The 50,184-nt window shown below is 71.1% G+C and carries 47 protein-coding genes; 24 read left to right on the top strand and 23 right to left on the bottom strand.

Annotated elements, in window-relative coordinates; all coding sequences use genetic code 11:
- Nucleotides 1–262 precede the first annotated feature (262 nt).
- The gene (locus tag AB0J42_RS33110) at nucleotides 263–961 is read left to right on the top strand and encodes an alpha/beta fold hydrolase (protein ID WP_364301533.1); all 699 of its coding nucleotides are present in this window, start codon (nucleotides 263–265) and stop codon (nucleotides 959–961) included.
- A gap of 288 nt (nucleotides 962–1,249) precedes the next feature.
- A complete protein-coding gene (locus AB0J42_RS33105) occupies nucleotides 1,250–1,549 on the top strand; it encodes a hypothetical protein (RefSeq protein WP_364301531.1) in 300 nt (99 codons plus the stop codon).
- Between the two features lie 272 nt (nucleotides 1,550–1,821).
- Here AB0J42_RS33105 and AB0J42_RS33100 read toward each other — a convergent pair whose 3' ends face one another.
- Complete coding sequence (locus tag AB0J42_RS33100; RefSeq protein WP_364301529.1) at nucleotides 1,822–3,234, bottom strand: MFS transporter; 1,413 nt, start codon at nucleotides 3,232–3,234, stop codon at nucleotides 1,822–1,824.
- Between the two features lie 81 nt (nucleotides 3,235–3,315).
- Here AB0J42_RS33100 and AB0J42_RS33095 point away from each other — a divergent pair, with 81 nt between their 5' ends.
- Nucleotides 3,316–3,738: a helix-turn-helix domain-containing protein gene (locus tag AB0J42_RS33095; RefSeq protein WP_364301527.1), complete on the top strand. Its 423-nt coding sequence runs from the start codon at nucleotides 3,316–3,318 to the stop codon at nucleotides 3,736–3,738.
- Here AB0J42_RS33095 and AB0J42_RS33090 read toward each other — a convergent pair.
- Entirely contained in the window at nucleotides 3,725–4,399 is a 675-nt protein-coding gene (locus AB0J42_RS33090; protein WP_364301525.1) for a polysaccharide deacetylase family protein, read from the bottom strand. The genes AB0J42_RS33095 and AB0J42_RS33090 overlap by 14 nt on opposite strands.
- A gap of 40 nt (nucleotides 4,400–4,439) precedes the next feature.
- Complete coding sequence (locus tag AB0J42_RS33085; RefSeq protein ID WP_364301523.1) at nucleotides 4,440–5,600, bottom strand: acyl-CoA reductase; 1,161 nt, start codon at nucleotides 5,598–5,600, stop codon at nucleotides 4,440–4,442.
- A gap of 237 nt (nucleotides 5,601–5,837) precedes the next feature.
- On the opposite strand from AB0J42_RS33085, the gene AB0J42_RS33080 reads away from it, so the two are divergent.
- The 3 genes from AB0J42_RS33080 (at nucleotide 5,838) to AB0J42_RS33070 (ending at nucleotide 9,434) form a co-directional block, all read left to right on the top strand.
- Nucleotides 5,838–7,460 carry a hypothetical protein gene (locus AB0J42_RS33080; RefSeq protein ID WP_364301521.1) on the top strand — a complete coding sequence of 541 codons (1,623 nt, stop codon included), beginning with the start codon at nucleotides 5,838–5,840 and terminating at the stop codon, nucleotides 7,458–7,460.
- A 99-nt stretch (nucleotides 7,461–7,559) separates the two neighbouring features.
- Nucleotides 7,560–8,366 carry a CDP-alcohol phosphatidyltransferase family protein gene (locus AB0J42_RS33075; protein WP_364301519.1) on the top strand — a complete coding sequence of 269 codons (807 nt, stop codon included), beginning with the start codon at nucleotides 7,560–7,562 and terminating at the stop codon, nucleotides 8,364–8,366.
- A gap of 21 nt (nucleotides 8,367–8,387) precedes the next feature.
- Nucleotides 8,388–9,434, top strand: coding sequence for a sulfotransferase (locus AB0J42_RS33070; RefSeq protein WP_364301517.1), 1,047 nt, complete (start codon nucleotides 8,388–8,390; stop codon nucleotides 9,432–9,434).
- Between the two features lie 124 nt (nucleotides 9,435–9,558).
- Here AB0J42_RS33070 and AB0J42_RS33065 read toward each other — a convergent pair whose 3' ends face one another.
- The 8 genes from AB0J42_RS33065 to AB0J42_RS33030 all read right to left on the bottom strand — a co-directional run bounded on the left by AB0J42_RS33065 (nucleotide 9,559) and on the right by AB0J42_RS33030 (nucleotide 19,751).
- Entirely contained in the window at nucleotides 9,559–10,623 is a 1,065-nt protein-coding gene (locus AB0J42_RS33065) for a glycosyltransferase (protein ID WP_364301515.1), read from the bottom strand.
- Entirely contained in the window at nucleotides 10,620–13,247 is a 2,628-nt protein-coding gene (locus AB0J42_RS33060; protein WP_364301513.1) for a CDP-glycerol glycerophosphotransferase family protein, read from the bottom strand. Before AB0J42_RS33060 ends, AB0J42_RS33065 begins: the two co-directional genes overlap by 4 nt.
- A gap of 85 nt (nucleotides 13,248–13,332) precedes the next feature.
- Nucleotides 13,333–14,016 carry an SRPBCC family protein gene (locus tag AB0J42_RS33055; RefSeq protein WP_364301511.1) on the bottom strand — a complete coding sequence of 228 codons (684 nt, stop codon included), beginning with the start codon at nucleotides 14,014–14,016 and terminating at the stop codon, nucleotides 13,333–13,335.
- A 78-nt stretch (nucleotides 14,017–14,094) separates the two neighbouring features.
- On the bottom strand, nucleotides 14,095–14,949 hold the full coding sequence (locus AB0J42_RS33050) for a xanthine dehydrogenase family protein subunit M (RefSeq protein ID WP_364301509.1): 855 nt from the start codon (nucleotides 14,947–14,949) through the stop codon (nucleotides 14,095–14,097).
- Nucleotides 14,946–17,273 carry a xanthine dehydrogenase family protein molybdopterin-binding subunit gene (locus AB0J42_RS33045; protein WP_364301507.1) on the bottom strand — a complete coding sequence of 776 codons (2,328 nt, stop codon included), beginning with the start codon at nucleotides 17,271–17,273 and terminating at the stop codon, nucleotides 14,946–14,948. The genes AB0J42_RS33050 and AB0J42_RS33045 overlap by 4 nt, the downstream gene beginning before the upstream one ends.
- Nucleotides 17,270–17,749, bottom strand: coding sequence for a (2Fe-2S)-binding protein (locus tag AB0J42_RS33040; RefSeq protein ID WP_364301505.1), 480 nt, complete (start codon nucleotides 17,747–17,749; stop codon nucleotides 17,270–17,272). Before AB0J42_RS33040 ends, AB0J42_RS33045 begins: the two co-directional genes overlap by 4 nt.
- A gap of 72 nt (nucleotides 17,750–17,821) precedes the next feature.
- Complete coding sequence (locus AB0J42_RS33035; RefSeq protein ID WP_364301503.1) at nucleotides 17,822–18,025, bottom strand: hypothetical protein; 204 nt, start codon at nucleotides 18,023–18,025, stop codon at nucleotides 17,822–17,824.
- On the bottom strand, nucleotides 18,015–19,751 hold the full coding sequence (locus AB0J42_RS33030) for a PspC domain-containing protein (RefSeq protein WP_364301501.1): 1,737 nt from the start codon (nucleotides 19,749–19,751) through the stop codon (nucleotides 18,015–18,017). The genes AB0J42_RS33035 and AB0J42_RS33030 overlap by 11 nt, the downstream gene beginning before the upstream one ends.
- Nucleotides 19,752–19,864: 113 nt before the next feature.
- Here AB0J42_RS33030 and AB0J42_RS33025 point away from each other — a divergent pair, with 113 nt between their 5' ends.
- Genes AB0J42_RS33025 through AB0J42_RS33015 form a run of 3 tightly spaced genes read left to right on the top strand, consistent with a single transcriptional unit; the run spans nucleotide 19,865 to nucleotide 22,388 of the window.
- On the top strand, nucleotides 19,865–21,073 hold the full coding sequence (locus tag AB0J42_RS33025) for a PspC domain-containing protein (protein WP_364301499.1): 1,209 nt from the start codon (nucleotides 19,865–19,867) through the stop codon (nucleotides 21,071–21,073).
- Nucleotides 21,070–21,702 carry a response regulator transcription factor gene (locus tag AB0J42_RS33020; RefSeq protein ID WP_364301497.1) on the top strand — a complete coding sequence of 211 codons (633 nt, stop codon included), beginning with the start codon at nucleotides 21,070–21,072 and terminating at the stop codon, nucleotides 21,700–21,702. The genes AB0J42_RS33025 and AB0J42_RS33020 overlap by 4 nt, the downstream gene beginning before the upstream one ends.
- 53 nt (nucleotides 21,703–21,755) lie before the next feature.
- Nucleotides 21,756–22,388, top strand: a complete 633-nt coding sequence (locus tag AB0J42_RS33015) for a DUF6518 family protein (protein WP_364301495.1) — start codon at nucleotides 21,756–21,758, stop codon at nucleotides 22,386–22,388.
- Between the two features lie 74 nt (nucleotides 22,389–22,462).
- On the opposite strand, the gene AB0J42_RS33010 is transcribed toward AB0J42_RS33015, so the two are convergent.
- Entirely contained in the window at nucleotides 22,463–23,269 is an 807-nt protein-coding gene (locus AB0J42_RS33010) for a siderophore-interacting protein (protein WP_364301493.1), read from the bottom strand.
- Nucleotides 23,266–23,877: a TetR/AcrR family transcriptional regulator C-terminal domain-containing protein gene (locus AB0J42_RS33005; RefSeq protein WP_364301491.1), complete on the bottom strand. Its 612-nt coding sequence runs from the start codon at nucleotides 23,875–23,877 to the stop codon at nucleotides 23,266–23,268. The genes AB0J42_RS33010 and AB0J42_RS33005 overlap by 4 nt, the downstream gene beginning before the upstream one ends.
- Before the next feature lie 143 nt (nucleotides 23,878–24,020).
- Here AB0J42_RS33005 and AB0J42_RS33000 point away from each other — a divergent pair, with 143 nt between their 5' ends.
- From AB0J42_RS33000 to AB0J42_RS32980, 5 genes are all read left to right on the top strand, one after another.
- Nucleotides 24,021–25,472 carry a glutamate--cysteine ligase gene (locus AB0J42_RS33000; RefSeq protein WP_364301489.1) on the top strand — a complete coding sequence of 484 codons (1,452 nt, stop codon included), beginning with the start codon at nucleotides 24,021–24,023 and terminating at the stop codon, nucleotides 25,470–25,472.
- Between the two features lie 111 nt (nucleotides 25,473–25,583).
- Nucleotides 25,584–25,841, top strand: coding sequence for a WhiB family transcriptional regulator (locus AB0J42_RS32995; RefSeq protein WP_364301487.1), 258 nt, complete (start codon nucleotides 25,584–25,586; stop codon nucleotides 25,839–25,841).
- Between the two features lie 42 nt (nucleotides 25,842–25,883).
- Complete coding sequence (locus AB0J42_RS32990) at nucleotides 25,884–26,579, top strand: CPBP family intramembrane glutamic endopeptidase (protein WP_364301485.1); 696 nt, start codon at nucleotides 25,884–25,886, stop codon at nucleotides 26,577–26,579.
- Entirely contained in the window at nucleotides 26,579–27,562 is a 984-nt protein-coding gene (locus AB0J42_RS32985) for a DUF2804 domain-containing protein (RefSeq protein WP_364301483.1), read from the top strand. The genes AB0J42_RS32990 and AB0J42_RS32985 overlap by 1 nt, the downstream gene beginning before the upstream one ends.
- 99 nt (nucleotides 27,563–27,661) lie before the next feature.
- A complete protein-coding gene (locus AB0J42_RS32980) occupies nucleotides 27,662–27,859 on the top strand; it encodes a hypothetical protein (protein WP_364301481.1) in 198 nt (65 codons plus the stop codon).
- Nucleotides 27,860–27,861: 2 nt separating this feature from the next.
- Here AB0J42_RS32980 and AB0J42_RS32975 read toward each other — a convergent pair whose 3' ends face one another.
- Nucleotides 27,862–28,581, bottom strand: a complete 720-nt coding sequence (locus AB0J42_RS32975; protein WP_364301479.1) for a PIG-L deacetylase family protein — start codon at nucleotides 28,579–28,581, stop codon at nucleotides 27,862–27,864.
- A gap of 125 nt (nucleotides 28,582–28,706) precedes the next feature.
- Between AB0J42_RS32975 and pcrA the strand changes: the two genes are divergently transcribed.
- The gene (gene pcrA, locus AB0J42_RS32970; RefSeq protein ID WP_364301535.1) at nucleotides 28,707–30,929 is read left to right on the top strand and encodes a DNA helicase PcrA; all 2,223 of its coding nucleotides are present in this window, start codon (nucleotides 28,707–28,709) and stop codon (nucleotides 30,927–30,929) included.
- Between the two features lie 126 nt (nucleotides 30,930–31,055).
- Here the strand turns inward: pcrA and AB0J42_RS32965 are convergent, their stop codons facing one another.
- Nucleotides 31,056–31,919: a hypothetical protein gene (locus tag AB0J42_RS32965; RefSeq protein ID WP_364301477.1), complete on the bottom strand. Its 864-nt coding sequence runs from the start codon at nucleotides 31,917–31,919 to the stop codon at nucleotides 31,056–31,058.
- 105 nt (nucleotides 31,920–32,024) lie between these two features.
- On the bottom strand, nucleotides 32,025–32,702 hold the full coding sequence (locus AB0J42_RS32960; protein WP_364301475.1) for a hypothetical protein: 678 nt from the start codon (nucleotides 32,700–32,702) through the stop codon (nucleotides 32,025–32,027).
- A 424-nt stretch (nucleotides 32,703–33,126) separates the two neighbouring features.
- Between AB0J42_RS32960 and sucC the strand changes: the two genes are divergently transcribed.
- The 3 genes from sucC to AB0J42_RS32945 all read left to right on the top strand — a co-directional run bounded on the left by sucC (nucleotide 33,127) and on the right by AB0J42_RS32945 (nucleotide 36,965).
- Nucleotides 33,127–34,308 (top strand): ADP-forming succinate--CoA ligase subunit beta, encoded by a 1,182-nt coding sequence (gene sucC / locus AB0J42_RS32955; RefSeq protein WP_364301472.1) that lies wholly within the window; start codon nucleotides 33,127–33,129, stop codon nucleotides 34,306–34,308.
- Nucleotides 34,309–34,311: 3 nt separating this feature from the next.
- Nucleotides 34,312–35,187, top strand: a complete 876-nt coding sequence (gene sucD / locus AB0J42_RS32950; protein WP_364301470.1) for a succinate--CoA ligase subunit alpha — start codon at nucleotides 34,312–34,314, stop codon at nucleotides 35,185–35,187.
- A 149-nt stretch (nucleotides 35,188–35,336) separates the two neighbouring features.
- On the top strand, nucleotides 35,337–36,965 hold the full coding sequence (locus AB0J42_RS32945) for a DUF6350 family protein (RefSeq protein ID WP_364301468.1): 1,629 nt from the start codon (nucleotides 35,337–35,339) through the stop codon (nucleotides 36,963–36,965).
- 8 nt (nucleotides 36,966–36,973) lie between these two features.
- On the opposite strand, the gene AB0J42_RS32940 is transcribed toward AB0J42_RS32945, so the two are convergent.
- Nucleotides 36,974–37,393 (bottom strand): hypothetical protein, encoded by a 420-nt coding sequence (locus AB0J42_RS32940; RefSeq protein ID WP_364301466.1) that lies wholly within the window; start codon nucleotides 37,391–37,393, stop codon nucleotides 36,974–36,976.
- 57 nt (nucleotides 37,394–37,450) lie between these two features.
- Here AB0J42_RS32940 and purN point away from each other — a divergent pair, with 57 nt between their 5' ends.
- The 3 genes from purN to AB0J42_RS32925 all read left to right on the top strand — a co-directional run bounded on the left by purN (nucleotide 37,451) and on the right by AB0J42_RS32925 (nucleotide 39,955).
- Nucleotides 37,451–38,098: a phosphoribosylglycinamide formyltransferase gene (gene purN / locus AB0J42_RS32935; RefSeq protein ID WP_364301464.1), complete on the top strand. Its 648-nt coding sequence runs from the start codon at nucleotides 37,451–37,453 to the stop codon at nucleotides 38,096–38,098.
- Nucleotides 38,095–39,648 carry a bifunctional phosphoribosylaminoimidazolecarboxamide formyltransferase/IMP cyclohydrolase gene (purH, locus tag AB0J42_RS32930; protein ID WP_364301462.1) on the top strand — a complete coding sequence of 518 codons (1,554 nt, stop codon included), beginning with the start codon at nucleotides 38,095–38,097 and terminating at the stop codon, nucleotides 39,646–39,648. The genes purN and purH overlap by 4 nt, the downstream gene beginning before the upstream one ends.
- 124 nt (nucleotides 39,649–39,772) lie before the next feature.
- Nucleotides 39,773–39,955, top strand: a complete 183-nt coding sequence (locus AB0J42_RS32925) for a hypothetical protein (RefSeq protein WP_364301460.1) — start codon at nucleotides 39,773–39,775, stop codon at nucleotides 39,953–39,955.
- Here the strand turns inward: AB0J42_RS32925 and AB0J42_RS32920 are convergent.
- Genes AB0J42_RS32920 through AB0J42_RS32910 form a run of 3 tightly spaced genes read right to left on the bottom strand, consistent with a single transcriptional unit; the run spans nucleotide 39,934 to nucleotide 45,254 of the window.
- Nucleotides 39,934–40,908, bottom strand: a complete 975-nt coding sequence (locus AB0J42_RS32920; protein ID WP_364301458.1) for an ROK family protein — start codon at nucleotides 40,906–40,908, stop codon at nucleotides 39,934–39,936. The two genes, AB0J42_RS32925 and AB0J42_RS32920, sit on opposite strands and share 22 nt — an antisense overlap.
- Before the next feature lie 18 nt (nucleotides 40,909–40,926).
- Nucleotides 40,927–41,673 (bottom strand): hypothetical protein, encoded by a 747-nt coding sequence (locus tag AB0J42_RS32915; RefSeq protein ID WP_364301456.1) that lies wholly within the window; start codon nucleotides 41,671–41,673, stop codon nucleotides 40,927–40,929.
- A complete protein-coding gene (locus AB0J42_RS32910) occupies nucleotides 41,670–45,254 on the bottom strand; it encodes an NEW3 domain-containing protein (RefSeq protein ID WP_364301454.1) in 3,585 nt (1,194 codons plus the stop codon). Before AB0J42_RS32910 ends, AB0J42_RS32915 begins: the two co-directional genes overlap by 4 nt.
- A gap of 116 nt (nucleotides 45,255–45,370) precedes the next feature.
- Between AB0J42_RS32910 and AB0J42_RS32905 the strand changes: the two genes are divergently transcribed.
- The 3 genes from AB0J42_RS32905 (at nucleotide 45,371) to AB0J42_RS32895 (ending at nucleotide 47,660) form a co-directional block, all read left to right on the top strand.
- Nucleotides 45,371–46,219 carry a bifunctional methylenetetrahydrofolate dehydrogenase/methenyltetrahydrofolate cyclohydrolase gene (locus AB0J42_RS32905; protein WP_364301452.1) on the top strand — a complete coding sequence of 283 codons (849 nt, stop codon included), beginning with the start codon at nucleotides 45,371–45,373 and terminating at the stop codon, nucleotides 46,217–46,219.
- Nucleotides 46,220–46,250: 31 nt separating this feature from the next.
- Complete coding sequence (locus AB0J42_RS32900; RefSeq protein WP_364301450.1) at nucleotides 46,251–47,021, top strand: IclR family transcriptional regulator C-terminal domain-containing protein; 771 nt, start codon at nucleotides 46,251–46,253, stop codon at nucleotides 47,019–47,021.
- Between the two features lie 381 nt (nucleotides 47,022–47,402).
- Nucleotides 47,403–47,660: a hypothetical protein gene (locus AB0J42_RS32895; protein WP_364301447.1), complete on the top strand. Its 258-nt coding sequence runs from the start codon at nucleotides 47,403–47,405 to the stop codon at nucleotides 47,658–47,660.
- Between the two features lie 114 nt (nucleotides 47,661–47,774).
- Here the strand turns inward: AB0J42_RS32895 and tgmC are convergent, their stop codons facing one another.
- From tgmC to tgmA, 3 genes are read right to left on the bottom strand one after another with little or no spacing between them, the layout of a single operon-like run.
- Nucleotides 47,775–48,905, bottom strand: coding sequence for an ATP-grasp peptide maturase system methyltransferase (gene tgmC / locus AB0J42_RS32890; protein WP_364301445.1), 1,131 nt, complete (start codon nucleotides 48,903–48,905; stop codon nucleotides 47,775–47,777).
- Nucleotides 48,902–49,717: an MvdC/MvdD family ATP grasp protein gene (locus AB0J42_RS32885; RefSeq protein ID WP_364301443.1), complete on the bottom strand. Its 816-nt coding sequence runs from the start codon at nucleotides 49,715–49,717 to the stop codon at nucleotides 48,902–48,904. The genes tgmC and AB0J42_RS32885 overlap by 4 nt, the downstream gene beginning before the upstream one ends.
- Entirely contained in the window at nucleotides 49,717–49,986 is a 270-nt protein-coding gene (gene tgmA / locus AB0J42_RS32880) for a putative ATP-grasp-modified RiPP (RefSeq protein WP_364301441.1), read from the bottom strand. The genes AB0J42_RS32885 and tgmA overlap by 1 nt, the downstream gene beginning before the upstream one ends.
- Nucleotides 49,987–50,184: the final 198 nt, after the last annotated feature.

Here is a 50,184-nt window from a genome sequence, read left to right as displayed (position 1 = left end):
TGTGTCACAACTCGACATGATCGCGGCGGCTCTTCGCGTCACGCCACACGACCAGCGGCAACACCGTGAAGATCACGATCTACGGCTGCCGTAACTGTGCAGGGTGCCCATCGTGCCCCATCAGAGGTCCGCCTGGCCCTACGGCAAGCGCTCGGGCCGCATCCGTGACCCGTTCGGCCACCTGTTCATAATTACGGGCGAGCTACGCTGAGCCGGCCGATCGGGGCGGGCGGTGGTCAGGCTGCTCCATTACGTTGCAGCCATGGCGAATTTCGTGCTGGTGGCAGGAGCGCGGCTCGGCGGGTGGGCGTGGGACGAGGTGGTGCCGTATCTGCGCGCAGCCGGCCATGGCGCTCACCCGTTGACGCTGTCCGGTCTGGCTGACAAGCAGGGTGTGCCGGCCGGGCAGCAGACCCACGTCCAGGACATAGTCGACGAGGTCGAAGGCCAGGATCTGCGCGACGTCGTCCTGGTGGGTCACAGCTACTCGGGCATCCCGGTCGGCCAGGCCGCGGAACGGATCGGTGACCGGCTGACCCACGTGGTCTTCGTTGATTCCAGCGTCCCGGCGGATGGCGAGGCGTTCGTCTCCGCCTGGCCGGACGGCGGGGCGATGGTGAAGGCAGCCATTGCCGAGAACGGAGGCTTCTGGCCGCTCGTCCCCGCAAGCCATTACGACGGCCACGGCCTCACCGACGAGCAAATCGTACGGATCATGAAAGACTCTACGCCGCACCCGGGCGCCACGCTGACCGAACCCGCCGTGCTGACACGGCCGCTTCACAGTCTCCCGGCCACGTACATCCAGTGCATGCTCGCCGGAGCCGAGCTCGACGACGACGTGGCCGAGCTGCTGACCAGCAAGCACTGGCGGCTGGTCCAGATGAGCACCGGCCACTGGCCGATGTTCTCCCAGCCGCGCGAACTGGCGCAAATCCTCCTGCACACAGTCGAGGAGTGACCGCAGGCCCCGCGCTGCCAGAAAGGTCTCAGCCACGATGCCGTCGGCAGGTACCGGTAATCACGCATTTGTTCACCAGTTACGAACTTCGCCCCGTTTGACCTGGTCACCCTGTAGGTATCACCCCGAAAGACAGCGGCCCCCGCCCTGAGCAGGGCCGCCCCTCATCGGGAGCGCTTCACATGCATTGGCACGCCTACCAGTGGACCGGTGCCGGAGCCGACCGTGAGAACGAAGCCGAGCGGCGGCCCGGCTCGCCCGACTTCCCCACCCTCCCCGCTGCCGCCGATGCGGACCGGGGACTGGCTGCTCAAGTCGGCGTCCCGGATCGCGGCGACCTTCGACGAGGTAACGCAGGCGGTGGCCTGGATGGCCGACGAGTACGACAAGGCACGCTCGGCACTGCTGTCACCCGATGCGATCCCGCTCCCGGACCGGCTGGAAACGGCCCGCGAACTGCTGCCTCTCGGCGTGGACGTGCAGTGGGGCGAATGGCTGCACGACGGCCGGTTCGTCACGATCGGCGTGATCTGCTGCCCGAACCGGCACGCCCCCCACCCTTGCCCGATCCGCCGCCCTCCTGCCTGACGTGGCTGCGCCTCGTGCGAGGGGCATCAGCGGAGTGTCTGTACGAGATCGGCTGCGCGGTTGCTCACCGCGGCTACATTTTCGACCGGGTGGACGTCGGATTCCGGGGCGATCTCGTGGTCTGCGATCTCGGCTGGTATGTGGATCAGGGTGTTCTCGCAGACCGGAGCGCCGATGAGCTTGCCGGTAATTCACTATGAATTGCCTGTTTCGCTCGTGCTCACAAACCAGGCCGCACACCCTCCCAGGTGTGCGGCGAATGGAATGTCCGTTCAGACCGGTTCTCTCACCTTGGGTGGCGAGTTCGTACGGGAAGTCCGGCCCGGTAGCAGTGTCAGGGCCGCGACCAGCCCCGACGCCACGATCGCCGTGGCAAGCCAGAAGGCCGCGCGGTAGCCCGACACCAGCGCCTCCGGTGCCGTCGACGCCCCCGTCACCCCCGCCGCGATCGACACCTGCACGGCGATTCCCAGTGAGATGCCCACCTGCTGGGTCACGTTGAACAGCCCCGACACCATGCCCGACTCCGACGGCGACGCCTCGGAGGTGGCCGCGACGGTCGCCGCCACCACCAGGAGGCCGAAGCCGAAGCCCGTCAGCAGCTCCGGCGGCAGCAGCGTCGTCAGGAACGTGCTGTCCACGTCGATCCGCAGGTACAGGGCGGAGCCGGCGGTGATCGCGGTGAGGCCGGCGACGGCGGTGAAGCGGAGTCCCCGGGCGGCGAGGACCCGCCCGCCCAGGAGGGAGGCGGTCAGGGCGATCGTCACCGAGACCGCCACCAGTGACAGGCCCGACTCGGTGGCGGTGTAGCCGAGGACGAGCTGGGTGTAGAGGGTGAGCAGGAAGAAGACCGCCTGCATGGCCGCCGCCACCAGGAAGATGAGCACGTTCCCGGCCCGTACCAGTCGCCTCCGGAAGACGTCCAGCGGGACGAGCGGGTGTGCCGAGCGCCGCTCGATGAGCAGGAACGCGGCCAGCGAAGCGAGCGCCGCCGCGAGGGTGAGGAGGGTGCGGGGCGAGGTCCAGCCCTGCTCGGTCGCGTCGACGAGCGCGTACGTGAGCAGGGCCAGCCCGCCGGTGGACGTGATCGCGCCCGCGAGGTCGAAGCCCCGCGCCGGGGCGGCGGAGCGGGCGGCCGGGAGGAGCGCGATGGCGAGCGCGCCCGCCGCCAGCCCGACCGGGACGTTGACCAGGAACACCGACCGCCAGCCGAGCCCGTCGGTGAGGACCCCGCCCAGCACGACGCCCGTCGAGGCGCCGACGCCGCCGGCGGCGCCCCACAGGCCCAGCGCCTTGGTCAGCGCCGGGTCGTCCTTGAAGATCGTCATCACCAGCGACAGCGCGGCGGGGGCGACCAGCGCCGCCGCCAGGCCCTGCGCGGCCCGTCCGGCGATCAGCACCTCACCCGAGCCCGCCAGCCCGCCGACCAGGGACGCGGCGGCGAACAGCAGCATCCCGGCGACGAACACCCGCCGCCGCCCCAGGTAGTCCGACAGTCTCCCGCCCAGCAGCAGCAACCCGCCGAACACCAGCGAGTACGCGGTCGTCGTCCAGGACAGGTCCTGCTGCGTCATGCCGAGCTCCGCCCCCATCGGCGGCATGGCGATGCTGACGATCGTCAGATCGAGGATCAGCACGAACTGGGTGGTGACCAGCAACGAGAACGCGGCCCATTTGCCTTTCATGACCCACTCTTCCTAAGGGAACGATTTGTAACAAGGGTCATGATGTGTGACCATCGAAGCCCGGCGGAAGAAGGCACTTTCATGTCCCAGGGACACACGGCTGTACCAGCCCAGCTCAGGACACTGGCGGACGCGCAGGCGCTGATCGATCAGGGTGTCTGCCCCATCCCGCCGCGCGAGATCCTCGACCGGATCGCCGGCAAGTGGCCGGTCCAGATCATCGTGGCGTGCTCGCAGGGCCCGATCCGCTTCACCGAGCTGGAGCGGACGATCGACGGCATCAGCCGCCGCATGCTGACGCTCACGCTGCGCAACCTGGAGCGCGACGGCCTGCTGGAGCGCACCGTCTACCCGACGGTCCCGCCCAAGGTCGAATATCGGGCCACGCCGATGGCGCTGGAGCTGTACGAGGCGCTGCTCACGCTGACCAACTGGTCGATGCGCCACAGCGCCTGCATCGCCCGCGCCCGCGAGGAGTACGACAGGAGGACTACGGGTAACTGACGCCCGACTTGAGCTTCTTGCCGTAGAGCTGCGGCACGGTCACCAGGTGGTAGCCCTGCTTCTTCAGCTGCTTGATGACGCCCGGCATGGCCTGGACCGTCTGCGGCACGGTGTCGTGCATCAGGATGATGCCGTCGCGCTTGGCCAGGCTGAGCACCTTGGCCGTGATCTTCTTCTTGTCCTTGAGCGCCCAGTCGTGGGTGGTGCCGGTCCACTTCACCTCGGCCAGGTCGAGCTGGTCGGCGATGCGCAGCACGCGCTCGTCGGTGTGACCGTACGGCGGGCGGAACATGGTCGGCGTGATCCCGGTGGCCTTCTTGATGGCCTCCTGGCCGAGCCGGATGTCGTGGTGGATCTCGTCGTAGAGCCGGGGCGTCAGCGAGAAGTGGGAGTACGTGTGGTTGCCGACGGCGTGTCCCTCGGCGAGCATCCGCTTGGCCAGCCGGGGGCGCTGGTCGACGTACTTGCCCGTGAGGAAGAACGTGGCCTTGGCCCGCTCCTTCTTGAGGATCTTGAGCAGTTTCGCGGTGTGCGGCCCGGGGCCGTCGTCGAAGGTGAGCGCCAGGCACTTGACCTTGGCGCAGTCGATCTTCTCTGGGGCGGCAGCGGCGGGGGTGCCGCTCAGCGTCAGCGCCGCGGCGAGCAAGCCATGGATCAGCACAGCGATCACCCTACGGCCAAACCAGCCAAAGTGCCTCGCGTCATGCGAAAACCGTCACCAGGCGGGTGAACTCGGCCGCGACGCCCCTGCCGTCCCACACCCGGTGGAAGCTGAGCGCCTCACCGAACGGCACCATCCGCTCGACCCCCCGCCCGGCCAGCACGTGCGCCAGCTCCATCAGCTCCTCCCGGGCGAACCCGAAGTGGGTCATCGTCTGGTCGCGCCGCCCCACCAGCGGGACCAGCTCGGCCAGCGAGCCGAGCCTGGCATGCGTGAACGTGCCGGTGCCGAGCCAGCGCCGCGGCGCGGCCACGCCCGCGGCGGGCGGGAACGCGTCCGCGCACGCGGCCACCCGCGCCCGCACCGCCGCCGCCGCGTCCACCGCCCACCCGCGCCGCTTGACCGCCCGCGCCAGGCAGGCCGCGAAGTCGGCGCGGGCCGCGTCGCAGCCCTCCCGCGGCCCCACCCAGAACACCGCCCGGGGCGAGGAGCAGGCGGCCTGGTCGAACCAGTACGAGTCGTTCACCAGCCCCTCCGCCACCGCCGTCCGCGTGGCCTGCGGCGCCTCCAGCCACGCCGGGGCCCGCACCACCGCGAACGAGGACCGGTCGGGAAAGGTCAGCTCCCGCGCGTGCGGGGCCAGCGGATGACGGCGGACCTGGTGAGCCGCCCGGTCGCCGCCCCAGCTGACCCGCAGATCACAGGCCGAGGACAGGGCGGCGGTGATGAAGGGGGAGCGGTCGTAGCAGATGATCCGCTGGGTGGCCGCCACCACCGGGTCCGCGCCGTCCAGCGCCTCCTGCAGCGTGCCGACGACCGTCGCGGCCACCGGCCCGGCCCGCGGCGAGAGCCGCACCACGTTGCGGTTGCCCATCAGGGCCGACAGCGCCCACGCGTAGACGAACACGGTCTCGACCTCGGCGGGCGGCAGGTGGAACGCCAGCCCGCGCGGCATCCGCACATGGTCGCCGCGGAGCGCGTCGATCGTACGCAGCAGCTCGTCGGGACGGAGGAAGAAACCCAGAGCACCCAGCTCGGGACGGCGGCGCGCCAGCGCTGGACGGGCCAGCCGCCGGCCGACCGCCACCAGGAAGTCGCGGATCCGCTCGTCGCCCACGCTCAGCGGGCTCCCGGCCATGACCTCGTCGATCAGGTGGTCGACGGTGACGGGAGGACCGGCGGGGAACCTGACGTCGAGCACTACGACCCCGCCCGCCCTCACTCTCGGCTAGATGCTGGCAACTGATTGTAGTCACATCGAGGGCCGACGGAAACCGGAGCTCCGCGCCGAGTAAGGGAACCGTATAAGGCCGCGTGGCGCTGATCGGCGGCTGCGAAGGTCGGACGGGGCGCGCCAACCGCACGAGGGGACACCTATGCACGATTCCAACCAGTCCAATCAGTACGGTCACTCCAGCCGGAAGCGGGGGCGAGGCGCGTGACCGAGACACTGGAGAGGCGCGCGAGCGAGGCCCCGGGCAACGTCCGGCTGATCGGCGGCGAGATGCTGCTCTGGTCCGACACGGCCGACGTCACCGGCTGGCGGGCCGCCGCGCTGGAACTCCTGGACCGGCTGCTGCCCGGCGCCCCGCGGGTCCTGCTGGTCGGGCCGCACCCGATGGAGCTGGTCGACCGGGTGGCCGGGCTGGCCGCGTCCGCGACGGCGGTGCTGCGCTCGTTTCCCGACGCGTGCGCGCTCGGCGGGCGGCATCCGGGCATCGACGTGCACTGCGGCCGCCTGGACCAGCTCGACCTGGACGAACCGTACGATCTCGTGCTCGCGCTGGACGGGCTGGCCCGCACCCACTCGGCGGAGGCCCCGGCCCTGCCGTGGCGGCGGTCGCTGACCGCCCTGGCCGGATATGTCGCGCCCGGCGGGCGGCTGGTGCTCGGCGTCCGCAACGACCTGGGCGTCGACCGGCTCCTGGAGGCCCGCCCGCCCGACGGCGACGGCCAGGCGCACGGCTTCGACCCGACCTACCCGAGCGGGCCGGTGACCCTGGACCTGGCGCTGGAGTCCGCCGGGCTCGGCGTCGAACGCTGCTACGCGGCCTACCCCGACGGCCGGGCGCCCCGGGCCATGCTCGCCCGCGAACTGCTCGGCATGCACCTGCCGGAGGCCCTCACCTTCCCGCTGAGCGTGCGCGCAGGGGAGCCGATGCTGGCCGCCGACCCGCTCCGGCTGACCCGGCTGGTGTTCCGGCACCGGCTGGGGGAGGAGCTGGCGCCGCTCTGGCTCGCCGTGGCGGCGCACGGGGACCCCGCGCCGGCGGACCTGCCGCTCGGGCTGGTCGAGGAGGGGGCCGCCGTGTACGAGCTGGTCGGCGACGGCGCGGGGCGGCTCTCCAAGAGGCTTCCCTGCGGCGAGGAACAGCCGGTCCCGTCGGGCCGCGTCGTCGAGGAAGCCCTCGTGGAGGCCTGCGCCCGCGAGGACGTCCGTGCCGTCCGCGCCCTCCTCGCCGCCCTGGCGGAGTGGGTAGAGGACGGCGGCGACGTCACCGCCACCGCCGACACCCTGGTCTGGGACGGCGAAACCTTCCACCCCCTCACCCCACCCCCTGACTTCTCCCATCCCACCCCGTCTGCGCCTCTCGGCGACGCCCCTTCTGTGGTGCTGTGCAGGATGTTGTGGCGGTTCGCGGTGCGGTTGCTGGCCGCCGGGCATCACCATCCGTGGCCGTGGCCGCTGGAGAGCGACCAGCTCACGCTGACGCTCTGCGGGCTGGCGGGCAGGCCGTGCGACCGTGCCGAGCTGGAGCTGGCCCGTGAGCTCGACGCCGAGCTGGGCCCGGGCCCGGACGACGCGGCGCCGACCTACCGTGACCTCCTGCACGCCAGGGACCGGCTGACCGAACAACTCGCCGAAGCCCTGGCCAGGATCTCCGGGCTGGAGAGCCGGCTGAGGCGCCGTGAGCGCGCGCTGGCCCGGGCGCGTTCGCGGCTCAGGCGCAGCCGCCACAACGCCACCGCCTACCGCAGGTCTCTCGGTTACCGGCTGTCGCGCGGGCTGTCCGGCCCGCGCCGGGCCGCCCGGAAGGTCATGCGCATGCTGTACGGGTGACCCCTGGGGGCGGCAGATGGTCAAGAACGGGCATGGACATTCCCAGGGAGTAGCAGAGAGTAAAGATTCAAACACGGATCGTCGTCATGCTGTCTGTCCATGAGGACCTATTCGCTCGATGACGTCTACGAGACACGCAAGCGGAGAGACTCCTGGTGGACGGTGTACTTCGTGGACCCGATCGCCTGCCGCGTCGCGCTCGTGGTCGCCAACCGCACCCAGATCACGCCCAACAACCTCACGGTGTTCTCGCTGGTCCTCGGCTTGGCGTCGGCCGGGTTCCTGGCGGCGGGCGAACTGGCGGCGGGCGCGCTGCTCTTCTACCTGAGCTTCATGATCGACTGTGTCGACGGCAAGATCGCCAGGTTGAAGGGCACGGGGACGCCCTTCGGGCTCTGGCTCGACTACGTCGGCGACCGGGTGCGGGTGGTGATGTGCGCCGCGGGGCTCGCCTACGGGCAGTACGCGCGTACGGGCGAGGTCGCCTGGATCCTGCTGGGCGCCGCGGTGGCGGTGCTCGACCTGTTCCGGTACGTGAACGCGCCGCAGATGAAGCGGGTCCACGCGGCGATCAGGGGGCAGCACAGCACCGAGGAGAGCACGCCCGACCTGGTGCCCGCGCCGCGTGAGGAGGACGCCGAGACGCCCGAGGCGACCGGCTTCCTGCGGCGGCTCAACAACTTCCTGGCCCGTCACCGGGTGCGATCGCACCTCATCAGCGGGATCGAGTTCCACGCGGCCGTGTTCGTGGTCGCGCCCCTGATCGGGGTCGCGGCGCTGATCCCGGTGGCGGCGGCGGCGAGCTTCCTGCTTCTCGCCAATGAGGTCTTCCTTGTGTACCGGATGTGGCTCTTCGCGCGCAGGCACGGAGTGGCCCAGGAGAGCCGAGAGCACGTACTCGTCTAAGTTTTCGGGGGTTAGTACGAAATGTCCGACCGGCCGGTGTTCGTCATCGGGTGCCCGCGCTCCGGGACCACGATGCTCCAGCTCATGCTCCACTCCCACCCGCGGCTGGCGGTGGCGCCTGAGACCAAGTTCGTCCTGCCCGCCTACTACCGCCGCCGCGTCTTCGGGGACCTGCGCGAAGCCACCCGCCGCCGTGCGCTGGCCGAGTGGATCGCCAGCGACCGCAGCACCAAGTTCCGCGAGCTGAAGCTCGACAAGACCGACTTCGTCCGCGAGGTGATGGAGGGACCGGGCTCGCTCGGCTCCGTCCTCGGCACCGCCTTCCGCATGTACGCCGAGCGCTTCGGCAAGCCCCGCTGGGGCGACAAGCGGCCCAGCTACATCAAGCACACCGAACTGCTGCTCAGGCTCTTCCCCGACGCCCAGTTCATCCACCTCATCAGGGACGGGCGCGACTGCGTGGCCTCGCTCAAGGAGATGCCCTGGTACACGGCCAGCTCCTTCCACGCCGTCGCCACCTGGGCCGAGGCCATGGACGCGGGCGACCGGCTGCGCCGGACGCTGCCCGAGGACACCTACTTCGAGCTCCGGTACGAAGACCTCACCGACGACCCGGAGACCGAGCTGAAGAAGCTCTGCGTCTTCCTGGACGAGGACTTCTCGCCCGCCATGGTCTCGCCGGTCGAGGCCGCCAGCATGGCCGTGCCCGCGCACAAGGTCTGGCACAGCAACACCCACCGCGAGGTCACCCGCAGCAGGGTGGGGAGCTGGGCCAACCGGCTGGACTCCTGGGAGATCTCGCTCTGCGAGCACATCTTCGGCGAGCGGCTGGAGGCCCGCGGCTACGAGCTGACCGGCGCGGCCCCCGCGGCCAAGGAGCACGTGGCGGCCGCCCAGAAGACGATGGCCAGGCGGCGGGCCGGCCGGCTGCGCCGCGGCTTCCGCGACCGCATCAACCGCATGCGCGAGCCGAGCCCGGTGGCGGCCCTGCTCACCAGCGGCCAGCGCGTGCTCGCGGGCGTCCCGCAGCAGCGCAACGACTCCCCGGAGCTCGCCGAGAAGAGCTGACCGCGGACGGCGCCGGCCATCGGGGGCCCGGCGCCGTCCCGGTCGACCCGGCTCATCGGACCAGTCCTGTCCCAGCGCTGCCGCGCGCCCGGCCAGGCGGGCGTCATCATCGGCATCCGAGGGCTCAGCGGTCGAGGTGGGTGAAGAGGGCTTCCCAGCGGTCCAGGACGCGATCGAGGCGGAAGGCTTCGGCGCGTTCGCGGGCGGCGGCGCCCAGCCGTCGCCGCTCGTGTTCCGACCGGATGAGTCTTCCCAGCCGCTCCGCCAGCGCGTCCACGTCGCCGGGCGGTACCAATACAGGCCGCGCGGAACGCACCCCGCCCGACACGTCGAACGCCACCGCCGGGACCCCGTGCGCGGCGGCCTCCAGCAGCACGACGGGCAGCCCCTCGTGTTCGCTGCTCACCGCCAGGAGCGAGGCGGCCCGGTACTCGCCCGGCATCTCACCGGCGGGCACCCGCCCGCGGAACACCACCCGCTCCGCCACCCCTTCCCGGGCGGCGTGCGCGCGCAGCCTGTCCAGCTCCGCGCCGTCCCCGATGAGGTGCAGCTCCCACGGCGGCGGCGCCCCCGACCGGGCGAAGGCGCTGATCAGCCGGTCGAACCGTTTGACCCCTTCCAGCCGCCCCACCCCCAGCACTCGCGGCCCGGTCAGCGACGACACCCGGTCCGGCCAGGTCGCCAGCGGGTTCGGCAGCGCCCAGGCGTTCGGCAGCAGCGCCCCTTCGGAGAAGCGCCACGCGTCGTCCTCGCTGAGGAACACGGCCTGTTCCAGCCCCGGGTAGTGCTTCCGGATCGACCCCAGGTGCCAGGATCCGCTCGCGTGTTCGTACGAGCCGTGATACTGCCCGATGGCCCGCAGCCGCTCCGGCAGCAGCCCCGCCAGCCTGGACACCACGGACGGCGAGGTGAGCACGGCGTAGCCGGGGCGCATGCCGCCGAGCAGGTCCCGCACCCGGCGGCGGTCGCGGCGGCGGGCGAGCCGGCCGCGCGGCCCGACCGGCGCGCGGCTGACGAGGTGGCGGTGGTAGCGCGGCCGTTCGACGTAGCGGAAGGGCGTCTCGGACCGGTGCAGGCCGATCACGTGGACCTCGTGGCCGCGCCCGGCCAGGCCCTGGGCGAGGGTGTGGGTGACCTGCTGGATGCCGCCGAGCGTGTCGGCGTCCAGGCAGGCGAAGACGACGTTCACGCCGGGCTCCTGACGAAGAAGTCCGTGACGATCCTGGCGGAGGCGTCGCCGCGCTCGTCGGCGCACCACAGCTCACGGAAGGCCGCGTACCGCCCGGCGTGGGCGGCGTGCCCGGCGTCCAGGTCGCGCAGCCGGGCGATGAGCTCCTCGGTGGTGGTGACGCACGGGCCGGGCGCGATGGCGGGCAGGTCGTGGTAGACGCCCCGCTCGGTCGTCCGGTACTCGTCCCAGTCGTCGACGAGGAACAGCATCGGCTTGCCGGTGATCGCGTAGTCGCACATGACCGACGAGTAGTCCGTCAGCAGCGCGTCCGACACCAGCATCAGGTCGTTGATCTCGGGATACGTCCCGGCGGGCCGGACGAAGTGGAGCAGGTGCTCGGGCGGCCGGTAGCGCTCCACCGGGTGGGTACGGAGGATCACCACCCAGTCGCCGGCCAGTTCCTCGGCCATCAGCTCCAGGTCGGCCCGGACCGAACGGCCGCTGCCCTTGGCCCGGTCACGGTAGGTGGGCGCGTACAGCAGCACCTTCTTGCCGGCGGGCAGTTCCAGCAGCCTGCGCGGATCGTCGGAGAGCTCGCCCCGGACCAGCGCGTCGCAGCGCGGTGTGCCGTACCGGTAGACCGGGCCGGTGTAGCCGTTGGACGGCACGAAACGCCGGGAGAACTCGGCGCTGGGCGAGACCAGCGCGTCCCAGCGGGCGACGGCGGCCCGCCACTGGGCGCGCGGGCCGTCGAAGTCGGTGCGCAGGTCGGGCGCGTCGAAGCCGATGGACTTGATGCCCTGGCCGTGCCAGGTCTGCAGGTAGCGGGTGCCGCGCGGCTTGGGGTAGTCGAGCGGGAAGCCGTGGCTGTCGACCCACCAGCCCGCCCTGGCGAGCGTCCAGACGTACTTCCAGCTGCCGCGCCGGACCCGGCGCGCGCCGTCGGGGGCCTTGCCGCGCGCCACCGACCAGACCGCCTCGATGGGCAGGCCGCGCCTGCGCAGCTCCTCGTACAGCGCCCGCGGGCTGCCGGTGCAGCCCTTGCCCACGTCCGACTCGAACAGGGCCAGGTCCGGGCGCGGCCGCACCACTTTGATCAGGAGTTTGTACGCGCGAAGCTTCGTGGCGGGTGTGCCGATTCTCCTGATGAGCAGCCGTTTGACCCGGCCGAGCAGCGCCGGTCGCCGGGCGGGGCGGCGCACGCGCAGGCAGGCGGTGTGGCCTTCGGGGGCGAGCGTGCCGCCGGGCAGCTCGATCGGCCGCATCGCCGGGTCCACGATGAGCCGGTCGGTGGTGGTGAGGCGGTCGGAGAGCCGGGTGAAGCCGATGCGCGGCTCGCAGGCGCCCTCGGGGGCGAAGGCGACCTCGGTGACGTAGCCGCCGTCGCCGGACGGGCGCGGGTGGATGGGGACGCGCCGCCTGCCGAGCCGCAGGAACGCCTCCCAGCCGACCGGCAGCGCGCCGAACGGGTCGTAGGTGTGGACGGTCATCCGTACGCGGTCGCCGTCGCGGGTGAGCTCGGTGACCTCGTGCCGCAGCCGCGCCGCCGAGAACGGCAGCTCGGCCAGGCGCAGCCGGGTGATGTCCAGGCCGGGGGAGACCGTGGTGCCCCAGTAGGTGCGCCCGCCGAGCTGCACGGCGGCGCGCGGCGCGGCCCTGGGGCCGGTCAGGCAGCCGGCGGCCAGGCGCAGGTCCTCGGCCCGGTCGTCCATGATGAGCCGGCAGCACACCTTGACCATCGGGTCCACCCGCTCGTACACCTCGGCGGGGATCTCCTCCAGGTACGGGCGGACGACGGCGGCGAACTCCTTCGCCCACACCAGGTCCCTGCGGGGCAGCGGGTTGAGGTAGACCCGCAGGTCCTGCCGGAGGAAGCGGTACTGGCGGTCGGGCACCAGGCCGGCGAGCCCGTGCCGGCGCAGCACGTCGTCGCTCCGCCGGGCGGCGATCACCCGGTGGCGGACGTTCTCCATGTCCTTGATGGACAGCGAGATGGAGGAGCCGCCGCGTTCCCGGTGCCAGTGGTAGACCACCCAGGGCACGATCGCGAACCGCCGCGCGTGCGCGTACAGCCCGGCGGCGAAGACGTGGTCCTCGTAGTGGATCTCCTCGGGGAAGCGCACCCCGGTCTCGCGCAGGAAGCGCACGTCGTACAGCTTGTTGGTGCTGAACGAGTCGAGGAACAGCGCCGGTTCCTCCCGGATGCCGCCGACGACGCGGCGGCGGGCGAACAGCGACGGGTAGTAGGGGTGCAGCCGCCCGTTCCACTCGTACAGCCGGGAGATCTGGCCGGACACGAACTCGGCGCCGGTCCGCTCGATCTCGGCGAGCAGGCTCTTGCAGGCGTGCCGGGGCAGCTCGTCGTCGCTGTCGAGGAACATCACGTACGGGGCGGCGGCGGCGTCCAGGCCGTCGTTCCTGGGCGCGCCGCAGCCGCCGCTGTTGTGCTCCCTGCGCAGGTAGCGCACGCGCGGGTCGGACGCCGCCAGCTCGGCCGCGACCCTGGGGGTGTCGTCGGTGCTGGCGTCATCGGAGATGATCACTTCGAGGTCGCGCAGCGTCTGGCCGAGCACCGAGCGGACCGCCCTCGGCAGGCGGCGGGCGTCGTTGTAGGTGATCACCACCACCGTGCAGTCCGGCATGCCCACCCCCGAGTGTCACGACGTGGGGGTAGAACTTCCCTCCACTACGAGGGGCACGTCCGAATTGCGAGCTTTTTGCCTTAAATCATCGAATAAGGCGGCGAATCACCCAGACGATGACGAGCAGCGCCGCGACCCCGCCCAGCGCCGGCGCCAGCCGCTTGAGCAGCGGAGCGCCCGCGATGTCGAGCAGGTCGAGCGCCTCCTCGTCGGGCGTGCGGGACGTGCGCATGGTGCCCGAAGGCCGGACGTCGTTCTCGGACGGCACGGCCGTCAGATGACGCTCGGGCTCCGCGGCCTCCTCCTCCTCTTCGCGCGGGGGCTCGGCGAACAGCTCGGCCAGGTTCGCCGCGAACCGGTCGATCAGCTTCCCGCCGACCTCCGCCATCACGCCCCGGCCGAACTGGGCGGGCCGCCCGGTGACGTTGAACGAGGTCTCGACCGTCACCTTCGTCGACCCGTCGACCGGGGTCAGCCGGGCCTTGACCGTCGCGGCGGCGGTGCCGGCGCCCCTGGCCTCCTTGCCCGAGGCCTGGATGGTGAGCGTGTGCGAGTCCTTGTCCACATCCTCGAACGCGGCCGAACCCTGGTAGGTGACGGTGATCGGGCCGACCTTGACCTTCATCCTGCCGGTGAACCGCTGGCCCTCGACCGTGTCGAGAGTCGCCCCGGGCAGGCAGGGAGCCACTCGTTCGACATCCAGCAGGACCGCCCAGGCCTGCTCGACCGGGACCGGGACCGTGAACTCGTGCTCGAACCGCATCGCCATCGATTCGCTCCTTCCCGCACTGCGAGACTACGTGCCGCGGGGGCGCCCCGGAAGAGGAGCGCCCCCGCGAATCCCAGGTCAGGGGGTTCCGGCCGCCGTGCGCACCGCCCGGTGCGTGAGCACGCGGGCCAGGTGCCGGCGGTAGTCCGGCTGCGCGTGCAGGTCCGCGGGCGGCGAGGTGCCCGCCGCCGCCTCCTCGCACGCCTGCCGGAGCCCGTCACCCAGCTCCACGCCCTGCAGCGCGGTCTCCACGGCCCGCGCCCGCAGGGGCGTCGCACCCATGTTGGTCAGCCCGATCCTGGCCTCCTGGACGGTGCCGTTGGAGCGCCGCACGGCCGCCGCCACGCCGACCACCGCCCACGCCTGCGCGGTGCGGTGGAACTTCTCGTAGTGGAAGCCCCAGCCGTCGCCCAGCTTCGGGATCTTCACCCCGGCCAGGACCTCGCCCTGCTCCAGCGCCGACTCCAGGTAGTCGACGAAGAAGTCGGCCGCCGGGATCTCCCGCTCGCCCTGCGCCGAGCGGGCCACCAGCACGCCGTCCAGCGCCAGCACCACCGCGGGCAGGTCGCCCGCCGGGTCGGCGTGCGCCAGCGCCCCGCCGAACGTGCCCCGGTGGCGCACCGCCGGGTCCGCCACCATGGCCGTGGCCAGCGCCACCAGCGGGCAGCCCGAGGCCACCACGTCCGAGCGCATCACCTCGTCGTGCGTGGTCATCGCGCCGATGAACACGTGGTCGCCGCGGTCGTGCACGCCCGAAAGCTCCGGCAGCCGCGCCACGTCGACCAGCTTCGTCGGGTACGCCAGCCGGAGCCGGAGCAGCGGCAGCAGCGACTGCCCGCCCGCGATCACCTTGGCGTCCTCGTCCGCCGCCAGCTCCTGGCAGGCCTCCGCCAGCGAGCCGGGGCGCACGTAGTCGAACGGCGCCGGGATCATACCCGTCCTCCTTCCAGCGCCCGCCACACGCGCTCCGGCGTGCACGGCATCTGCACGTCCCGCACCCCGTACGGGCGGAGCGCGTCCACGATGGCGTTGACCACCGCCGGGGTCGAGGCGATGGTGCCCGCCTCGCCGACGCCCTTGGCGCCCAGCGGGTTGCTGGTCGCCGGGGTCTCGGTCCTGTCGGTCACGAAGTCCGGCAGGTCGGCCGCCGACGGCACCAGGTAGTCGGCCAGCGTGGCGGTGAGCAGGTTGCCCTCCGCGTCGTAGACGGCCTCCTCGAAGAGCGCCTGCCCGATGCCCTGCGCGATGCCGCCGTGCGCCTGGCCCTCGACGATCAGCGGGTTGATCACCTTCCCGACGTCGTCGACCGCCACGTACGAACGGATCTTGACCTGGCCGGTCTCCGTGTCCACCTCCGCCGCCACCAGGTGGGTGCCGTGCGGGAAGGAGTAGTTGACCGGGTCGAAGGTGGCGTCCGAGTCCAGCCGCGCCTCCGCCCCCTCGGGCAGGTTGTGCGCGGCGAACGCGGCCAGCGCCAGCTCCTGGATCGTCGTCTGGGAGTCGGTGCCCTTCACCTTGAACGCGCCGCCGGAGAACTCCAGATCGTCCGGCGAGCACTCCAGCAGGTGCGCGGCCAGCTTGCGGGCCTTCTCCCGCACCTTCTCGCACGCCTGCAGCACCGCGACCCCGCCGACCACCAGCGAGCGCGAGCCGTAGGTGTCCATGCCCTTGTGCGCGATCGCCGTGTCGCCGTGGATCACCGTGACGTCCTCGAACGGCACGCCCAGCGCGTCGGCCGCGATCTGGCTCCACGACGTCACGTGCCCCTGCCCGTGCGGCGAGGTGCCGGTGACGACCTCTACCTTCCCGGTCGGCAGCATCCGCACCGACGCGTGCTCCCAGCCGCCCGCGCCGTAGTTGGCCTCGCCCAGCATCCGCGACGGCGCCAGCCCGCACATCTCGGTGAACGTGCTGACGCCGATGCCGAGCTGCACCGGGTCGCCCCGGTCACGCCGGTCGACCTGTTCGTCCCGCAGCTTGTCGTAGCCGAACAGCGCCAGCGCCCGGTCGGTCGCCGCCTCGTAGTTCCCCGAGTCGTACGTCAGGCCCGCGATCGTCGTGTACGGGAACTCCTCGTGCTTGATCCAGTTGCGCCGGCGCACCTCGATCGGGTCGAGCCGCAGCTCCGCCGCGAGCTCGTCCATGATGCGCTCGATCGCGTACGTGGCCTCGGGACGGCCCGCGCCCCGGTAGGCGTCCGTCGGCGTCTTCGTGGTGAACACGCCCTTGCAGGCGAACTCGTACGCGTCCATCTTGTAGATCGCGTTGAACATGGTCGCGCCGAGCATCGGGACGCCGGGCGTGACCAGCATCAGGTACGCGCCCATGTCGGCGAGCAGGTCGACCTGGAGCCCGCGGATGCGGCCGTCGGCCTCGGCGGCGAGCCTGATGTGCTGGAGCTGGCCGCGCCCCTGGTGCACGGCCATGTTGCCCTCGGACCGCGACTCGGCCCACTTGACGGGCTTGCCGAGCCGGCGGCAGAGAATCAAGCAGAGCACTTCCTCGGCGGTGACCTGGAGCTTGGTGCCGAAGCCGCCGCCGACGTCCGGCGCGATCACCCGGAGCCGATGCTCGGGGATGCCGGTGACCATCGCCAGCATCACCCGGAGCACGTGCGGGATCTGCGTGGACGTCCACATCGTGAACGAGTCGCCGTCGGTGGTCGCCAGCACCGCCCTGGGCTCCATCGCGGCGCCGATGAGGCGCTGCTGCACGAACGTCCGGTCGATCACCACCGGGGCGTCCGCGAAGGCCGCCTCGATGTCACCCGAGGTGATCTTGACGGAGAACGCCTGGTTGCCCTCCTCGTGCACCTTCGGGCTGTCCGGGCTGAGCGCCGCCTCCAGGTCGAGCACCGGAGGGAGCGGCTCGTAGTCGACCTCGATCGCCTCCAGCGCGTCGGCCGCCTTGTAACGGTCGGTCGCCACCACGCAGGCCACGATCTCGCCCGCGTACCGCACCTCCGACACCGCCATCGGCGGGTGGTCCGGGATGACGATGTCCTCCGACACCGGCCAGGCGCACGGCAGGCTGCCCTGCTCGTCCGCGACGTCCTGGCCCGCGAAGGCCGCGACCACCCCGGGCAGCTCCAGCGCCGCCGACACGTCCACCCTGGTGATCCGCGCGTGCGCCATCGGGCTGCGGAGGAAGGCCACGTGCAGCATCCCCGGCTGCTGCAGGTTGTCCGTCCACCGCGTGCGCCCGGTCAGCAGGCGGGCGTCCTCCTTGCGTTTCCTCGCCTTGCCCACCTCGGTCATGACTTCACCGCCTGACCCATCTCCTGGGCGCCCCGCTTCACCGCTCGGACGATGTTGCAGTAGCCGGTGCAGCGGCACAGGTTGCCTTCGAGGCCCTCCCTGATGGCCTCCTCGGACGGGTCCGGTGTATCTCGGAGCAGGTCGATCGCGGCCATGACCATGCCCGGCGTGCAGAAGCCGCACTGCAGCGCGTGTTCCTCGTGGAAGGCCCGCTGCATCGGGTGCATCGACCCGTTCTCGGCCAGGCCCTCGATCGTGACGATGTCGCAGCCGTCGGCCTGCACCGCGAGCACCGAGCAGCTCTTGACGGTCTTGCCGTCCAGCATCACGGTGCAGGCGCCGCAGTTGCTGGTGTCACAGCCGGTGGGGGTCCCTGTCTTGCCCAGTCGTTCTCGTAGTAGGTGAACGAGGAGAAGCCGGGGTTCGACCTCCTCCTCGTAGGAGACTCCGTCTACCTTGACGGAAATCCGGGGCATATGTCCTCCCTCAGGAGCAGGGGGAAAGGCGGACACAGCCAACCGTACGCTCGGGTTTGTCCCGGTCAAGGGTCACTTACCACGAAACACCCTGGCGATGATTGCCATGAGCCCCGCGAAACCCAGCCCCGTCACCAGCACAGGCAGCAGGACCAGCGGATCCGTGATCGACCGCGTCATGATCAGGATGCCCAGCACGATGAACAGAATCCCGCTCAGCAGCGCCATCCAGTCGGTCCGGTGCAGCTGACGCGGCCGCTCCAGGTCACGCGCCACGCCGCACCTCCACGTCCCCGACCCCGCCCCGGATGGTCAGCACGATCGTCGCCGGCTCGCCCTCGGGCTCCACCTCCGGCTCCAGCACCTTGTCGAACCGGACGTCCACGCCGCCCCGGAGCGACTGATCCACCTGGACGTCGCCCACCTTGTTCGTGGCGTGCACCTCCACCCGCGCGTCCGGCGGCACGATCACATCCAGCGTGCCCACCGAGATCGCCGTCTCCACCTCCACCGTCGAACCCGGCTTCAGCGCCAGCTCCGTCAGATCCAGCGTGCCGTCGCCCAGGCCCACGTCGAACACCTGACGCGTCTCCTCGACCGCCACGGGCACCCACACCGAACGCCCCACCTTCGCCGGGAGACCCCCGAACATCAGCCCGACCCCGATCAGCAGCGCCACCATCGTGCCCGCCGCCACCAGCCCGGCGCCCTTGCCCCACCAGGCGGCGATCAGCAGACCGGCGCCGATGGTGACGAGCACCGCGCCCCCGACGATCGTGGGCTGCACCCCTGACGGCGATGCCGCCTGCACGGCCACGAGAAACCCCCCGATGATGGTTGCCAGCAACATGGTGATGGCGCCGATGTACGACCTCGGCCGCGTCCGCGGTTTCGGCCGGGGCGGCGGCGCCGGCGGCGCGTACAACGCCGGGTCGTACGGCGAGTAACCGCGCCTCGCCGGGTCGAGCGGCTGATACGGCCCATGCGGCGCGAACGGCCCCGACCGCGGCCGATGCTCCGGTCCCCCCGCCGTCGGCCGTACCCTCTCCGCCCCGAACACCGCCTCTTCCTGCACCCCGTACTCGGTGTACTCGGAGTCGAACCTGGTCCTGTCCTGAGAGCTGGACTCGCTCTTCTCACCGGTCCCGTCCGCAGAGCCGAACCCGGAGCTCACGTCAGCCTGATCGGCCGGTTCTCCCTTTCCCGGCGCTGACTGAGCGGGCAGTTCCACCGTCTCGTCCACCCGGCCCGCTTCGACCGAGTCGTCCTGCCCAGTGGCCGCCGCGTCTCGACCCGCTTCGTCCTCCACCTTGTCCTGGTCCGAGGGGGTGGCAGGGGAGACGTCGGCGTGGACCGCTGCGGAGCCGGCGCTGGAGAACGGCACGGATCCGGCGCTCGGCGCGGGCGGCTCGGGTGCCGGGCTCTCCGGGCGCACCCCGGGGGGTGGCGGGCCGTACGGGCGGGGGTGCGGCGTCGTGGGGGCCGACTGCGGGTACGGGGGGACGCGGGGCGTTTCCTGGTACGAGTATTCGCCCAGGTTCTTCGGAGGGCGCCGGTTGAGGCGTTCCGGCATCGACCGGACCAGCCCCAGCAGGTCGACCCCGTGCGCGTGCGCGGCCAGCAGGGCGACGGCCAGGAAGAGGCCCGCCACGAGCGTCCCGGTGTCCAGCCAGACGGTGGACAGGTTGATGCCCAGGCCGAGCGCCAAGACCGCCGTCATCAGCGCCATCACGGTGTCGGCGTCGAAGTCGCGGTGCGTCCACTGCTCGATGAGCCCCGGCCGCCCGTTGGGCTCCTTCATCAGCAGATAAGCAGCGATATACAGATAAAGCCCGATCCCGGACCCGAACAGCAGGATCACGAACCCGACCCGGAACACCACGGGGTCGATACCGGTATGCCTGCCGAGCCCGGCGCACACCCCCATGAGGAATCGCCCCTCGCTGCTGCGGCGCAGCGCGCTGGGGGGCGCGGCCGGTTCCTTGGGTGGTGCCTCTGTCATGGATCCATCGTGACCCACCCGTACAGGGGCACGCATCCGGGAGACCCCTGACCCGACCCCGGGGTCGCTCCCTGATGCCCCCGACGCCGTGACATGTGACGATGGGCGTTGTTATGGCAGACCAGAAGACACTCGCCGAGCCCGAGAAGAGCCGGCCGTACCGCCGCATGATGCGCCCGATGGAGGGCCGTCTGGTGGGCGGCGTCGCCCAGGGCCTGGCAGCGCAGCTCAAGCTCGATCCGGTCGTGATCAGGCTGATGTTCGTGCTGCTCACCGTGTTCGGCGGGGCCGGCGGGGTGGCGTACGCGGTGCTGTGGATGATCACGCCGCGTGAACCGTACGAAGGAGAGCCCCCCGCCCGCGACTGGAGCCAGCTCGCCGCGTTCACGGCCATCGGGATGGCGCTGTTCGCGTTCGGGTTCCTGACGGGCGCCTCGCGGGGAGGGATCGCCATGCTGCCGTTCGCGGTGGGCGGCATCGGCGGGCTCATCCTGTGGCAGCAGGCCGACCCGGAGCGCCGCAAGCACTGGATGACCGGCGCGACCAAGACCATCAGGAAGAACCGGGTCCGCACGCTCCTCGGCGTGGTGCTCGTGGTGGCGGGCGGGATCGGCTTCCTGGTGATGGAGGGCCAGCTCCAGGTGGCGGGCCAGGGCCTGCTGTTCACCGCGGTCGTGGTCGGCGGGCTGGCGGTCATCTCCGCCCCGTGGCTGGCCGGTCTCTGGAAGGAACTGCAGCTCGAACGGCGCGAGCGCATCCGCCAGGAGGAGCGCGCCGAGGTCGCCGCGATGGTGCACGACTCCGTCCTGCACACACTCACGCTCATCCAGCGGGTCGCGCACGACCCGCGCGAGGTCACCCGGCTCGCCCGCGCCCAGGAACGCGACCTGCGCAACTGGCTCTACCAGCCGGCCCAGGACGCCGACGCCACCCTCGCCGCCGCCGTCCGGCGGATCGCCGCCGAGGAGGAGGACGCGCACGGCGTGCAGATCGAGGTGGTCTGCGTCGGCGACATCGACCTCGACTCCGGCGGCCGGCTCGGCGCCATGCTCAAGGCGGCCCGGCAGGCGATGGTCAACGCGGCCAAATACTCTGAGAGTCCGACCATCTCCGTGTACGCGGAAGTGGAGGGTGAAGAGGTCACGATTTTCGTGAAGGATCGGGGCAAGGGGTTCGACCTCGACGCGGTGCCGGCCGACCGGATGGGCATCAGGGAGTCCATCATCGGCAGGATGGAACGGCACGGCGGCTCCGCCCGGGTCCGCACCGAGCCCGGCGAGGGCACTGAAGTGATGCTGACGATGAAGGTGGAGAAGCAATGACGCGGGTGCTGATCGTCGACGACCACCGGCTCTTCCGCTCCGGGGTGCGGGCCGAGCTGGGCGACTCGATCGAGGTCGTGGGCGAGGCCGAGGACGTCGACTCGGCGGTCAAGGCCATCGCCGAGCTCCAGCCGGACGTGGTCCTGCTGGACGTCCACATGCCCGGCGGCGGCGGCCAGGAGGTGCTGCGCCGCGTGCTCGGCTCCGGTTCCCAGGTACGCTTCCTCGCCCTGTCGGTGTCGGACGCGGCCGAGGACGTGATCGGCGTCATCCGGGGCGGCGCCCGCGGCTACGTCACCAAGAACATCAGCGGCAAGGAGCTGACCGACGCCATCCGCCGGGTCGCGGAGGGCGACGCGGTCTTCTCGCCCCGCCTGGCCGGGTTCGTCCTCGATGCCTTCGCCTCCACCGAGGCGCCCTCCATCGACCCCGAGCTCGACTCGCTGACGCAGCGCGAGCGCGAGGTGCTGCGGCTGATCGCCCGCGGCTACGCGTACAAGGAGATCGCCAAGGAGCTGTTCATCTCCGTCAAGACGGTGGAGACCCACGTCTCGTCCGTGCTCCGCAAACTCCAGCTCTCCAACCGCCACGAGCTCTCCCGCTGGGCCACCGCCCGCCGCCTCGTCTGACCGGTTCGAGCGGCCGCACGCGCGTCACGGGCCGGTCTGGTAGGCAGTAGATCATGAGCGACTACCCCCGGTCCGCCTCGGCACCCATGGTGCTTGTCCTCGCGGTGGGCGCGTCGTTCGGCGCGGCCACTTCCCTCGTCAACGCCCTCGCCCACCAGACCGTCGATCTGGAAAGCCGCGCGGCGGCGGTCGGCGGCTGGTCGGTCATGGAGATCGTGAGCATCCTGTTCGACTCCGGCTGGGCCTGGGCGGGGCTGGCGGTGCTGACAGGCTGGCTGGCCACCCGCGCCGGGCGGCAGGGAGCCGCGGCCCCGGTGCGCGGCGCCGTGGCCGGGACGCTGTCCCTGCTCGTCGCCACGGCGGCCTACTACGCCCTGGACACGATCGTCCACCAGGTCCCGATCGGCTCCTACGTCTACGACACGATCTTCTGGGCGCTGGCAGCAGTGCTGTTCGGGCCGGTCCTGGGCACCATCGGGGCATGCGCCGGGCGGCCGGGAGCGATCGGGGTGCTCGCCAGAGTGACCGTGCCGGTCGGCGCCGCCGTGCAGATGGTCGTGCAGCCGCCCGGCAGGAACGAGGTCCTCACCGCCATCGGCCAGTGGGTCGTCTGGACGGCGGCGGCCGTGAGTATCGCCGTGGTGGTGGTCCACTTCATCAGGGCACGGCCGACGCGTACGGCCTAGGGGAACCTTTCGCCGCGTCGTCCGCATGTCGTTCGGCTCCGGCCATCTCACTGGGTCCGCCACCTGGCCGCGTCTCAGCCCACGCTGGCGCGGCCGTGCCGCCAGTAGCCGTAGAAGCCGATGTGCTTCTTCGCCATCCGCCGCTCGCCGGTCAGGTGACGGCGCACGCCGGTGGCGAGCTTCGACTCGCCGGCGACCCAGGCGTACGCGGGGGCGCCGAGGTCCGGGTGGGCTCGGACGGTCTCCAGGGCGAGGGTTCCGGGGATGGTGTCCGAGCCGTCGCGGGGGAGCCAGTGCAGTTCGACGCCCGCCGGGCAGGGGATGCCGGTCCGGATGTCGGCGGTCCGCGGCACCTCCAGGAAGGCGTGTCCGGTGAGGGTGTGCGGGGCGGACGACAGGATGGACAGGATCGCGGGGAGTGCGCTCTCGTCGCCGACCAGGAGCTGCCGGTCGGCGTCGTCGGGCGGCAGGTAGGTGCGGCCTTCTCCGATGATCCCGGCGGGGTCGCCGGGGCGGGCGCGTGAGGCCCAGGCCGAGGCGGGGCCCGCGTCGCCGTGCAGGGCGAACTCGATGTCCAGTTCCCGCAGGTCCGGGCGGTGGTCGCGGACGGTGAAGGTGCGCACCCACGGCCGCCGGGACGTGGGCTGGAGCAGCGTTTCGGCCATCCAGCCGTCGTTGCGGAGGCTGGGCAGCCAGAGACCGTTCTGGCCCGTACGCGGGAAGAAGAGCCGGACGGCGTGGTCGCCGCCGTGGCCGGTGAACCCGTCGAGGGCGTCGCCGCCGAAGGTGACGCGGGTGAACGACGGGCTCACCCGTTCGTTGGCGCGGACCTCCAGCGGGATCACCCGCCGCCCTTTCGGCCGGCTGACTTTGGGGATCATCGCCGGGCCTCCGCGAGCCTCAGCCGGACGCCGTCGAGGAACAGTTCCAGGCCGTACGCGAACCGCTCCTCCGGGTCGGCCTCGATCGCCGCGTCCATCGTCCGGCGCACCTCGCTGTCGGGCAGGTCGGCGCCCCGTTCGCCCCAGTCGCCGGCGTCGCGCTGGGCCTGCTCCTCGATCGTGTGGCCGAGCACGTAGTACATGAGCGAGAAGAGCACCCAGCCGATGCGTTCGCGCGGGAAGCCCGCGTCGGCGAGGACGCGCACGGCCAGTTCGCCGCCGCGGACGGTGTTGGGCTCCGTCACGAGCGTGCCTGCGACCACGCGGGCGCCGTCCCGGTAGGCGAGCAGGGCGCGGCGCAGGCGGTGGGCGAGCTCGGCGAGCCGGGCGTCCCACGGGCCGGGGGTGAGCGGGGTCGCGGAGATCTCGCCGACGATGCGGTCGGCCATCGCGTCGAGCAGGGCTTCCTTGTTGGTGAAGTGCCAGTAGATGCCGCCGGCCTGGACGCCGAGCCGCGCTCCGAGTTTGCGCATGGTGAGCCCGTCGAGCCCGTCGGAGTTCAGCAGGGCGAGTGCCCCGGTCACTACGTCCGCACGTTTCAGCTGCATGCTCTCACTGTCGCAGCTGACCTGAACACCGTTCAAGCCTGAACACCGTTCAAGTGATGAGGGTCACACGTTTGTGCCAAAGGCCGGTGGGCGGGCTGGTGCCGCCGGGAACGGCGTGCGACATTCCAGGTATGGGGAGGGATGTGCCGGTTGTCGTGTTCAGCCGGGAAGATCGGCGGAGGTACCGCGAGAAGGTCCGCCGGTGCCTCGACGTGCTCGCGCAGCTGCTCCGCGAGTCGAAGTTCGAGGACGACCGCCCGCTCGCCGGCCTGGAGATCGAGCTCAACATCGTGGACGGCGGCGGCGAGCCGTGCATGCGCAACGCCCAGGTGCTCGACGCCATCGCCCGTCCCGACTGGGCCACCGAGCTGGGCCAGTTCAACATCGAGATCAACATCGAGCCGCAGGAGCTGGGCGGCGACGGGGCACGACGGCTTGAGGACGACGTGCGCGCCCGGCTCAACCACGCCGAGGAGCGCGCCCGGTCCGTGGGCGCCCACCTCATGCTGGTCGGCATCCTGCCCACGCTCCGCGAGGAGGACATCGGCGAGGGCGCCCTGTCGGCCAACCCCCGCTACCGCCTGCTCAACGAGCAGATCTTCGCCGCCCGGGGCGAGGACCTGCACCTGGAGATCGAGGGCGTCGAACGGCTGGACACCCACGCCGACAGCATCACCCCCGAGGCCGCCTGCACCAGCGTCCAGCTGCACCTCCAGGTCAGCCCGCAGGCGTTCGCGGCGCACTGGAACGCCGCCCAGGCCATCGCCGGCCCCCAGGTCGCCGTCGCCGCCAACTCCCCGTACCTGTTCGGCAAGGAACTGCACCACGAGACCAGGATCGCCCTCTTCGAACAGGCCACCGACACCCGCCCGGCCGAGCTGAAGGCGCAGGGCGTGCGGCCCCGGGTCTGGTTCGGCGAGCGCTGGATCACCAGCGTCTTCGACCTGTTCGAGGAGAACGTCCGCTACTTCCCCTCCCTGCTGCCCCTCTGCGACGACGAAGACCCCCGGGCGGTGCTGGAACAGGGCCGCGTCCCGCAGCTGCACGAGCTGACCCTGCACAACGGCACCGTCTACCGCTGGAACCGGCCCGTGTACGCGGTCGTCGACGGCAAGCCGCACCTGCGGGTGGAGAACCGGGTGCTCCCGGCCGGGCCGTCCGTGCTCGACATCGTGGCCAACGCCGCCTTCTACTACGGCCTGATGAGCGTGCTGCCGCACCACGAACGGCCCATCTGGAGCCAGATGTCGTTCGCCGCCGCCGAGGAGAACCTCTACAGCGCCGCCCGCCACGGCCTGGAGGCCCGCCTGTACTGGCCGGGGCTCGGCGAGGTGCAGGCGGACGAGCTGATCCTGCGCCGCCTGCTGCCGCTCGCGTACGAGGGACTGGACCGGTGGGGCGTGGCCCCGGAGGTCGCCGCCCGCCTGCTGGGCGTCATCGAGGGCCGCTGCCTGACCGGCCGCACGGGGGCGGCTTGGCAGGTCGAGAAGGTACGGGCGGTCGGCGGCGACCGCCAGGAGGCGCTGCGGGCGATGACACTGGACTATCTCGCCCGTATGCACGCTAACGAGCCCGTGCACACTTGGGAAATCTGACCCGTACGGGACGAACCGGCCGGATGGGTCATCCGCACGTTCCCGGGTTGTAGTCGCATGTCAATCCCCAGGATGATGCGAGTGATCTTGTACACGGCATAGCGTTACCCCATGCCATTGGAGGAGATCGGCTGGCTGCGCAGGGGGGCGTGCAAGTCCAGCGACCCGGAGCTCTTCTTCCCCCTCGCCCCCTCGCCCGTCCAGGAGTCGCGGGCCAAGGCCGTCTGCGCGACGTGCCAGGTCCTCGCCGAGTGTCGCTCGTACGCGCTGAAAGCCGGCGAGGCCGACGGCATCTGGGGCGGCCTCACGCCCGAGGAGCGCCGCCGTTCCCGCCTGTCCGCCGCCCGGGTCCGTCCCGCCGCCTCCTGACGGTCGGCGCGGGAGATCGCGGGCCCGGTTAGCCTTTCAAGCGTGCTGCTTCGCTCGATAGCCGTGCTGACCGCGGCCAACGTGCTCAACAACCGGGTCGCGCCGCGGCTCGGCCCGCTCACGTCCGCCGCGGCCACGGCGGCGCTGGTGGCGATGGCCCGCCGCTCGGGGGTGACGTGGGAGGAGCTGGGGTTCGAGCACGGGCGGCGCGGGGCCGTCATCGGCGGGGCTCTGGCGGCCGGTGTAGCCGCGGTCTACACCGCCGGCATCAGCGTCCCCCGTACCCGCCCGTACTTCCACGACGAGCGGGCGCTGTCGCTCAGCCGCGCCCGCGTCCTGGAGGAGGCCCTGCTGCAGGTCCCGGTCGGCACGGTGCTGCTGGAGGAGGTCGGGTTCCGGGGCGCGCTGCACGCCATGCTCCGCCGCGACCACGGGCAGGCCGCCGCCACGGCGGTCTCGTCGGCGCTGTTCGGGCTCTGGCACATCCTGCCGTCCGTCGACATGGCGCGGGCCAACCCGGCGCTCGGCGCCGCCGTCGCGGGCGATTCCGGCACGGCGCGGGTCGTGGCGGGCAGCGTGCTCTCGACGGCCGCCGCCGGGGTCCTGTTCACCGAGCTGCGCCGCCGGGGCGGGCTGCTGGCGCCGTCGATGCTCCACCTGGCGACCAACTCGCTGGGCTACCTCTTCGCCCGCCTCGCGGCCCGTAAGGACCCGGCCGTGGGGAGGGCCGCCGCCTGATGCCCACGCGCGAACGGGAGATCGCCGAGCCCGTCGACCTCTGCCTGCCCGACGGGCGGCTCAACCCCGCCGCCGTCGGCTGGACGCGGCGCCCGCTCCACCGGGCCAACCTGCGCGGCTGGGGCCGCACCAAACGCTGGGAATACTGGGGCATCGTCACCCCGTCCCACATCGTCGGAGTGGTGGCGTCCTCGCTCGACTACGCGGGCGTGCACGGCCTCTACGTGCTCGACCGCGCCACCGGCGAGGAGATCGCCAGGGACGCCGTGGTGCCGTTCGCCCGCGGCGTCGTCATGCCCGCCCGCAGTGGCGAGGGCACCGTCGTCGCCCGGGGCGGCGGGCTGTCCATCCGTATCACCCAGGGTCCTGCCGGCACCGCGCTGCACGCCCGCGCCAAGGGCGTCGAGGTCGACCTGGAGATGCGGCTGCGCGAGGGCCGCGAATCCCTCGGCGTGGTGGTGCCGTGGGGGCCGCGGCGCTTCCAGTACACGGTCAAGGACGTCGGGCGTCCGGTCCGGGGCCGGCTGGTGCTGGGCTCCGTTCCGTACGAGGTGCGCGAGGGCGACTCGTTCGCCGTGCTCGACCACGGGCGGGGGCGCTGGCCGTACTCCATCGCGTGGAACTGGGCGGCGGGCTGGGCGCCCGGCAAGGCGATCCAGCTCGGCGGACGGTGGACGGCCGGCACCGGGCTGACCGAGAACGCCCTGTTCATCGGCGGGCGGCTGCACAAGATCGGCGAGGAGCTGGCGTGGAGCTACGACCGCGACGACTGGATGCGGCCGTGGCGGATCACCGGGCCGCGGGTGCGGGTCGAGTTCACGCCGTTCCACGAGCGGGTGGCGCGGACCGAGCTGGGGGTGGTCGGCTCGGAGACCCACCAGTGCTTCGGCCGCTTCACCGGCCGTGCGCAGGCGGACGACGGCACGTGGGTGACGCTCGACGGGCTCACCGGCTGGGCGGAAGAAGCCCGTCAGCGCTGGTGACGTTCCTCCCGGCGGATGTAGGTCCTCTGCAGCGCTCGCGACCCCGAACGTTACGCGCAGGACGCCTGCCATCTGCGCGAGGACTTCCGTCACCTGCCCGTGGACCCCGCGGTGCAGGCACGGGCGCTGGAGGTGCAGGAGATCCTGGCCCAGAAGTCGCAGCACCAGCGGATGAACCCCGCCTGTGCCGAGGCGCACGGTGCGACGGTGCTGCACTACGACCGGGGCTTCGACAGGATCGCCGAGGTCACCGGGCAGCCGTCGTTGTGGGTGGTGCCGCCTGGGTCGGTGGCGTAGTTCTAGGCGGTTTCGACTACCTGGAAGCCTTCGGCGTAGTGGCCGTCGGGGAGGCCTGCCTGCTGGGCCTGGGCGGCGAGGCGGGATTTGATGGTTTCGGCGAAGTCGTCGATGTTGCCGACCTGGCTGGTGTGGGACTGGAGGGCCGCCAGTTTGCGGTCGATGACCGGGGTGATGTCGATCCAGTGGTTCTTGGTGGGGCCGCCCATGAGCCATACCTCGCGGACCGCCCACGCCTCCAGGCCCTCTTCCTCCAGGAGTTCGGGGAAGGCGTAGGGGTTGCGGGCGTCGGGGTAGACGGCGTCGAGGGTGGCGCCGCCGACCGCGCGGTGGTCGGGGTGGCTGGGGGCGATGAACTGGTAGTTGCGCTCCGGGTGATGGGTGATCACCAGTTCGGGCCGTACCTGCCGGATGACGCGGGCGATGTCCTTGCGCAGGTCGGGCGAGGGGACGACGGTCCCGTCGGGACGGCCGAGGAAGCGCAGGTCGGTGACGCCGACCTTCCCGGCGGCCGCGGCCTGTTCGGCGCGGCGCAGCTTCGCCATGCCGGAGTGGTCCAGGTGGCGGTCGTTGCCGCCGGCGTCGCCGTCGGTGACCAGCAGGTAGGTCACCTCGACGCCCCGGTCGGTGAGCAGCGCCACGCTGCCCGCCGCGCCGAAGTCGGCGTCGTCAGGATGTGCCGTGACGACGAGGACTCTGGTGATCTCGTTCTCCGGCAGCATGGCTCCCCTTCCTAGAGGCTTCTGTCGGCTTAACGGGACCTTGACCCCCCGCATTCCGGGCCCCGGTTGTCGGTGCGGGGGCCTACTCTAGGGGCGTGCCCACCCAAGTCTCTGTTGACCACCCCTTGCTCGACGGCCTCAACCCTCAGCAGCGCGAGGCCGTGCTCCATCACGGCAGCCCGTTGCTGATCGTCGCCGGCGCCGGGTCCGGCAAGACGCGGGTGCTCACCCACCGCATCGCCTACCTCCTGGCCGAGCGCGACGTGCACCCCGGGGAGATCCTGGCGATCACGTTCACCAACAAGGCCGCGCGCGAGATGAAGGAGCGCATCGACAAGCTCGTCGGCCCGCGCTCGCGGGCGATGTGGGTGATGACGTTCCACAGCGCGTGCATGCGCATCCTGCGCCGCGAGGCCAAGCGGCTCGGTTTCCCGTCGAGCTTCTCCATCTACGACCAGGCCGACTCCCAGCGCCTGATGGCGATGGTCTGCCGCGAGATGGACCTCGACCCCAAGCGCTACCCGCCCCGGTCGTTCTCCGCCCAGGTCAGCAACTTCAAGAACGAGCTGATCGACTACGAGACCGCGATCGAGCGGGCCGGCTCCCACCTGGAGAAGACGCTCGCCGAGGCCTACAAGAGCTACCAGCTCAAGCTCACCGAGGCCGGCGCGATGGACTTCGACGACATCATCATGAACACGGTGACGCTCTTCCAGCTCTTCCCCGAGGTGGCCGAGCACTACCGGATGCGCTTCCGTCACGTCCTCGTCGACGAATACCAGGACACCAACCACGCCCAGTACGTCCTGATCAGGGAGCTGGTCGGCTTCCCCGAGCTGCGCACCGCCGACGGCGAGCAGGTCCGCGCCGGGGCAGACCAGTCGGAGCTGTGCGTGGTGGGCGACGCCGACCAGTCGATCTACGCCTTCCGCGGCGCGACGATCCGCAACATCCTGGAGTTCGAGCGCGACTATCCCGACGCCCGCACGATCCTGCTGGAGCAGAACTACCGCTCCACGCAGAACATCCTGGCCGCCGCCAACGCGGTCATCTCCCGCAACGAGTCGCGCAAACCGAAGAACCTCTGGTCCGACCAGGGCGACGGCCCCAAGATCGTGGGTTACGTGGCCGACAACGAGCACGACGAGGCCGTGTTCGTGGCGCAGGAGGTCGACCGGCTGGCCGACGAGGAGGGCGTGAAGCCGGGCGACGTCGCGGTCTTCTACCGCACCAACGCGGCCTCCCGCGTGTTCGAGGAGATCTTCATCCGCACCGGCCTGCCCTACAAGGTCGTCGGCGGGGTGCGCTTCTACGAGCGCAAGGAGGTCAAGGACCTGCTGGCCTACCTCCGGGTGCTGGCCAACCCGCTCGACGTGGTGTCGCTGCGCCGCATCCTCAACGTGCCCAAGCGCGGCATCGGCGACCGGGCCGAGGCGATGGTGGAGGCGTTCGCCGCGCGGGAGCGGATCCCGTTCTGGGAGGCGCTGCGCCGGGCCGACGAGGCGCCGGGCATGGCCACCCGCTCGGTCAACGCGATCCGGGAGTTCGTCGCGATGATCGAGGAGCTGATCGCCAAGGGCGAGGGCGTGTCGCCGTCGGCGCTGGCCGAGGAGGTGCTGGTGGCCACCGGCTACCGCGCCGAGCTGGAGGCGTCGGAGGATCCCCAGGACGAGTCCCGCCTGGAGAACCTCCAGGAGCTGATCTCGGTGGCGAGCGAGTTCGAGGAGGCCAACCCCGAGGGCACGCTCGTGGAGTTCCTGGAGCAGGTGTCGCTGGTGGCCGACGCCGACCAGATCCCCGACGACGACGGCGGCCAGGGCGTGGTGACGCTGATGACGCTCCACACGGCCAAGGGCCTGGAGTTCCCGGTGGTGTTCCTGACCGCCATGGAAGACGGCGTCTTCCCGCACATCCGCTCCATCGGCGAGCCGAAGGAGCTGGAGGAGGAGCGCCGCCTGGCCTACGTCGGCATCACCCGGGCCCAGGAGCGGCTCTATCTGACGCGGGCCGCGGTGCGCAGCTCGTGGGGCGCGCCGTCGTTCAACCCGGCCTCGCGCTTCGTCAACGAGGTGCCTGCCAAGCTGGTCGAGTGGCGCACCGACCCCGACAAGTCGGCGTGGAGCGCCGCCACCCGCAGCACGCCCGCCCCGGCGGCGGCCCCGAAGAAGAGCGGCGGCCGGGCCGTGCCGTCGCTGGCGCCGGGCGACCGGGTCACGCACGACGCGTTCGGCCTCGGCACTGTGGTGTCGGTCGACGGCGTGGCCGAGAAGACCAAGGTCAAGATTGATTTCGGGTCGGGCGGCGAGAAGACGCTTCTGCTCGCGTACGCGCCGCTGGAAAAACTCTGACGTCCATATCGGGGGTTGCGTCCGGGGACGGCATTCACCGGGCGTTCTCGTGACGTTTCCCGGACAGCCCGCATTCCCCTTCTCGCGGCTGAAGCCGCGAGAAGGGGAATGACGCGAAAGCGGCGGTTACTTGGTGCCGACCTTCAGGCTGTCGAGAATGTCGAGGGCCTTCTCCTGGCCTTCCTTCGACGTGTCACTGGCGTCCGACTGGGTCGGCGCCTTGATGCTGGCCTTGGTGCCCCACCCGGTGTAGCGGGTGTCCACGCTGATGGTCTCGCTCTTCTTCGGCGTGCCATTGACGACGCCGAGCGGGAACGTGGTCACCAGCCGGGTCGGCAGGCCCTTGGCGTCGACGCTCAGCTTCCAGGAGATCTGGGTCTTGAGCACCTTGGCCGGGTAGTCGTCCCGCAGGTGCGTGGCGCGGAACCACGGGGAGACCTTGCGCGCCTGGCCGACGGTGATCTTGCCGGAGTAGCCGCCCTTGGTCGCCTTGGCGTTCTTGAGCAGGGCCTTGAGGGTGGCCGGCTCGGCGACGTTCAGCGGCTGGCCGAAGATGCCGGTGAAGCCGCCGGTGGGGCCGTTCGGCAGCTTGAACCACTTCTTGTCCTGGTCGTCCATCAGCGCGGGCCACATGCCGCCGGACAGGTAGGAGGTCTTGCCCAGCCAGATGGTCCGCTCGGGCGCGGCCATCGCCTTGAGCAGCTCGGGGGCGTCCTCGCCGAGGTCGCTGGCCTTGATGTTGAGCTTGCCGGTGCTGTCGGCGCCGGCCAGGCCGTTCTTGCGGAAGGCGAGCGTGCCGGACCGGCGGACGAAGATCATGCGCGTCACGGAGTCGTCGATGGTGGTGCGCTCGGTGAACTTCACCCCCTTGCCCGGGGCGAGCTGCTTCTTGACGGCGGTGACCGGGTTCTTGGGCGCGGCCTGTGCGGGGACGGCCGTGACCAGGGTCGCGGCGCACGCGAGCGCGAGGCCCGCGATGATGCGCTTCATGTCATCTCGATTCTTGAGGGGATGTGGTCATGGGTGACCACGGGACAGCCCCGCACCGACACCGGGCACGGGGGTGGTGCGTCTCTCGTAAGGAGAGGCGGGGCGCTAGCCGCCGATCCCGAGCGAGCTGATGGCGTTGTCCGGGATCTCCGAGGGGAGTTCGTCGGTGATCGCGCCGTACAGGTCGGTGTTGTCGACCCACTGCGACGCCGGCGGGGCCTTGATCGTGACCTTGGCGCCCCAGGCGTCGTAGCGGCTCTCGGCGACCGTGCGGCTGCTGCCCAGCACGCCGTAGTCGATCGTCCAGTCGCTCACGACGCGCGTGATCTGGCCCTTGCCGTTGGTGTCGATCCGGTAGTCGACCTTGACCTTGCTCAGGGCGCCCGTCATCTTCGCGCCCTGCAGGGCGGCCAGCCGCTTGACGGTGGTCGTGCCCCTGTAGTCGCCCTTGACGATCTTCGCCTTGGCGGTCAGCTCCTTGAGGAGCTTCGGGTTGAAGATGTCGACGAGCTGGTTGGACTGGTGGCTCGCGCCCGCGTAGCGGACCCACTTCTTGCCCTCGGGCAGTGCGTCCCCGAACAGGCCGCCCTGGAGGTAGGTGTAGCCGCCGGTGCTGACCGTGCGGCTGGCCATGAGCGGGAAAGACGTCATGAGGTCGTTCTGGCCCGCCGTTGACTTCTGGCGGTGGGTCAGGTCGGCTCCGGTCACGCCGGACTTGCCGAATTGCAGCTTTCCGGTCGTACGGATGACCGAGGTGCTCTTCCCATCCCGGGAACTACGCACAGTTTCGGAAACCCGCACTCCGTGTCCGGGCTTCATCTGCTTTTTGAGTGCTTTGACCGGATTCGCCGGAGCGGCCTGCGCTGGTGCCACCGTAACCAGCGTCGCCGCGGCGGCAAATGCCAGCCCCGCAATGATGCGCCTCATCGTCGTCCTTGGTTAATCGAAGGAGGGAAAAAGTATCTTGCCGACTAAAGATCACGACGATATCTCGATGAGTGGACATATACCGTGGAATCGGTGCACATTTCGCGCAGAAGGGGACGGTGGCGGGGTGAGATGACCGTCACATCCGGGCACAACCGCGACCCGGTGAACAGGCAGGGTCAAGTCTGGGGCTAGGCTTCACTGGCGGATACGCCCGGCACGTACGTACGGGGTGGCCCGGGCCGTCGAACATTCAGTCGGAAAGCAAGGACGGACCCTAGTGGACCTGTTCGAACATCAGGCGAAGGAGCTCTTCGCCGACTACGGCATCCCGGTGCCACGCGGCATCGTGGCCAACACCGTGGAGGAAGCTCGCGCGGCTGCCGAGGAGCTCACCGGCCGCGTCGTGGTCAAGGCGCAGGTAAAGACCGGCGGGCGCGGTAAGGCCGGCGGCGTGAAGGTGGCCGACGACGCCGCCGACGCCGCCGCGAAGGCCCAGCAGATCCTGGGCATGGACATCAAGGGCCACACGGTGCACAAGGTGCTCGTGGAGGAGGCCAGCGCGATCGCGGAGGAGTACTACTTCTCCTTCCTGCTCGACCGCGCCAACCGGACCTTCCTGGCCATCTGCTCCGCCGCGGGCGGCATGGACATCGAAGAGGTCGCCCACGCGACCCCGGAGAAGGTCGCCCAGATCCCGGTCTCCCCGCTGACCGGCGTGGACCGCGCCAAGGCCCGCGAGATCGCGGTCGCCGGCGGGCTGCCGGAGAAGGCCCTCGACGGTGCGGCCGAGCTCATCGAGAAGCTCTGGTGCGCGTTCATCGACGAGGACGCCACCCTGGTCGAGGTCAACCCGATGATCCTGTCCGCCGACGGCGAGGTCAAGGCCCTCGACGGCAAGGTCTCGCTCGACGACAACGCCGCCTTCCGCCAGCCCGACCACGAGGCCCTCGCCGACAAGTCCGCCGAGGACCCGCTGGAGGCCGCGGCCAAGGCCAAGGACCTCAACTACGTCAAGCTCGACGGCACCGTCGGCATCATCGGCAACGGCGCCGGCCTGGTCATGTCCACACTCGACGTGGTCGCCTACGCGGGCGAGTCCTTCCCCGGCAAGCCCGCCCCGGCCAACTTCCTCGACATCGGCGGCGGCGCGTCCGCCGAGGTCATGGCTGCCGGCCTGGAGATCATCATGTCCGACCCGGCGGTCAGGTCGATCTTCGTGAACGTGTTCGGCGGCATCACCGCCTGCGACGCCGTGGCCAACGGCATCGTCTCGGCCTTCAAGCTGCTGGAGAGCCGCGGCGAATCCGTCAGCCACCCGCTGGTGGTCCGCCTCGACGGCAACAACGCCCAGCTCGGGCGGCAGATCCTGGCCGACGCCGCGCTCCCGCGGGTCGAGCTGGTCGACACGATGGACGACGCGGCCAAGCGGGCCGCCGAGCTCGCTGCGGTAGGTGCGTGAGACATGGCTATCTGGCTGACAGAGAACAGCAGGATCATCGTTCAGGGCATGACGGGCTCGGAGGGCACCAAGCACACCCGCCGCATGCTCGCCGCCGGCTCCCAGGTCGTGGGCGGCGTGAACGCCCGCAAGGCCGGCACCACCCACGAGGGCCTGCCCGTGTTCGGCACGGTCAAGGAGGCCATGGAGAAGACCCGGGCCGACGTGTCCGTCGTCTTCGTCCCGCCGGCGTTCACCAAGGACGCCGTCAAGGAGGCCATCGACGCCGAGATCCCGCTCTGCGTGGTGATCACCGAGGGCGTGCCGGTCCACGACACCACCGAGTTCTGGGCGTACGCGGTCGAGAAGGGCAACAAGACCCGCATCATCGGCCCGAACTGCCCCGGCATCGCCTCGCCCGGCGCCTCCAACGCCGGCATCATCCCCGCCGACATCACCACCGCGGGCCGCATCGGCCTGGTGTCGAAGTCCGGCACGCTGACCTACCAGCTCATGTACGAGCTGCGCGACTTCGGCTTCTCCACGGCCGTGGGCATCGGCGGCGACCCGGTCATCGGCACCACGCACATCGACTGCCTCCAGGCGTTCCAGGACGACCCGGGCACCGACGCGATCGTGATGATCGGTGAGATCGGCGGCGACGCCGAGGAGCGCGCGGCCGCCTACATCGAGCAGCACGTCACCAAGCCGGTCGTCGCCTACGTCGCGGGCTTCACCGCCCCGGAGGGCAAGACGATGGGCCACGCCGGCGCCATCGTGTCCGGCTCGGCCGGCACCGCCCAGGCCAAGAAGGAGGCCCTGGAGAAGGTCGGCGTCCGGGTCGGCAAGACGCCGTCCGAGACCGCCCGCCTCATGCGGGAGATCATGCAGTCGCGCTGACGAGCGGTGTGAGGGCCCCGCGGACGCCCGTCCGGCGGGGCCTTCCGCTTGCCAGGAGAGTCGCCCGGAAACGCAAACGGCTTATAAACCGGGCGGGCGCGGCGCGTCAACCAAGCGCCGGTCGGAAAAGATTGAGAAAATCACGTGTTGTGACGGCGATACTCGACCAGCTGCGCACCGCCCCCCGGTCGGTGCTCGGCAAGCTCCCCGGGGTCTCGAGTGACGACGACGGGTCACGCCGGCCCCTACCGGTCTCTGGCATGCTCGCCGCCGCCATGACGCTGGGCGCCGGGCTCGCCGTGCTCACCACGCTCACCCTCGTCGGCTGGATGGCCGCCCCGCGCGGGGCGCTCGGCCAGGGCATGCCCGGCGTGTTCCGCACGGCCGCGCAGATCTGGCTGGCGGCCCACCACGCGGGCTTCGAGATCCCCGGCGGCCGGGTCGGGCTGCTGCCCCTCGGCCTGATGGTGCTGCCCGCCCTGCTGCTCTACAAGGCCGGGCGGTGGATGGCCCGCGACGCCGACCTGCGGGTGCGGCTGCCCGCCCGGCTGCCGAAGAACAGCCCGAAGGAGAAGGCGAACGCGCGGCGGCGGGCCCAGCTCGTGCTGGTCGTGCAGGCGGGCGTGTCGCTGGCGGCGCCGTACGCGATGCTCGCCGGCGGGATAGCGCTGGCCACCACCAACGACATCACCACGCCGTCCGTCGGCGAGGCGCTGGTCAGCCACTTCCTGCTGGCGTTCCTGGGCGGCACGCTCGCCGTCGCGCGGACGATCGGGCCGTGGCGGGTCATGCCGCGCCTGCTGCCCGAGCGGGTCCGGGCGGTGACCGTCGGCACCGCCGCCGCCACCGCGATCATGCTGGCGGCCGGGCTGGTGCTCGTGCTGGTCGCCATCGTGGTCAACTTCGACCAGGTGCGGGAGCTGTCCGACGTGCTCTCGCCGGGGTTCGTGGGCGGGGTGCTGCTCCTCCTGGTGCAGCTGCTCTACCTGTTCAACGCCGTCATCTGGGGGATGTCCTACATCGCCGGGCCGGGCTTCTCGGTCGGCGCCGACACGCTGGTCGCGCCGACGGGCGTCAAGCTCGGCACGGTGCCGAGCCTGCCGATGCTGGGCGCGCTGCCCGACAGCGGGCCGGCGCCCGTCTGGATGATGGCGGTGATCGCGCTGCCGTTCGCGGCGGGCGCGGTGGCGGGCGTCCTGGTCGCCAGGATCTCGCCTTCTCCCGCGTACGAGGCAGCACCGCTCTGGGGTTTCGCCACGGGCGTATCGACCGGTCTGGTGGCCGCGGCGCTGGCGGCGCTGTCCGGCGGCCCGATCGGCGGCGGCCGGATGACGGTCGTGGGGCCGCCGCCGTGGGAGGTGGCCCTGTCGGTCGCGCTGGAGGTGGGCGTGGCCGCGGGCATCTCCGCCGGGGTGACCAACCTGCTGCTGCTCAGCCGTAAGGCCCGGGCGCCGCTCGACAAGGCGGCGGCGCCGGTGCGCCGGGCGGGTGCGGCGATCGCGAGAGCCGCCAGCAGGGTCGGGCTGGCCGAGTCGGACGCCCGCCCGCTGCCCGGCCACTGGATGGACGCCACCGAGGCCGACACCCAGCCCATCCCGGTCATCAGGGACGACTGGCAGGACGAGCATGCCTCGGCCGCCGCCGAGACCCTGGCCCAGGCGCGCCCGCGGCCCTCGCCCGAGGGGCCGCCGCGGAGCCGGAAGGACATCGTCGACGAGTCAGACGACAAGGGCGGCCACGTGATCTACGTGGACCCCTACGCCTGGGACCGCGACTGACCCGCGGCTCAGGGCTGGGCCGCGCCGAGCAGTTCCAGCACCTCCGGCGGCAGCTTCTTCTCGGCCGCTTCCTTGAACTGCACGAAGCACTCGCCCTGGGCCTGCACGGTGCCGGCGCCCTTCATGCATTCCTGGTAGGCGGCGTTCTCGTCCATCAGGTAGAACTGCATCGCGGTCGCGCCGGCCGAGAGCAGCAGCGCGGCCGTCGCCACGGCGATGCCGCCCGATGCCACGCCGGTGGGTTTGCCCGCGCTTTTCAGCAGCGGCAGGGCGCGAACGCCCGCCACCAGCGCGAACACCGCCATGACCAGCCCGGCCAGCGGCAGCATGAACGTCATCGCCAGAGCGGCGATGGACAACCAGATCGCCCGGCGGCCCGCGGCTTCCGCGGGCTGCTGACCGGCCGGTGCTTGCACCGGTGTCGACACCTGACCTCCTCTGCGTCGCCGGACCGGGAACGGATACGCTTGCAACCCCACCCCGCGATGTCCCTTGGAGTGCGCGTGTCAAAGGCTGGGCGGCTCGTCGTCCTCGTCTCCGGCTCTGGAACAAACCTACAGGCCCTGCTGGACGCTTCCGCCGATCCTTCGTACGGGGCCCGCGTGGTGGCCGTCGGTGCCGACCGCGATGGGATCGAAGGTTTGGCCAGGGCGTCACGCGCAGGCGTACCCACTTTTGTGCATAAATTGCGAGATTATCCATCTCGTGATGCCTGGGACGCCGCCCTCGCCGCCGACATCGCGGCCCACAAACCCGATCTGGTGATCTCGGCCGGGTTCATGAAGATCCTCGGCGCGCCCACGCTCGACGCGTTTCCGGTGGTCAACACCCATCCCGCGCTGCTGCCGGCGTTCCCCGGGGCCCACGGCGTGCGCGACGCGCTCGCGTACGGGGTGAAGGTCACGGGCTGCACCGTGATGCTGGCCGACGCCGGCGTCGACACCGGGCCGATCATCGCCCAGGAGACCGTGCCCGTGCTGCCCGGCGACGACGAGGCCAGGCTGCACGAGCGCATCAAGACCGTCGAGCGCCGGCTGCTCGTCGACACCGTGGGCCGGATGGCCCGCGAGGGCTGGACGGTCAGCGGACGGATCGTCCGCATCGGCAACCATCTAGGAGGGGGAAACTCGTGACCCGCATCGCCATCCGGCGCGCACTGATCGCCGTGTACGACAAGTCGGGGCTGGAGGAACTGGCCAGAGCCCTGGACGGTGCGGGGGTGGAGATCGTGTCGACGGGCGGCACGGCCGCCGCCATCGCGTCCTACGGCATCCCGGTGACCAAGGTCGAGCAGCTCACCGGCTTCCCCGAATGTCTCGACGGGCGGGTCAAGACGCTCCACCCGCGAGTGCACGCCGGGCTCCTGGCCGACCTGGGCAAGCCGAACCACGTGCAGCAGCTCGAAGAGCTGGAGATCGACCCGTTCCAGCTCGTGGTGGTCAACCTCTACCCGTTCGAGCAGACGGTGGCCTCGGGGGCGTCGCCGGAGGAGTGCGTCGAGCAGATCGACATCGGCGGCCCGGCCATGATCCGCGGCGCCGCCAAGAACCACAACACCTGCGCGGTCGTGGTCGACCCCGGCTTCTACGGCGAGGTGCGGGCCGCGCTGGAGCAGGGCGGGTTCACCCAGGCCGAGCGCAGGCGGCTGGCCGGCGTCGCCTTCGCCCACACCGCCGCCTACGACGTGGCCGTCGCCTCCTGGTTCGGCAACGCGTACGCGCCCGAGGAGACGTGGCCGGAGTTCATGGGCGCCACCTGGCAGCGCAAGGCCGAGCTGCGCTACGGCGAGAACCCGCACCAGAGCGCCGCCCTCTACACCTCCGGCAGCGGTGCGGAGAGCGGGGGGCTGGCCAACGCCGAGCAGCTCCACGGCAAGGAGATGTCCTACAACAACTACCTCGACGCCGACGCCGCCTGGCGGGCCGCGTGGGACTTCACCGAGCCGTGCGTGGCCATCATCAAGCACCAGAACCCGTGCGGCATCGCCGTAGGCGCCGACGTGGCCGAGGCGCACCGCAAGGCCCACGCCTGCGACCCGGTCTCCGCCTTCGGCGGCGTGATCGCCGTCAACGGGACGGTCACCGCCGCCCTGGCCCGGCAGATCGCCGAGGTGTTCACCGAGGTCGTGGTCGCGCCCGGGTTCGAGCCCGCGGCGCTGGAGGTCCTGACCGGCAAGAAGAACCTGCGCCTGCTCGTCTGCCCGCAGGGCCCGGCCAACGCGGCCGAGTTCCGCCGCATCGACGGCGGGCTGCTCGTCCAGCAGGCCGACCGGGTCGACGCGGCCGGCGACGACCCGTCCACCTGGCAGCTCAAGGCGGGCGACCCGGCCTCGCCGGAGATGCTGGCCGACCTGGCGTTCGCCTGGCGGGCCGTCCGCTCGGTGAAGTCCAACGCCATCCTGCTGGCCAGCGGGGGCGCTACCGTGGGCGTGGGCATGGGCCAGGTCAACCGGGTCGACTCCTGCCGCCTCGCGGTCAGCCGCGCGGGCGACCGGGCGGCGGGGTCGGTGGCCGCGTCCGACGCGTTCTTCCCGTTCCCCGACGGGCCGCAGGTGCTCATCGAGGCCGGGGTCAAGGCCATCGTGGAGCCCGGCGGCTCGGTGCGTGACCAGGAGGTCATCGACGCGGTCGAGAAGGCGGGCGTCACGCTCTACTTCACCGGCACCCGGCACTTCTTCCACTGATCTCCGAGTTCGGCGGCCCGGACTTCCCGGGCCGCCGATTTGCCGGGAAAGTGCTTCAGCATGCTTCTTGTCCGGTTAACCTGAAGCGCGTTGGGTGTTTCCCGTCCCCCTCGGAGTTGCTTCCATGCCGCTGTTCGACGCGTCCCTGCATGCCTTCCTGGCCGTGAACGGGTTCGCCACCAGCCCCTTCGTGCTCATCCTGCTGGCCTTCATCGGCGCTTACCTGGGCAGCCGGGTCGTGGAGCTGATCCCGTACACCCGCAGGATCATCGAGCGGCGCGAGGCTCAGCCCGCCGAGCGCAAGTAGTCCCAGGCCAGCCTGGCCGCCCCGGCGAGACCGGCCCGCACCCCCAGCGTGGTCGGCCGCACCTCGACGGCCCGCACGAACCCCAGCCCGCCGACGTCGTCCAGCGCCGCCTCCAGCGGCCCGAACAGCACCCGCCCCGCCTGCGAGACGCCCCCGCCGATGACCGCCGTCGTCACCTCGGCGACGGCCGCCGTCGAAGCGATCATCCCGGCCAGCGCCCTGGCGCCCCGCTCGAACGCGGCCTTTGCGACGGGGTCACCGGCCGCCGCGTCCCTTGCGAGCATCCGCGCGTCCGCGACCATGCCGTCTGCGGGGATTCCGGCCTCCGCACCACCGCCTGATTCGCCTGAGATGACGCTGGTCGCGCGTCTGGGGGTCCAGCCGTTCTCCAGGGCCCAGCGGGTCATGTGGGGGCCGCTGGCGTAGCGTTCGACGCAGCCGCGGCCGCCGCACTCGCAGCGCTCTCCGTACGGGTCCACGCTCATGTGGCCGACATGACCGGCGTTTCCGGTAGGGCCGAGCAGGGGGACGCCGCCGATGACGAGTCCGCCGCCGATTCCGGTGGACACGACGATGCCCAGCAGGGCGGGGCTGTTCTGGCCCGCGCCCAGCCAGTACTCGCCCAGGGCCATGCACTGGGCGTCGCCGGCGAGCACGGTGGGCAGGCCGGTCAGCTTCCGCACCTCGTCGCGGAGGGGGAAGCCGCGCCAGTTCGGGATGTTCACCGGGCTCACCGTCCCGGCGGCGAGGTCCAGCGGGCCCGCGCAGCCGATCCCGACCGCCTTGGGTTCCGGCCCGTCCGCGATCACCTCTCCGACTAATGCGCGCAGTGCGGCCATGACGTCCTGGCCCGGTGTGGGCCGGGTCGCGGAGCGCAGCACGGATCCGCCCTCGTCCACGAGCGCGGCGGCGAGCTTGGTGCCGCCGACGTCTATGGCAAGTACGTGAGCCATCACAACTCCTATCGGCGGTCAACCGTGTTTGTGGTGGTTGTCGGGCTGGCGGGGGTCGCCGGGATGCTCTAAACCGGGGACCAGCCGCACCGTCGCGGCCCGCCTCTCGTCGATCCACCGGGTGAACGCCCGCCGCCGCGCCGCCCCGAGCAGGTCCGGCGCTCTGCTCTCCGGAGGGCTGACGTCCGCCGGCTCGGCGACGGCCACGTGCCAGCCCAGGGCGTCTCGTACGGGGCCGGCGAGCGTGCCGGGAGGGCGGGCGCGGATCGCGGCGGCGACGGCGGCGGGCAGCGACTCCAGGGTGACGGCGCCCAGCGGCTCTAGGTCGGCCGGGGTGGCGGACTGCGCGTCCTCCGGGTGCTCGAACAGTCCGTACCGCACCTGGTGGCGGGCGCGCCGGTCTTCTCGTACGGGGGAGGAACGCCAGGAGGCGGGCACCTCGGCGGTCGCGGTCACCTGCCGGTACACCGCGCGCACCCACGGGCTGCCCTGATAGGCGGCGGTGTTGACCGACCCCAGCTCCACGGCGGCGACCGGGTCGAGCGGCGGGCCGTCCACGGGGGTGAGCCCGAGCCGGGCGGCCTCGTCCTCGCACAGGGTTTCGGTGAGGATGACCTGGGTGAGCCACCGGGCGAGCTGCCTGTCTTCCGCGCTGCCGGGCCGGGGGAGCGACGAGGCCGTCGGGCCCTCCCGCAGTGCGGCGATCCGGCGGTCCAGGACGTCCCGCCCTACGGCTCTGCCGCCCACGAAGCCGATGGTCGTCACCGGGTCACCTCCAGGCGGACGGTGGCGGCGTACTGGCAGCGGCCGAACCACATGACCTTGGGCAGCGCCCAGAAGTGCCCGCTTGAGGCGTCTTCCGGGGCCTCCACCGGGAACGTCACGTCACGGGTTCCTCCGGCGGGCACCGTGAAGCCCCGGATGACGTCGGGGAGCAGGTCCCACGTCCCCCAGGGGGCGGCTAGCTGGGCCTCGCCCCGGATCTCGCCTTGGGTGGTGTTCGTGAGCCGGACCGTGAGTGTTGTGCGGTCGCCGGGGTGGAGGGTGAACGTGCCGGTGAGCGTGGTCGCGGTCAGGCCGGTGGGGCGGGCCTCGGTGGCCGTCGTGCCCCGGACGGCGTCGGCGGGGTCGGGCACCGGGCCGGGCACCGGGACCTCGGGAGCGTCGCCGAGCGCCACCGTGGCGACGTCCTCGATCATCTGCCCGCCGACGCCGGTCCTGGCGGTGACGAAGTACAGGCCCCTGCCGGGGGCGGGGGTGACGGTGACGGGGAAGCGCAGGTGGCCGCCCGGCTCGACGCGGAACGGCCGTCGCGTCGGCAGCGCCTCCCACCCCTCCGGCACGAGCAATTCCACGACGCCTTCGTGGGCCGCGTCGGTGAGGTGCGACGCCACGACGACCTCCACCTCGAACGGCCCGCCGGGGGTGACCAGGCCGGGTGTCACGGTGACGGACACCGGCAGGTAGCCGAGTGGGGCGGGCCCCTTGTTGTGCAGCCAGTACCGCGCGTACACAGGCTGGGCGACCTCCCGCACGGCGCCCAGCTCGGGCCCGGCCTCCTCGGGCTGGACGGGCACCAGGAACGTCCCCACCTCGGCTCCACCCAGTCGCACCTCCCCGGTCCCGGACGAGGTCCCCGTGGGGTGTTCGAGGAGGTCGGCGTGGAGCAGGGTCTCGGGGAAGAGAGGGGAGTGGACGGCGGCGGTGGAGTCGAGCCCGGTGGCCTCGACCAGGCGCAGCGTAAGGCTCTCGTCGTCGTGCCGGGCGCGTCCGTGGGCGTGCGGGTTCCCACTGACCTTGAGGGTGCTCACCAGCACGTCCCGCTCGGGCTCCACACGCAGCAACGAATGCGTCTGCGGCAACGCCCCACCCGCCGCGTCCACGACGCGGGGGAGGAGCGGGGTGGTGAACTCCTGGCCCGCTGAGGGCAGGTGGTGGGCTCGCCAGTCGCCTGGACCGGCTGCTAAGGCGTACGAGAACTCGTGCGTCCAGTGCTGGAGCTGGAACGAAGCGCCGTCGGGGCCGGTGCGGCGGGGCGGGTCGATCCAGACGCCGGAGGGCCAGCCGGTGCTGGACCGCATGAGGGACAGGTGCAGCGCTCCCGACGGGTCTACGGCGAAGCCTGGGAGGCCGTACGTGAGCAGGGCCACGGTCCGGTCGTCGAGCCGTTCGGCGCCGAGCGGGCAGAGGGCGGGGATGACGGCGGTGGCCGCGTCGGCGATCAGCTCGTCCAGCGGGCCGGTGACGATCAGGGCCGGGAGGGCACGCAGGTCGCGCAGGTCGGCGCTGGGTTGCCAGACCTCGGGCAGCGGGCGTTCGGCGGGTATCCAGACGCGCGGCGCGCCCGATTCGAGCGCGCGGGAGAAGGCCGGGTCGCAGCGGGAGAGGAGTTCGGCGGTGACGGGGTTGGTGTCCGGGCCGCCGAGCACGATGCGGACGTCAGGCAGGTTGGAGTCCACGTCGAGCCAGCCGTACCGGGTGCCGGAGGCGGTGGAGGTGGTGGCGGTGACCCCTGCCCGGGCCAGCGCGGCGACGAGCTCGCGGGGCGCGTCCGAGGGGCTGGGGACCACGATCTCGGCGACGCCGATCGCCCGCGCGCCCGCCGGGCCGAGGTCCACCCGGGCGGTGGAGGACAGGCCGAACCAGGTGTGGGCCGGGTTGTCGAGCGTCCACGGATGCTCGGCGGAGTCCGCGTCCGGCAGGGCGAACCCGCGCCCGACGACCGCGCCTGCCACGTCCGACACCGGCAGCGCCCCCTCGACGCGCGCCGGGAACCGGACTCTGAGCAGGCGGTCGGCACCGGTGTAGTCGAGCACGCGGGTGGTGAAGTCCACCCGGTCCGAGCCGGTCAGCAGGGTGACGGTCTGTTCGTACGAGACCTCGCCCACCTGCCCGGTGACGACGATCCGCTGCCCGATGGGGGAGACCTCGGCCCGTACCGAGGCCGGGGCGCCGGCGGAGCCGATGACCCGGCCTGTGGGAGTCAGGTGCCATGGTCCTTCGCCCATGTCCGGGTGCTGGGGGTACTCCTCGTACAGGCGCAGCTCGTTCCCGAGGCCGGTGAGGAGTTCGCGGTCGCCGGCCAGGTCGGTGACGGAGGTGAGCGCGCCGCCCCGGGCGGGGTCGGCGACGGCGCGCCACCGCTCGTTCGCGATGGTCGTGCCGGGGAGCTGCCGCCAGACCTTGTCCAGCGCGGTGTGCGGGTAGCGGCCCAGGCCCAGCAGGGCGGCGGGCGCGGAGAGCCGCTCGGCGTCCAGCGCGGCGACCTCGGCGGCCCGCTGGGCCTGCTTGGTGTCGATGTAGGAGACGTCCTTGCCGGTATAGATCGGGTTCATGTCCCGTGATTGAGGGCTGAAGGACGAAATTTCGGTACGAACCGCGTCGAGGAAGTCCCGGGGCGTCCCGCACACGAACCGCGGCCACACATACCGCGCGTTCCAGGCACGGTGGATCTCGGTCACCCACTTGTTGGGCGGGGTGTAGTCGGTGCCGACGGGCAGCAGGACGTTCCGGGTGGCGGCGACGGGCTTGAGCGACCGGTACAGCTCGTACACCGCCGCCATCGCCTCCTCCAGCGTCGGCGCGGAGTCCATCCACCAGCCGGCCGAGTAGTGCGCGGGCATGTAGTGCGTCAGCACCCCCAGCCCGGACGGCGCGATCCACTCGAACTCGCTGGGGAACTGCATCACCGTCGCGTCGCCGCCCGCCTCCCTGTAGTTCCTGCTGATCGGCCCCCACTGGTGGAACGGCCCGCGCGCCCACGCGCTCGCCGTCAGCCCGGCCGCCGCCAGGTAGCCGGGGAACTGCGGGTCGTGCCCGAACACGTCGAGCTGCCAGGCGGTGCGCGGGTCGCCGCCGAGGATGTCGCGCTGGTAGCCGATGCCGTAGACGAGGTTCCTGATGGTGGTCTCGGCTCCGGTCAGGTTCGTGTTGGGTTCGTTGTACGTACCACCGACCAGCTCTGCCCTGCCCTCGGCGAGCAGCGCGCGCAGGTCGGCGCGGCGCTCGGGGCGGGTGTCGAGGAACGGCTTCAGGTAGTCCACCTCGGCCAGCACGAAACGGTAGTCGGGGTCCCGCAGGGCCAGCTCGATGTGCGCCTCCACCAGGGCGAACGCGTTGTTCTCCCAGAGCGGCCTGGTGGTCGCGTCGGCGGCCAGCGGCACCTCCAGCGTGACGGCGCCCTGCCCGGCGGGGACCGTCGCGTCGCCGCGCATGCCGTCCCCGCGCACCTCCAGCGGGGTTTCGCGGTCGCCGCGCACGACGGTGACCCTCAGCACCTGGCGTGGCCGCTCCACCGGCCCCGCGAACAGATCGGTCGGCTCCGCGGACAGCAGGCGAACAGACAATTCAACCCCTAACACCCGGGACCGGCGACGGTCACACTATGCCTTCCCGAGAGGGCTGACAACGATGTCATGGGCAGGGGAAACACACGCGCGGAGGGCATGGAAGGATTGACCCCATGAGCGCAGTAAGACTCGACGGCAAGGCCACCGCGGCGAAGATCAAGGCAGACCTCACGGCCAGGGTCGCCGCACTCAAGGAACGCGGCATCACCCCCGGCCTCGCCACGGTCCTCGTCGGCGACGACCCCGGCAGCCAGATCTACGTCGCCGGCAAGCACCGCGACTGCGCCGAGGTCGGCATCGCCTCCATCCGCGTCGACCTGCCCGCCACCGCCACCCAGGCCGAGGTCGAGGCCGCCGTCGACGAGCTCAACGCCTCACCCGAGTGCACCGGCTACATCATCCAGCTCCCGCTGCCCAAGCACCTCGACACGATGGCCCTGCTGGAGCGGATGGACCCGGCCAAGGACGCCGACGGCCTCCACCCGGTCAACCTCGGCCGCCTGGTCCACATGGTCGAGGCCCCGCTGCCCTGCACGCCCCACGGCATCGTGCTGCTCCTTCAGGAGTACGGGGTCCCCATCAAGGGCGCCGAGGTGGCCGTCGTCGGCCGCGGCATCACCGTGGGCCGCTCCCTCGGCCTCCTGCTGACCCGGCGCAGCGAGAACGCCACCGTCACCCTCTGCCACACCGGCACCCAGGACCTCGCCGCCCACGTGCGCCGCGCCGACATCGTGGTGGCGGCGGCAGGCGTCCCCGGGCTGATCACCAAGGACATGGTCAAGCCGGGCGCCGCCGTCCTCGACGTGGGCGTCTCCCGCGTCAACGGCAAGATCGCCGGCGACGTGGCCGCCGACGTGGCCGAGGTCGCGGGCCACCTCACCCCCAACCCCGGCGGCGTCGGCCCGATGACCCGCGCCCTCCTGCTGTCCAACGTCGTGGAAGCCGCCGAACGCGCCTCCTGATCATTCCCTTGACGAACAGCGAGGGACATCCATGGCCGAACACGTGCAGTCGCTGGCTCGCGGGCTGGCCGTGATCCGCGCATTCAGCGCCACGGCCCCCGAGCTGACGCTGAGCGACGTCGCCCGCGCGACCGGCCTCACCCGCGCCGCCGCCCGCCGCTTCCTGCTCACGCTCGTCGACCTCGGGTACGTGCGCAGCGACGGGCGGCTGTTCTCCCTCACGCCGCGCGTGCTGGAACTCGGGTACGCCTACCTGTCCAGCCTGTCGCTGCCCGAGGTCGCCGCGCCCCATCTGGAACGGCTCGTCGCCGAGGTGCGCGAATCCGCCTCCGTCGCGGTGCTGGACGGCGAGGACATCGTGTACGTGGCCCGCGTCGCCACCGCCCGCATCATGCGCGTGTCCATCAGCATCGGCACCCGCTTCCCCGCCTACTGCACCTCCATGGGCCGCGTCATCCTCGCGGGGCTCCCCCCGGCCGACCTCGACCACTACCTCGCCCACGCCGACCTGCGCCGCCTCACCACCCACACCATCACCGACCCTGGGGAACTGCGCGAAGAACTGGACCGGATCCGCGAGCAGGGCTGGGCGATGGTGGATCAGGAGCTTGAGGAGGGCATCCGGTCCATCGCCGCCCCCATCAGAGACCGCACCGGGGCGGTGGTCGCCGCGGCCAACGTCTCCTCCCACGCCAGCCGGACCACGCTCCAACAGGCCGAAGACGTCCTCCTCCCGGCTCTGCTGGCCACCGCCGCCAAAATCGAAGCCGACCTGGCGTCCCTGGCCCCTTCCCGCCCCTGACATTGCGTGGTTGCTGACCCGGAACGGCGTGTTCCTTGTGTGGGGTCCTGATCTGGAACGGTGCAGTCCTCGCCGCATGCGTCCATCGTGTGAACCTGAAACTGCGCGGTCCTCACCCCTCGCCCGCATGCGTCCTCCGTGTGAGCCTGGCCCGAAACAGCGCGGTCCTCGCCCGAAAGCGCGCTCCGCGCGACCCTGCTCAGGCTGTGTTCTGTGGGGGAGCCGCCAGGGGCCGCCCCTGGACCCCGACCGCTGGGCCGACCTCCGAAAAGGGGGTAGATGCTGACAAGAGGATCATGAAATAAGCGCTGGTCAGAGCAGTAATGGTGAATGCCGCGCCAAGGTGCTCTGAAACCGGTTGGATGCTCCATCGTGACGAGCATGAACGCCACCCGCGTCATCATCACCGCCCTCCTCGCCGAAGCCGAAGGGGTCCGTGCTGTCCAGCACGCCATGCCCGCGATTTTCCCGTGGGCGCGGCACCTCACCGAGGGCGAGACCCGCGAGTTCCTCCAGGACCTGTCCGAGGCCAGTTGTGCCGCCGACGACCAAGACGCCGAGGGGCGTCTGCACCGGGTAATCGCTGATTGGCGCGCGACCGCCTACATCCTGGCCAGTTACTCAACTCATCCGGCTTGACCAGCGGAGGATACATACTGGTGTGCTCCGGATAGCACAATCGTGTTGCTGACGGTGTTCTACAAGACCAAGCAGCATGATCAACGGCAGATCGATAGGGCGGATGATCTGCCTCTATGCGGGGAGGTTCCATGACGGGCTTGAAGGGTCTCCCAGCCATACGCGCTGGCTGTCTCTGGTGACCGTCAGCCCGAACGCCTCCTTGCCCGGGCTGCCGGCCGACTGCCACGTCGAGATCGCCTGTTCGACCGCATCCCACAGCCGCAGCGGTCCGTGCTGACGTACCTTCCACCCGCCGCCGGGCAGCGGCTCCGTGCTGGCTTGGGAGCCGGTGGCCACGTCCAGGAGGATCACCCGGTCCCCCATCCCCAGTTTCTCCGCTGACGGGGCCGCGAGTTGGGCGACGAAGAGGCCGGTCGGGTCTTCCAGCAGGCGGGGATCTATGAGGCTGTCACGCTCCTCTCCGATACCGAGCAGGTAGTGCGAGCGCGGCGGGCGGTCGTGTGCGCGGGCGAACATGAAGGAAAACTCGTCTGGCAAGAACCGGCCCGCGGCGGTGCCGTCGTCGGCCAGGGTGAGGTGTGCCAGAACCGTCGCGGACATCCAGCCGGACAGGGGTGTGGTGATGGTGCCGCCGTCCCGTACCTGCCACAACCAGGGGACGGGGACGTAGCGCACCGAGCAGGTGGCGATCAGGCGGTCGTATTCGGCGTCCTCGTCGTACACGGATAGCCCGTCGCCGACCAGCAAAGTGGGCGTGTAGCCAGCGGTACGCAGAGCCGAGCGGGCGCGACCGGCCACCGCCGGGTCGAACTCGACCGAGGTGACATGGCTGTCGTCGAGACGTTCGCACATCAGACCGGTCGAGTATCCGGTTCCGGTTCCGATCTCCAGCACCCGATCGTCCTCGCCGATCCCGGCGCGTTCGAGCATGCGCACCACCAGGCTGGGCTTCGTCGAGGAGGAGGTGGGCGCTCCGGTCATGGCACCGGTGGCGTCCTCCGCCATGACGCCGTTCACCTGCGTCACCCACGTCTCGTCGACGTACGCCATGGCCAGCCATCGATCCGGGTGCACACGGTCTCGTCTGATCGGCTCCCACACGGGTCCTTCTGGCCCTTCCGCGGGCCTGAAGACCGCCTCTCCCAGGAAGTGCTCCCGACGCACGGTCTCCAGCGGCCCGGACCAATCGGAGTTGGTCAAGCCACCGAGCGTGCGTCGCAGCTCTACGGATTCGCTGCTCATGGGGATCCTTCCGGTCGGGTCAGATGGTCGGCTATCGCGGCGGCGATCCCCTGGGAGATGGCTCCGCCGAACCAGCCCCACTGCCCGTTGGGGTTGCATTCCAGGAAGACCCACTCACCCTTGCCGGTCAGCGCGAAGTCGAACGCCCCGAACACCAGCCGGAAGGCGTCGAGATTCTTGTCCACGCGCACTTGAAAAAGATGGGCGGCGGCCTCGACCCGCTCATCCAGCGCGCCCGGCTCGACGGTGTCGGTCCACACCGTCTGCGCGACGCCATCGAGACTCCGGTAAGGCGTGGACCAGAAAGGCTTGTACACCACGGCGTTCGCCGAGGCGAATGTGCGGGTGTCGGTGAGGTCATTCGTCATCAGCGTGCGAGGAATGGCTAATCCGCAAGCCGCGGCCGTGGCGAGCTGAGCCGGTTTGTATTCGGCGTCACGATTGCGCCAGGGATGATTGAGGTAGCGAGCGCCGGGAAGGGCCGCGAGAACACCTCCCAGTCCGAAACGCGACTGGTCCGCCACCCAACGCCCCGTCATCGTGTCGAGGTGCCCGGGGGCCGTGTACGGCGTGGGCTGGCGCCAGTAGACCGACCGGATGCGGGCCAGGTCGAGGCTTCGCGTCCTGGTGACGATCGAGCCTCGCAGACCGCCTTCGTCAGCCGAGGCCGCCAGTTTCGCCTGACCGGGGAAGTCGGCGCCGGGGTCGAAGCGCGCGACCGGGACGTCCCGTTCGCGTAGTTCTCCCAGCACCAGGTCAGCGGTGGGGTCATCGATGCGGGTCACCACCAGGACCGGTGCGGGCGGCGGCATCAGTCCGGCACCCAATCGGTGGTGGAGTCGGGCTTGCCGATCCCGTTGTCGCTGCCGTCGCCGTCGGGGGTCGGCGGCTGGGTGGCGGTCGACTGCTGCACGTTGGAGCCGTGCTTGGCTGCTTCGATCGGCTGGTTGGTCACCGGGTCGGTGTAGACGCCCATTTGCGTGACGGGATCGAGTGCGACGCGATAGAGGGCGGTGCCGCCTCGGTCAGGAAAGGGAGCCATCCGGCTGATGCCCCAGGGCATGGACGAACTGACGGTCATAGTCGCCTCCTCGGGTTTCGACCGACACGTCAGCGCGTAGTTCCTTACTCCTTAAGGTAGTAAGGAAATCGATAAGAAAGCTCGTACCGGTTCCCGCCCTTGACCCAATGCCGCTAAGTTAGCGATCTTGCGAAGGTCGGGGCGGGTGCGCTGCACCGGGTGGTTGTGGGCGGTAGGTTTCGGCGGTGGCTGGAGCGC

This window comes from Nonomuraea sp. NPDC049649, from assembly GCF_040675175.1.
Classification (GTDB): domain Bacteria; phylum Actinomycetota; class Actinomycetes; order Streptosporangiales; family Streptosporangiaceae; genus Nonomuraea.
This window is presented reverse-complemented; position numbering and strand designations above follow the sequence as displayed.

Bases quoted from the DNA above. Each gene is read 5' to 3' on its own strand.
- AB0J42_RS33110 (WP_364301533.1), top strand. From the start codon at position 263: ATGGCGAATTTCGTGCTGGTGGCAGGAGCGCGGCTCGGCGGGTGGGCG.
- AB0J42_RS33105 (WP_364301531.1), top strand. From the start codon at position 1,250: ATGCGGACCGGGGACTGGCTGCTCAAGTCGGCGTCCCGGATCGCGGCG.
- AB0J42_RS33100 (WP_364301529.1), bottom strand. From the start codon at position 3,234: ATGAAAGGCAAATGGGCCGCGTTCTCGTTGCTGGTCACCACCCAGTTC.
- AB0J42_RS33095 (WP_364301527.1), top strand. From the start codon at position 3,316: ATGTCCCAGGGACACACGGCTGTACCAGCCCAGCTCAGGACACTGGCG.
- AB0J42_RS33075 (WP_364301519.1), top strand. From the start codon at position 7,560: ATGAGGACCTATTCGCTCGATGACGTCTACGAGACACGCAAGCGGAGA.
- AB0J42_RS33070 (WP_364301517.1), top strand. From the start codon at position 8,388: ATGTCCGACCGGCCGGTGTTCGTCATCGGGTGCCCGCGCTCCGGGACC.
- AB0J42_RS33060 (WP_364301513.1), bottom strand. From the start codon at position 13,247: ATGCCGGACTGCACGGTGGTGGTGATCACCTACAACGACGCCCGCCGC.
- AB0J42_RS33055 (WP_364301511.1), bottom strand. From the start codon at position 14,016: ATGGCGATGCGGTTCGAGCACGAGTTCACGGTCCCGGTCCCGGTCGAG.
- AB0J42_RS33050 (WP_364301509.1), bottom strand. From the start codon at position 14,949: ATGATCCCGGCGCCGTTCGACTACGTGCGCCCCGGCTCGCTGGCGGAG.
- AB0J42_RS33045 (WP_364301507.1), bottom strand. From the start codon at position 17,273: ATGACCGAGGTGGGCAAGGCGAGGAAACGCAAGGAGGACGCCCGCCTG.
- AB0J42_RS33040 (WP_364301505.1), bottom strand. From the start codon at position 17,749: ATGCCCCGGATTTCCGTCAAGGTAGACGGAGTCTCCTACGAGGAGGAG.
- AB0J42_RS33030 (WP_364301501.1), bottom strand. From the start codon at position 19,751: ATGACAGAGGCACCACCCAAGGAACCGGCCGCGCCCCCCAGCGCGCTG.
- AB0J42_RS33025 (WP_364301499.1), top strand. From the start codon at position 19,865: ATGGCAGACCAGAAGACACTCGCCGAGCCCGAGAAGAGCCGGCCGTAC.
- AB0J42_RS33020 (WP_364301497.1), top strand. From the start codon at position 21,070: ATGACGCGGGTGCTGATCGTCGACGACCACCGGCTCTTCCGCTCCGGG.
- AB0J42_RS33015 (WP_364301495.1), top strand. From the start codon at position 21,756: ATGAGCGACTACCCCCGGTCCGCCTCGGCACCCATGGTGCTTGTCCTC.
- AB0J42_RS33010 (WP_364301493.1), bottom strand. From the start codon at position 23,269: ATGATCCCCAAAGTCAGCCGGCCGAAAGGGCGGCGGGTGATCCCGCTG.
- AB0J42_RS33005 (WP_364301491.1), bottom strand. From the start codon at position 23,877: ATGCAGCTGAAACGTGCGGACGTAGTGACCGGGGCACTCGCCCTGCTG.
- AB0J42_RS32995 (WP_364301487.1), top strand. From the start codon at position 25,584: ATGCCATTGGAGGAGATCGGCTGGCTGCGCAGGGGGGCGTGCAAGTCC.
- AB0J42_RS32985 (WP_364301483.1), top strand. From the start codon at position 26,579: ATGCCCACGCGCGAACGGGAGATCGCCGAGCCCGTCGACCTCTGCCTG.
- AB0J42_RS32975 (WP_364301479.1), bottom strand. From the start codon at position 28,581: ATGCTGCCGGAGAACGAGATCACCAGAGTCCTCGTCGTCACGGCACAT.
- AB0J42_RS32965 (WP_364301477.1), bottom strand. From the start codon at position 31,919: ATGAAGCGCATCATCGCGGGCCTCGCGCTCGCGTGCGCCGCGACCCTG.
- sucD (WP_364301470.1), top strand. From the start codon at position 34,312: ATGGCTATCTGGCTGACAGAGAACAGCAGGATCATCGTTCAGGGCATG.
- purN (WP_364301464.1), top strand. From the start codon at position 37,451: ATGTCCCTTGGAGTGCGCGTGTCAAAGGCTGGGCGGCTCGTCGTCCTC.
- AB0J42_RS32925 (WP_364301460.1), top strand. From the start codon at position 39,773: ATGCCGCTGTTCGACGCGTCCCTGCATGCCTTCCTGGCCGTGAACGGG.
- AB0J42_RS32920 (WP_364301458.1), bottom strand. From the start codon at position 40,908: ATGGCTCACGTACTTGCCATAGACGTCGGCGGCACCAAGCTCGCCGCC.
- AB0J42_RS32905 (WP_364301452.1), top strand. From the start codon at position 45,371: ATGAGCGCAGTAAGACTCGACGGCAAGGCCACCGCGGCGAAGATCAAG.
- AB0J42_RS32900 (WP_364301450.1), top strand. From the start codon at position 46,251: ATGGCCGAACACGTGCAGTCGCTGGCTCGCGGGCTGGCCGTGATCCGC.
- AB0J42_RS32895 (WP_364301447.1), top strand. From the start codon at position 47,403: ATGAACGCCACCCGCGTCATCATCACCGCCCTCCTCGCCGAAGCCGAA.
- tgmC (WP_364301445.1), bottom strand. From the start codon at position 48,905: ATGAGCAGCGAATCCGTAGAGCTGCGACGCACGCTCGGTGGCTTGACC.
- AB0J42_RS32885 (WP_364301443.1), bottom strand. From the start codon at position 49,717: ATGCCGCCGCCCGCACCGGTCCTGGTGGTGACCCGCATCGATGACCCC.
- tgmA (WP_364301441.1), bottom strand. From the start codon at position 49,986: ATGACCGTCAGTTCGTCCATGCCCTGGGGCATCAGCCGGATGGCTCCC.